Origin of the sequence: Lacrimispora sp. (assembly GCF_047605665.1) — a bacterium.
GTDB lineage: Bacteria > Bacillota > Clostridia > Lachnospirales > Lachnospiraceae > Lacrimispora.
The window spans coordinates 1-57,671 of the sequence record NZ_JASGFH010000014.1 but is presented as its reverse complement, the minus strand read 5'-3'; the positions used below and the strand labels follow the sequence as shown (position 1 = coordinate 57,671).

The following is a 57,671-nucleotide window of genomic DNA, read 5'->3' as shown; positions in this document are numbered from 1 at the left end:
TGTGGAGCAGGCAGTAGCAAATGCTAAGAGCGTTGGCGCTCAGGCAGGTGATAAGCTGGGATACGGCATCGTTACAGGCATTGCAAAGTCTGCAGATGCAACTGCTGAAAAAGCAGGTGTTGCACAGGCATATTCTACCTATACCGTTGCCAGCTTTGGCGCAGACGGCAAGATCACAAGCTGTGTGCTTGACGCTTCCCAGAGCAATGTAAACTTTGATACAACAGGTAAGATCACCAGCGATTTAAAATCCACTGATTTCAAGACCAAGAATCAGTTAGGTGAAGCTTATGGCATGAAGAAAGCTTCCGCTATCGGCAAGGAATGGAATGAGCAGGCAGCCAGCTTTGCAGCTTATGCAGTTGGCAAGACAGCCAGTGAAATCACAGGGCTGGCAATTGACGAGGCTGAAGGTGCACCTACTGACGCTGATTTAAAGGCCAGCGTAACCGTTGGAATCGGTGATTTCCAGAGTGGTATCGCTAAAGCAGAAGCAAATGCAAAATAAAAAAGCAATAAGATTTATCATACTTGCCGGGATTCTGGCAGCGCTTATTATGGCGGCGGTTAACACCGCCGCCATAGAAGCGAAAAAGGAACAAAGATTCCACGCCGAATTTTTGAGTCTCTTTGATACGGTCACTCAAATCGTGGGATATGCCGGGGATAAAGAAGAATTTACCCGGATTGCTTCAGACATTCACGATGAGCTGGAGATATATCACAAGCTGTATAATATTTATGATGATTTTGAAGGAATAGCCAATATCAAAACCATCAATGACAATGCAGGAAAAGCCCCTGTAAAGGTGGACCGGAAAATTATTGATATGCTGAAATTTTCCAGGGAAGCCTATGAAAGAACAGACGGTAAGGTAAATGTGGCCATGGGAAGCGTTTTGTCCATCTGGCACGATTACCGCACAAGGGGGATCGAAGACCCGGAAACTGCTGAAATCCCTCCCATGGATGAGCTGAAAGCCGCTGCCCTTCATACGGATATTTCAAAGGTGATCATCGATGAAGAAGCCTCCACCGTATATTTAGAGGACCCCTACATGAGTCTGGACGTGGGTGCCATTGCAAAAGGCTATGCCACGGAAGCGGCAGGCAGGTTCTTAGAAGCAAAGGGGATTGACCACATCCTTCTCAGCGTGGGAGGCAACATCCGCGCGGTGGGAAAGCGGGCCGACGGAAAACTGTGGAAGCTGGATATCCAGAACCCGGACACCGACAGCGATGAAAAGGCCATTGACACCCTGGATCTGGACGGATTTTCTCTTGTCAGCAGCGGCGACTATGAACGGTACTATGTAGTTGATGGCGTGAGATACCACCATATTATCGACCCTGTCACACTGATGCCTGCGGCATACTTCCGGGCAGTTTCTATTGTATGCAGGGACTCCGGATGGGGGGATGCTTTGTCCACCGCCGTATTTAATCTTCCCTATGAAAAGGGACTGGCCCTGATTGAGGACATAGAGGGTGTAGAAGCCATGTGGGTCATGCCTGATGAGAGCATCCGGACCAGCAGCGGCTATGATGCATACCGTAATCATGATAAATGAGCTCATGGACTTAGGACACTGATTCCTTAAGTCCATGAGCTGTAAAATGAGAGGAGACCGTATGTCATACAGAGGACTGGCGGGTTTTATTCATTTATTGGAAGAGAGAGGGGAACTGATTCGTATTAAGACGAAGGTATCCCCTCTCCTTGAAATAACGGAGATCACGGACAAGGTCTGCAAGAGGAAAGATTCCGGCAATAAGGCCCTTTTGTTTGAACAGGTGGAAGGTTCTCCCTACCCTGTGCTGATGAACGCCTTTGGCACTGACAAAAGAATGGCCCTTTCCCTTGGAGCGGACAACTTAGATGATATTGCCGCAGATATTGGAGCCTATCTGGATTTTGGGAATTATTCGTCGTTTTCAAGACTGATTTCCTTTGGACCCAAGCTGCTGCGCCTGCTGTGCTGTTTTCCCCTCCGGAGTAGATTTCATCTGAAACGGCCAAGCTGTCAGCAGGTGATCGAAAGGGAGCCGGACTTGGGGCAGCTTCCGGTTCTTCAGTGCTGGCCTCTTGACGGAGGCCGTTTTTTTACCCTTCCTCTTGTCTTTACAAAATATCCTGATACAAAGCTCCAGAACATAGGCATGTACCGGATGCAGGTGCTGGATTCCAAAACCACTGCTATGCACTGGCAAAAGCATAAGGATGGAGCCGGTATCTATGAAGCATACCGTAAAAAAGGGGGGCTCATGCCTGTGTCTGTTGCCCTTGGCTGCGATCCGGCGGTCACCTATGCTTCCACGGCACCCCTTCCTCCGAAGTTAGATGAGATGATGCTGGCCGGGTTCTTAAGAAAATGGCCTGTCAAAATGGTGAAGTGCGTCACCAATGATCTCTACGTGCCTGCGGATGCAGAATTCGTGCTGGAAGGCTATGTAGACCCTGATGAGGAACTGGTCTGGGAAGGGCCTTTCGGTGATCATACCGGGTATTATTCCCTGGCGGACTGGTATCCGAAGTTTCACATCACAGCCATCACTCACAAAAAGAATCCGGTTTATCCCGCTACAGTGGTTGGAAAGCCTCCCATGGAGGACTGTTACATGGCAAAGGCCACTGAGCGCATATTCCTCCCCCTGTTAAAGATGATGATGCCCGAACTGCGTGAGATTCACCTGCCCTTTGAAGGCGTTTTCCATAACTGCGCGGTGGTGTCGGTGAAGCAGTCCTATCCGGGAGCAGCCAGAACTGTCATGAATGCCATTTGGGGCATGGGCCAGATGAGGACCGCCAAGCTGATTGTGGCTGTTGATGAAACCGTGGACCCTTCTGATGCGGCTGCGGTCTGGCGTGAGGTCTTAAGCTATGGGGACCCCCAAAAGGATTTTGTGGTCAGCGAGGGGCCTTTGGATTCCCTGGACCATTCGTCTGATCTTCCCCTGTACGGCGGACGGCTTGGCATCGATGCCACAAGGAGAGGAAAGGAACCGTTTGAAGGAGGAGCTCTTGAGATCGTGCCCATATCCAAGGAACAGCCCTGGGATGGCAGGCGCAAGGCCCTCGCCATGCTGGAGGAAAAGAGATCGTCTTTTATCCTGGTTGTGGATGAGGATGTGGACCCGTCAGATCACTCCACAGTCATGTGGAGAGTGTTTAACAACATTGATGTCACAAGAGACTTATTTACAGACGGCAGAAGGGCAGCCTTTGACGCCACGAGAAAGCGGACCGAAGAAGGCCTTTCCCGTCCCTGGCCAGAGGATATTGTGATGACAGAAGAAATCAGGAAAAGGGTATCAGAGAAATGGAGCGCTTATGGGATCGATAATCCGAAAGACAGTAAATAAATTAAATGAATACGGAAAGCTGGTCATGTTCAGTCACACGATCTTTTCCCTGGCCTTTGCCGCCGTGTCTCTGCTGGCTGTTTCCGATGGACGGCCAAAGCCAGAGGTTGTATTCTGGGCTGCCCTCGCATTTTTGAGCGCCAGGACGGGAGCCAATGCCTTAAACCGGGTGGTGGATGCCAGGATTGACGCGAAAAATCCCAGGACATCCGGGCGTCAGATTCCCCAGGGACAGATCGGGAAAAAGGAAACCCTGCTCTTAGTGGCCGTCTGCTTTCTGGTGATGGTGGTCAGCGCCTCCCGTTTAAACGTGTTATGCCTCATCCTGTCACCTGTGGCCCTGTTTTTGATGACCGTTTATTCCTATACGAAACGCTTCACCTGGACATGCCATCTGATTCTGGGTATCACCTGCGCCTGTGCGCCGGTAGGGGCCTGGCTGGCGGTAACGGGGAAGTTTTCCCTGGTCCCGCTTCTCTTCGGTGCGGCAAACTGCCTTTGGACCGCGGGCTTTGACATTATTTACGGTTCCCAGGACTACGAATTTGACAGGGCAAACGGTCTTCATTCCATTCCGGTCAGATTTGGGGTAAAGGGCGGGCTGCTGATCAGCACTCTCTTCCACGGGACTGCCCTGTTCTGCCTGTGTGCCGCAGGAGTGCTGCTTTATCCCCAGTTTGGCCTCTTTTATGGAATCGGAATTGGGATCATCGCAGTCCTCATGGTAATCCAGCACCGGATGGTATCACCGGACCGTTTGGAAAATGTCAATATCGCATCCTACAGCATCAGCCAGATCACCAGCGTCGTGCTTCTGGTCTTTGGCGTTTTGGATGTATATTTATAGTAAAAAGGAGAGATGCGGGCCATGAAAGAATATGTCGTTGGAATTACAGGCGCAAGCGGAAGCATCTACGGCCTTCGGACCATAGAAGCCCTGCTTGAAGCCGGGGCCGGAGTGCGGCTCATCCTCACGGAAACAGGGGAGAAGGTCGTAGCCTGGGAAACAGGGCGGGAGGCGGGAGACTGGATTTCCGATTATAAGAAACGCTTCACAGGCCAGTTGGTTCAGGAGGATAACAGGGATTTATTTTCTGCTTCTGCCAGCGGCTCCCATCTGACTGATGGAATGGTCATCGCTCCCTGTTCCATGTCAAAGCTGGCCCACATTGCGACTGGAATCACCCCGGATTTGATCACACGGGCCGCTGACGTGTCATTAAAGCAGCGCCGTCCTCTGGTGGTAATGCCCAGGGAAACGCCTCTGTCTCAGATTCATTTAAAAAACATGCTGACTCTGGCGGAGTGCGGTGCATTCATCGTTCCTGCCATGCCGGCATTTTACCAGAAACCCCAAAGCCTGGAAGACATGGCGGATTTCATGGTCAGCCGGGTGCTGGACTGTCTGGGTGTGGAAAACCACCGGTATGCCAGATGGAAAGAAGAAGTATAGAAAAAATAAAATTCAAAAAAGGACTATGGGAAAGCATATGAAAAAGTCAGAAAAAAACATGATGAAACATCCCGCTATGGGAAAGAAAAAAATCGTTTCTCTGCTGTTGTGCGGTGCGGCGGCAGCTCTTCTTGGCGGATGCGCCGGTACTGCAAAGGCTCCGGTTGACACCACCGTTCATTTGGGAGTGATGTATTCTTCCGACATCGTGCCTCTCACCATCATTGCAGAACAGGGCCTGGACAAAGAGAACGGATTTCAGCTCGATATGCAGGTCTTTTCCTCTGCAAAGGACAGGGATGCGGCTCTCCAGGCAGGAGAATTGGACGGGGTATTTACCGACTTCATCGGCCTGTGCATGTATCAAAATGCAGGGCTGGACGTAAAAGCCACCGGATGCACGGATGGGGATTATGCGCTGCTGGCCGGAAAGGATACCGGAATCGCTTCCCTGGAGGATGCGGCTGGAAAAAGCATTGCGATCTCAGAGAACACGCTGATTGAGTATTCCCTGGATTATATTTTAAACAGTGCCGGGCTGGAGGATACATACGTCACCAAGCAGGTGGTGCCGAGAATTCCTGACCGCCTTGAGATGCTGCGAAGCGGCAATGTGGACCTGGTCCTTTTACCGGAACCGTTTTCCACTCTTGCCATCAAGGATGGGGCCGTTGTGCTGGGGAGCGCCAACACTGCCGGACTGTATCCGGCTGTATCCGCATTTACAAAGAAAGCCATTGACGAAAAGTCCAGCACCATCAAGGCCATGTATCAGGCATACGACGAAGCGGTGGAGTACCTTAACAACACGCCTCTTAGCGAGTATGAGGCCACTATTATTAAGGGAGCCGGCTATCCGCAAGAGCTTGCCGGAACCATCAAGCTGCCCGTATACCGGAAAAATGAACTGCCAAAAGCGGCTGATTTACAGGCTGCTGTGGAATGGGCATCAAAGAAAGGGCTGTGCAAGCCTGATTTAAAGCCTGAACAGTTGATTGGGGAATTGAAATAAGAGGATAGGAGAGAGGAGGGACCCGGATGCTGGAAGTGAATGATATCTCTGTCACCTACAAAAAAGGCGGGATACACAAAGTAATTGACCGGATGTCCTGGAGTCTGGATACCGGAACAGTCCTGGCCGTTGCCGGTCCCTCCGGCTGCGGAAAATCCACCATGGTTCACGCCCTGGCTGGAATTCTTCCCTTTGAGGGCTCCATCACTTTGGACGGGGCAGGGCTTTTTCCTGAAACGTGTTCCATTGGGCTGATCCCTCAAAATTACGGCCTTCTTCCCTGGAAAACGGTAAAGGAAAACTGCCTTTTTACGGCTCAAATCAGAGGGCATATGGATGGCATGGAAACACGGCTTTCCAGCCTGTGCAGAGAGCTGGGGATCGGCGGACTGCTGGACCGTTACCCAGGCACCTTAAGCGGAGGCCAGGCCCAGCGTGTGGCCCTTGCGAGGGCTTTTCTTATGGACCCGGAGCTGCTTCTAATGGATGAACCCTTTGGGGCTCTGGATATTGGAGCCGCGTTAACGGCCAGGGAGCTGTTTTTATCCGTCTGGAAGGAAAAGAAGCCTACGGCAGTGATCGTCACACACAGGGTGGAAGATGCTCTTTACCTTGCCCATAAGATTGCAGTTATGGAGCGTGGAGGCAGCTTCACCTTTTTTGAGACGAACCCATGGCAGGGCATCAGGCGCCCTCAGGAAGCAGCCTATGGGGAGCTGGAACAGAAGATCACGGAAGAAATTATAAAGGCGGATGAGATATGAGAAAAAAGATGTGGGTCTTTATAAAAGGTTTTTTGCTTGTAAATCTGCTCTGGTTTTTTCTTGCTGCCGTTTTATCCACCCCGGTGCTGCCCGGCCCCCTCACTGTTTACGCTAAATTCGGCCAGGTGATGACCGGGAAGATATGGCTTCATGTCGGTGCCAGCTTGGGCCGCGTGGCGGCAGGCTTGTCCATCGCTCTTCTCACAGGAGTACCCATAGGTCTTCTCATGGCTTCTTCTGCCATAGCCAACCGCATCCTCTATCCCCTGGTATACTTTTCCTATCCGATTCCCAAGACAGCCCTGCTTCCGGTCTGTATGCTGCTTTTAGGGCTGGGAAACGGTTCGAAAATTCTCATTATGGTCCTGACCACGGCTTTCCAGGTCATTGTAGCTGTCCGCGATGCGGCGGAGCATATTGACCAGGGGATTTATTACGTGGCAAAAAGCGCGGGGGCTTCTAAGAGGAGTATCTTAAAAGACATCACCCTGCCCGCAGTGCTGCCTGAGCTGTTCACCAGCATACGTATCGGAATGGGAACCTCTCTGGCCATTCTTTTGATTGTGGAGGCCTACGGAACCCGCTGGGGAATGGGATATTACATTCTGGACTCCTGGTCCAGGATCAACTATATTCAGATGTACGGCGGAATTGTGGTCATGTCTGTGGTAGGAGCGTCACTGTTTTGGATATTGGACGGAATTCAGTGGGTATTGTGCAAGGGCACAACATAACTGCCCGGCTCTGCTGAGATTAACGCATCATTCCCCTGTTTTTAAATGAAATTGGCAAAAATAGAAGCGAATACAACCGTACAAAGCCCGGAGGTCGCAATGGCAAGTCCGCTCATGGCGCCTTCGATTTCTCCTATTTCCATGGCTTTAGCCGTACCCATGGCATGTGCGGAGGAGCCTATGGCAATCCCTTTGGCAACCGGCTCGGTGATTTTAAATATCCTGCATACAGTCTCTGCGATGATGCTTCCCTGGATTCCCGTGACAATGATGCTTGCGACTGTAATGGTCACAAATCCCTTCATTTCCTCCGAAATTCCCATGGCGATGGCTGTGGTGATGGATTTAGGCAGGAAGGTAACGTACTCCTGATGATTGAGGCCAAAGATGAGGGACAGCAAAAGCACTGTGACCATGGTGGTGAGGACGCCTGTCAAGGTACCTGCCGCAATGGCTCCGGAGTGCTTTTTAAGCAGCTCAAACTGGCGGTAAAGGGGAATGGCCAGAGAGACAGTGGCAGGAGTGAGGAGATAGCTGATGTATTTGGCACTTGCATTGTAAGACGTATAATCAATGCGAAATACGGATAAAAATACCATTACAACGGCAATGGATATTAAAAGGGGATTGAATACAGGGAGTTTAAAACGCTTTTTGATGCGAAGCCCCAGTTCATATCCCAAAAGACTGATCACTGCTCCAAAGAACAGGAAATCACCTGCCGTACTGTTCATGACTGTTCCTCCTTTTTCTGTTTTCTCATAAAAAACTGAGTCACTTTTCCGGTCAGGACCATGACTGCCACTGTGGAAAACAGGTTGATGACCAGAAACGGAATCAGAATCGGGCGGAGAAAATCCCAGGAATCTAAAAGCCCTACGGCAGCCGGAATGAACATGACAGGCATAATTTCTATGAGAAATGTTCCGGTCTCTTCCACAGCTTCCAAAGGAATGAGCTTTGTGCTTAAGGCGATCAGCATGAGCACCAGCCCGTATATGCTTGCGGGGATCGGAAGAGGAATGAACAGACGCATGATTTCACCTATCAGGGAAATGAAAAGAATGATGCTGAATTGACGTATGTATTTCATCGCAAACCCTCCTGCTGTTTTATCTGTGTTTTACTGAAAACCATCCTAAACTTAATTTTTCGACTTGTCAATTCTTTTATAATGCCGTTTTTCATATTGGAATTTTCCGGATAAGGAAGTATAATGGCAGTATCACATAAAAAGGAGCTGAAATATATGATACCTGGAATCGAATTTAAGTTCCTGTATTTTTTGCAGTCCTTACACACCCCGTGGCTTGATGCGGTCATGAAGACAGTGACCAGTCTGGGAGATCACGGGCTTATCTGGATTGTAATCGGAATCGGACTGCTATGCATAAAAAAGACAAGAGTGATCGGTCTGTGCGTACTCCTTTCCCTGGCAGCCGGCTACGTGATTGGAAATATATTTTTAAAAAACTTCATTGCCAGAGACAGGCCCATCTGGCTGGATGACAGCATTACCCTTCTGATTCAAAACCCTGAGGACTATTCCTTTCCCTCCGGCCACACCCTTGCAAGCTTTGAAGGGGCGGTCAGCATCTGGTTTTATAACCGGAAGTGGGGGGCTTTGGCCCTGGTTCTGGCGGCCTTGATCGCCTTTTCCAGAATGTACTTATTTGTTCATTTTCCCACGGATATTTTAGGAGGCCTGGTTTTGGGCACCGTGATCGCCTTTCTCGTCCATCAGGCAGCGGAGAGTAAAAGGGCTGTCTGAAAAAATGTTTGCTTTCTTGTGAAACTGTGTTATACTGAGGGCGTTACAAAATAAAATATATTAAGCAGAGTAGACTTGTGTGCGTTAAGTGCCGGCTGAACAGGGAGTTGTCAGTTGGACGAAAAGATTTTCTTGCGGTACACGAGTCGCATCCCGCTGCATCAGAAGATAGGCATTTTATCTCCGTTGTAGTATGAGGTCTGCAAAGGAGGTTTTTTTTATGAAAAAATTCGTTACTTTGTTCACCGATTCTTACGAAGAACTGAAGTCTGTAAGAACCATCACCGCCGCCGCCATGTTTGCCGCAATCGGGATCATCCTCCGTGTGTTTTCCATTGACCTGGGAAATTACATCAGGATTGGCTTTTCCAGCCTCCCCAATGAAATGATGGCCTATTTGTTCGGCCCGGCAGTAGGAGGGCTGTTTTCCGGAGGCCTGGATATTTTGAAATATTTGATAAAGCCCACCGGAGCCTTTTTCCCAGGCTTTACCCTGGTGACGATTTTATCCGGAATCATGTATGGAACCATGTATTACAAAAGGCCCATTACCCTTAAAAGGGTGTTCATCACCAAATTTCTGGTCATAGTGATCTGCAACATGGTGCTCAATACCTGGTGCCTGTCCATACTGTACGGAAAGGGGTTCATGGTTCTTCTCCCGGCAAGGGCGCTGAAGAATCTGATCATGTGGCCCATTGACTCCATGATTTTTTACACGCTGACAAAGACTTTGGAAACCATGGGAGTCTTTAAGATTCTTGGCAAAAGTCCAGCGGCAGGGATAAAATGAAAGCCTGAAAATTTTGAGATTTTATAGGAGGAATGAAGATGAGTGATGTAAACTGTACCCATAACTGCAATACCTGCGGAGAAACCTGCGGCAGCAGACAGGAGGAACCGGTCAGCTTTTTAGAGCCTTTAAACCCTGTCAGCACAGTGAAAAAGGTCATCGGCGTGGTGAGCGGAAAGGGCGGTGTGGGAAAATCCCTGGTCACTACCATGATGGCGGTGCGCATGCAGGCCAAGGGATATAAGACGGCCATTCTGGATGGGGATATTACAGGCCCTTCCATTCCAAAGGCACTGGGAGTTACGGATGCAGGCATCGGCGTGACGCCAAACGGCCTTATGATTCCAGCCACAACGGCTACGGGAATTGAAGTCATATCTTCCAACCTGATTCTCGATAACGAAACAGACCCTGTCATCTGGAGAGGCCCTGTCGTCGCAGGCGTTGTAAAGCAGTTCTGGCAGGAGGTTCTTTGGGAAAATATCGATTACATGTTTGTGGATATGCCTCCGGGAACCGGCGACGTGCCCTTAACCGTATTCCAGTCCCTGCCCCTTGACGGAATCATCATCGTCACATCTCCTCAGGAGCTGGTGTCCATGATCGTTGCCAAGGCGGTCAATATGGCGAAAAAGATGAATATTCCTATCCTTGGATTGATTGAAAACATGAGCTATTTATCATGTCCAGACTGCGGGAAAAAGATTTCCGTATTTGGAGAGAGCCATATTGACCAGGTGGCTAAGGAGCATGGGCTGGAAGTATTGGCGAGAATTCCCATCGATCCCAAGATTGCCGAATCCGTGGATGGAGGAATGGCCGAATATCTGGAATCTCCCTGGCTTGATGAGGCTGTTTCGGCTGCTGAAAAGGCATAAAAATGCTCTGCCTCTGCCCGTAAATTACGAGGGCAGAGGCAGAGTGACGGTAAAGACCGTCCCCGTCTCCGGGCTGCTGGATACGCTGATCTTTCCTTTGTGGTATTCTGCAATTGTCTTGGCAATGGAAAGTCCCAGGCCGTAGCCTCCGCTTTTGCGGGCTCTGGACTTGTCCGTCCGGTAAAAGCGCTCGAAAATCCGCTTTTGTTCTTCAGCCGAAATGAGCTCTCCCGTATTTTGCACCTTTAAGACGGCATGGTGAGAGGCTTTTTTTAATTCCACGGATACAGAGCCGTTTTTCCCGGCATACTTGCACCCATTGTCCAAAAGGATGGTGACCAACTGCCTTAGCTGGTCCTCACACCCTTCCAAAGGGATATCCGGTTCCAGATCGTGTTTTAAATTCACCTTATTTTCAAATGCAATCGATTCAAAGAGAAGAACTCCATTCAGCACCGTGTCGCTGAAATCCAGGGGTTCTTTTTTCGTATGGTCTGCCTGGACGGTCTTTGCGTCCGAGCGGGCCAGAAAGAGAAGCTCTTCCACCAGCTGCTTCATCCGCCGGACCTCCTCTCTTGTATTGTCCAGCCATTTTTCCTGATCCCTGATGGTCTGGTCCTTGTGGGAGGAGAGTATCTGCAAATTAGCCAGGATTACGGTGAGAGGCGTCTTTAACTCATGGGAGGCGTCTGCGATAAACTGGTTTTGCTGCTTCCAGGCAACTTCCACCGGCTTTAAAGCCAGGCGGGAAAGAAACAGGCTTAAAATCAGGAACAGGATGAACGCGACAGAGAAAACCAGCAGACAGTTGACCAGCAGGGCTTTTAAACTGTTTAATTCATAGCTCTGGTCTGCAAATGCGATTTTCATGCCTTCCGGGGTCTTGACTTTAAGATAACGGAGGGAGTAGTCCTCTAAAACGCCATGGAAAAGTCCCTTCTCCTCTGTCAGCTCGATGAGGGTCTGGGCCAGCTCTTTGGTGACAGTGATGTTGTTTTCGCGGATATTTGCAATGGAATGATCCTGATTTAAAGTCACCACAAAGACAGGCGTGAAGGGAGTGGAGTCACCCCTTGGCCTTGGTCCGAATATGACCCTGTTGTGGGATAGGTCCATCCTGTCCCGTTCAATGGCCTGGAGAAGAACTATTTCAGACAGACGCTCCATGCGCCTTGCGCTGGAAAAATAAAAGATGGCAAGGACTGCGAGAAGAATGCTGACCACACAAGCCATATTGATTAAGATAAACTTCCCTTTCAGCCGTTTGATCATGCCATTTCCTCCAGACGGTATCCCACCTTGCGGATGGTGCCGATTTCCACTGACGAGCCCACAAAGAACAGCTTTTTGCGCAGAAAGGAGATATACGCCTCCACATTATTGTCCTCTGCATCGGAATCATTTCCCCATACCCTTGATATGAGAGTATCCTTGGAAATGATTTTCCCGGAGCTTCCCATGAGAATTTTTAACACCTCTGACTCCTTGTAGCCTAAATGAATGGACTTGGAGCCGCAGCATAAGTCGTTGGCAGACAGGTTTAAGATCAAATCCCCGAATCTCATTTCCTCAGAAACCCCTTCTCCCTGGCGGCGGGAAAGGGCACGGATGCGGGCCAAAAGCTCCTCCGGAACAAATGGTTTTGTCATATAATCATCGGCCCCCTGGTCAAGTCCCTTCACCTTGTCACAGATTTCGTCCCTGGCAGTCAGCATGAGAACCGGAGTCTGGATATGGGCATCCCGCAGCTTTCCAACCACCTGAAAGCCATCCATTCCCGGAAGCATCACATCGAGAATGATCACATCATAGCTGCCGGAGAGGCCCCAGCTTAAGCCCTTGTTTCCGTCGTATGCCAGATCAGTCTCGTATTGCTGTTCCTTCATGATCTGTTCCAATGCTTCGGCCAGCCTGATTTCATCTTCCACAATCAATATTTTCAATTTTTTCATCTCCTCACCCTTATGATGAACGCATCTGATAGTTATTATAAATTGAACCGGCTTTTTAGGCAACCGGAAAGCATTTCAGACTAATTTCAGCTAACTGTCACAAAACGGACATAGGAACCTGATAAAATAAGCGGCAGATAGGAATGATGAGAGGAGAAATCTGATGAATGGACGAAAAATAGCGGCTTCCCTGGCAGTTGTGCTGGCTGCAGAGGCAATCGCGCCTATGATGGCCCAGGCTGCGGTTAATTTTGATTTGCAGAAAAAGGTGATCGGACTGTCGGGAATTATGAATACATCGAGTGACGGGGCCTGGGTCACACGGGGAGAATTTGCCTCCATGCTGGTCAATGCCTCTTCTTACCGGAGCACGGTAAGCGGAACCAGTAACACCTCTGTTTTTGCCGATGTGCCAAGAAACCACGAATACGCCTCACAGATCCGCATTGCGGCAGAACAGGGCTGGATGAACGGGTATCTGGGAGGGAACTTTAAACCGGAGGAATATATCACCCTTCAGGATGGGGTAAAGGGCGTTCTGGCTCTTTTGGGATATGTGAATTCTGATTTTACCGGCGACCAGTCAGGCTCCAGGCTTTCCAAATACTATTTTCTGGAGCTCAACGAGGGCGTGAATAAAGAGGCCATGGATATCTTACAGAAGAAGGACTGCATCAGTCTCTTTTACAACCTGTTAAAGACCGATACCAAATCAGGAACCATGTTTGGAAAAAGCCTGGACTGTGAGCTGACAGAGGATGGGGAAATCAATCCCTTTACCATGGTGGATAACAGCTTAAAGGGCCCGAAGATCGTGAGAAGCGAAAGCGGTCTGGAATCCTACCTTCCCTTTAAATTCAAGCTGGCCAATGTTTATATGGACGGAGACCCGGTTTCCGATTCCAGTGACAGGGTTTTTGCTGCACTGGAAAGCGGGGATGGGGTGCTGGTTTATTACCACAGCCTGTCGAAAACCGTATGGCTTTACACCATTGGGGCCGAAAATGAAAACGGACGTTCCGCCGTATCAGGAGAAATTCAAAACGTGGTTTATAATTCTGCTGATTTAATGACTCCAAGCGCCATTATTTTAGATGACGGCATCACCTATGAGCTTGCGGGTACGGAAATGCAATTCGCATTTTCCTCCTACGGAGATTTGCGGGTGGGTGATTCGGTGACGCTGGTCTACACTGCGGCAATGGATCAGGACGGAAATGAAACGCGGACAGTCATTGACTATATTGAGGATTAGCAGGGGAGAAGGAAATGAAAAAGATGATCCGGAAATTATTTTCGAAGAAAAAAAGGGTTCTCCTTCTGCTGATTGCCGTTGTTGGAGTGATCGCGGCTGCCATAACAGGGCTGAATATGAAAAAATCCAGGGAAGCCTCTGCTAAAGCCCAAAGTGTGAGGACGGCCCATGTGACGAAACAGGATATCAGGTCAGAGCTCTCCTCCACGGGAACCATTTCCCCAAAGGATACGTATGAAATCACTTCCCTGGCAGAAGGGGAAGTCATAGCTGCGGATTTTGAAGAAGGCGATGAGGTGGAAAAGGGGCAGGTCTTATACCAGATCGATACATCCTCCATGGAATCGGAAATGACCTCAGTGAGCAATTCTCTGGAAAGGGCCCAGGAAAGCTATGAAATCGCATTGGATAATTACAATACAGCTTTAAAGGATTACAGCGGAAATACCTATAAATCCACGGAAAACGGCTACATAAAGTCCCTTTCCATAAAGGAAGGCGATAAGGTCAGCAGCAATACGGAAATAGCAGCCATCTATGACGATCAGACCATGAGGATTAAAGTTCCCTTCCTGTCAGGAGAGGCGGCTTCCATGGCAGCGGGAAATGGGGCTGTCCTGACCCTTACGGACACAGGAGAACAGATTCCCGGCGTGATTTCCTCTGTCAGCAGCATGGATGTGACTTTGACCGGAGGCAGGATCGTCCGCTATGTCACCATAGAAGCGGCCAATCCGGGAGGCCTTACCACAGAAACCGCTGCCACGGCATCGGTGGGAGACTTTGTCTGCACCATGGAGGCCGCCTTTGAACCGAAGCTGGAAACCACCATGAAAGCGGATTTATCCTCCGGCGTGGAGGTGGGAACCCTTCTGGTTCACGAAGGCGATTACGTGTCAAAGGGAACCCCTGTTTTCCGCATGGAAGAAAAGTCGGCAGAAAAGCTGCTGCGCACCTACAAGGAAGCCCTGGATAAGGCCCAGGAGGCTTTGGAATCGGCAAAGAGCAGACTGGAAAGCACCCAGGATACATACGGAAACTACACCATTACAGCCCCTATTTCCGGAAGGGTCATCACAAAGGCTGTAAAGACAGGGGATAAGATTGCCAAAAGCTCCGGAGGAGCCACCACTCTGGCGGTCATTTACGATATGTCCCATTATACCTTTGAGATGTCCGTGGATGAGCTGGACGTAAAATCCGTTGAAGTGGGCCAGAACGTGGCCGTGACAGCCGATGCAGTGGAAGGAAAGACTTTTTCCGGTACGGTTACCAATGTGAGCCTGCAAAGCTCCACCTCCAACGGAGTGACCAATTATCCGGTGACAGTGGCCCTAAATGACGGAATGGAAGATTTGCTTCCCGGCATGAACGTGGACGGAGTGATCATTCTGGCTGAGGCCAAGGATGTGCTGGCTGTTCCCGCCGACGCCCTGATACGGGGAAATCAGGTCTATGTAAAGGATGAAACCGTAAAAGAGGCCCAGGGAAATATTCCCGCAGGATTCCGGGCCGTTGAAGTGACCGCAGGATTGATCAGCGGGGATTATGTGGAGATTACGTCAGGGCTGGAAGAAGGCCAGGAGGTCTATGTGGCTCAGTCCACCGTAAGCTCGTCCCAGAATGTGATGATGCCTGGCGGCATGGGCCCCGGCGGTGATGTCCGAATCCGGACAGGAGGCAGCGGGGGAACCGGCGGAGGAAACAGCGGCGGAGGAAGCGGAAACCGTGGAAGCGGCGCAGCCGGCGGCGGTTTTTCCCGTCCCTGATGGAAGCAGGAGGTAAGAATGTGGCAGAGCCTTTGATTGAATTGAGAGATATCTATAAAATATACCGGATGGGAGAAGAAGAGGTGCGGGCAAACGACGGAATTTCCTTAACCATCGGCCGGGGAGAATTTGTGGCCATTGTGGGAAAGTCAGGAAGCGGAAAGTCCACCCTGATGAACATCATAGGAGCCCTGGATGTTCCCACCTCAGGGGAATATCTGCTGGGAGGCGAGGAAGTTGAAGCGATGTCCGATAACCAGTTGGCCCGGATACGCAATAAGATGATCGGTTTTATATTTCAGCAGTATAACCTGCTCCCCAGGCTGACCCTCCTGGAAAATGTGGAGCTGCCCCTTTTATATTCAGGGGCAGGGTCGGCTGAACGAAGAGACCGGGCCATGGACTCTTTGAAACGGGTGGGCCTGGAAGACAAATGGAAAAGCCTGCCCAGCCAGCTTTCCGGCGGCCAGCAGCAAAGAGGCTCCATAGCCAGAGCCCTGGCAGGAAGTCCTTCCCTGATTCTGGCCGACGAGCCGACAGGAGCCTTGGACTCAAAGACCAGCCGGGAAGTTCTGGATTTCTTAAAAAAGCTGAATGACGAAGGAAATACCATTGTTATGATTACCCACGACAGCACCGTTGCCATGGAAGCCAGACGGGTGGTCCGGGTACACGACGGCAAGATTAATTTCGATGGAGACGTAAATGAATATTCTGCAATCCTTTAAAATGGCGTTAAAGAGCATCTGGAGCAACAAGATGCGTTCCTTTCTCACCATGCTTGGAATCATCATAGGAGTGGCTTCCGTCATTATTTTAGTGAGTCTCGTAAACGGGCAGATGTCCTATATGACGGAAAGCTTTGCCAGCATGGGAACCAACCAGATCAATGTAAATGTGTCCAATCTCTCCTCCAGGTCTGTGACCGAGGAGGAAATGTATCAGTTTTACGAAGAGAATCGGGAGCTTTTTGCCCGGATGACCCCCAATGTATCCCTGTCTGCCTCCATAAAGAAGGGGACAGAGTCTCTGACTGACACCGCTGTAACCGGAGTGAGTGAGGAGTATCTGGACATGAAGGACCAGACCCTGGAGGCAGGCCGCTTTCTCCAGTATTCCGATATCCTCTCCAGGCAGAAGGTCTGCGTAGTGGGCTATTACGTGGCCTGGGACTTATACGGAAGCGCCCAAAAGGCCATTGACCAGACCGTAAAAATAAACGGCAATACTTTCCGGATCATCGGTGTGGTTTCCAGACAGAACGAGGATGAACTGGAGGCGGGCGGCTCCGATGATGTGCTCTATCTTCCTTACAGCTCTGCGGCAAAAATGAGCAATAATGCCAATATCAGCAGCTACATCTTTGCCACGGCTGACATGGAACGGACCGCAGAGGCCAAGGAAACCATCAACACCTTTCTCTTTGGAATCTTTAAAGACGATTCCCTGTACCGGATCACAGCCATGAGTGAGCTGCTGGATTCCTTAAACTCCATGATTGCCATGATGTCCATGATGCTGGGCGGAATTGCCGGAATCTCCCTTCTGGTGGCAGGAGTGGGAGTTATGAACATCATGCTGGTATCAGTGACAGAGCGCACCAGGGAAATCGGAATCAGGAAGGCCCTTGGAGCGAAAAAGAGCAGCATTATGCAGCAGTTTGTCATTGAAGCGGCTGTTACCAGCTCCCTTGGCGGGATTGCAGGAATTGCAGTGGGCTCTGTGGCATCTACGGTCATCGGAAGCTTCATGGGCATGACGGTGACGCCCACTCCGGGGGCGGTTATGGTCTCCTTCAGCGTGTCTGTGGGAATCGGTCTGCTCTTTGGCTATATGCCTGCCGGAAGGGCCGCCAATTTACACCCCATCGACGCCCTGCGCAGCGATTGAGAATGGAATATTTTCTTGCAAATGTATCATATTGGTGATACTATTTGCATAGTTACAGAAGGAGTAACTCATTGGAGGTTACTCCTTTTGTGCTGGTAAAATTTGACGGATCATGGAAAGGACAGAAAATCATGAAGGTTGTGGATATGCATTGTGACACCATCTCGGAGCTTTTTTACAGAAAAGAAGAAGGAAAAGAACATTCCATATTGAGAAATGACTGCCACATTGATTTAGAGCGCATGAAAAAAGGCGATTACTGCCTGCAGAACTTTGCCCTGTATACCAATTTAAGCAGGTGTGAACGGCCTTTTGAATACTGCATGAAGCTTGTGGATTTATTTTATACAGAGCTGGAACAATATAAAGATATGATAGGAATTGTGACTTCCTATGAAGATATTGAACGAAACAGAAGAGCGGGGAAAATGTCCGCCATGCTCACCATAGAAGAAGGCGGTGTCTGCCAGGGGGAGATAAGCTTTTTGAGGAATTTTTACCGTCTGGGAGTCCGGATGATGACTCTTACCTGGAATTACAAAAATGAACTGGCCTACCCCAACCGGATATGGGAAGAGAACGGAGAATCCTTCTTTGAGCCCGATGAGGAAAACGGCCTTACAGAAAAAGGGATTGAATTCGTAAAAGAGATGGAAAACCTGGGCATGATCATTGATGTGGCCCATTTGTCCGATGCCGGAATCATGGAGGTGTTCAAACACACAAAAAAGCCTTTTGTCGCAAGCCACTCCAATGCCAGAACCATCGCCTCCTGCCCCCGGAATTTAACCGATGAGATGCTGCGGATGATGGCAGAGCGGGGATGCGTGGCAGGAATCAACTACTGTTCCTGGTTTCTTCGCGACTGGAAGAAGGGGGAAGAGACCGTAAGCCGCATCGAAGACATGGTATCCCATATGAAGCATATGAAGCAGGTGGGCGGAATCGGATGTATCGGGCTTGGGTCTGATTTTGACGGAATTGAAGGGACTCTGGAGATGAAATCCGCGGGAGAGCTTCCTGCTCTGGAGGCCGCCATGAAGAAGGCCGGTTTTAAAGAACAGGAAATAGAAGCTGTTTTTTACGGAAATGTACTCCGCCTGTATAAAGAAATTTTACATTGAGATAAAATTTTACACGGATTTTACATTGATATGCACGAAACTTTACAAAAACTTGATATATTACTTACATAACGTGTCATATTATGAAAAACTTTGGAGGATACTATGTCAACAGAGGGAATACAGATGCTGTTTAAGTTCATCGGCGGTCTTGGAATGTTCCTGTATGGAATGGATACCATGGCTGACGGACTGCAGAAATCAGCAGGGAACAAGATGCAGCAGCTTTTGGGAGCCTTGACCAGTAACCGGTTGATGGGAGTGCTTTTGGGAACCGGAATTACGGCCATCATCCAGAGCAGTTCCGCCACGACTGTCATGGTGGTGGGCTTTGTAAATGCAGGGATGATCAATCTCCAGCAGGCTGTTGGCATCATAATGGGAGCCAACATAGGAACTACGGTCACAAGCTGGATTGTCTCCATGAACGAATGGGGAGAAATGCTGAAGCCGGAATTCTTTGCTCCTGCCCTTGTTGGCGTGGGGGCGGTCTTAAACCTCTTTGCCAGAAGTGAGAGAAAAAAGCAGGCGGGCATCATATTGGTGGGATTCGGTATTCTCTTTATCGGTCTGGGCTTTATGTCGGACTCCATCACTCCTTACCGGGATGCCCCCGTATTCAGCCGGGCTTTTGCCGTTCTGGGAAGAAATCCCCTCCTTGGAATCCTGGCAGGTCTTGTGGTGACCGGCATCATTCAAAGCTCCTCCGCTTCTGTGGGAATTTTGCAGACTCTGGCTCTTAACGGAATTGTAAACTGGCAGTCAGCCATTTTTATCACTCTGGGACAGAACATCGGAACGTGCGTAACCGCCTTGCTTTCCAGTGTGGGGGCCAATAAGACTGCAAAACGCGCGGCTGTCATTCACCTTCTTTTTAATACGGCAGGTGCCGTTATCTTCGGCGTGATCATGTTCCTATGGTTCCGGTTTAACCGGGCTCTTGCAGTATCCCCCATCAGCAGTGTGGAAATATCCATATTCCATACGGTGTTTAATGTGACCAATACCATCATTTTATTCCCATTTTCAGGGCTTTTAGTAAAGGCTTCCGGACTTTTTGTGAGAAAGGGCAGGCAGCCTGAAGAGGAAGCTTCTGATTTTATTGAAGAAGCAAAACGCCGTCTGGATGACAGAATTTTAGAAACCCCATCTTTTGCCATTGAAAACGTAAATCATGAAGTGGTAAACATGGGATATGCCGCCTTGAAAAATTTTGACGCTGCTGAGAAGGCTCTCCTTGCAAATGACCGGGAGGCGGCAGCACAGGTCCTTAAGATGGAAAAGAGGATCAATGAATACGAAAAAATCATCACAGACTATCTGGTGAAAATAGACAACCTGTCTTTGAATGAGGAACAGCATCTGCAGGTCAGAAATCTTTTCTATACGGTCAGTGATTTTGAACGGGTCAGTGATCACTGTGAAAACTTATCTGAACTGGCAGTGATAAAAGCGGACAGAAATATTGTGTTCTCCCACAAAGCAGAGGATGAAATGAAGGAAATGTTTCGTGCCGTCCGGGCGTCTCTGGAGCACTCCATAAAGGCCAAGGCAGATTCCAGCATGGCCGAAGCCCGTGCAGTGGCTCAGAGCGAAGAACGGGTGGACAGCCTGGAAGAGGAAATGAGGGAAAACCACATCGAGCGCCTTTTCACCCAGGACTGCAAGCCGGAAAGCGGAGTGATTTTCTTAGATGCCTTAAGCAATCTGGAACGGATTTCAGATCACGCTTATAATATTGCCGGATATGTAAAAGATGAAATATAAGGTTGTACAGAACGGTTTTTTGAGATGAAAGGGAGCTATTATGGAACGGATTTATATTATTGAAGACGACGATAACATCAGAGATCTGATCAAAATTGCCCTGGAAGGGTTTGGCTATGAAGTTTCTGCCTTTGAAAAAGCGGAAGATGCCTTAAAAGGCATTGAATCAGATAAGCCTGCCCTGGCAGTGTTTGATTTAATGCTTCCCGGAATGGATGGGCTGTCTGCCATCCGCAGAATCCGGAGCATGGCCTCCTTTAAATATATGCCCATTATGGTCCTGACCGCAAAGGACCGGGAATTTGATAAGGTGGCAGGTTTAGACGGAGGGGCTGACGATTATATGACAAAGCCCTTTGGCGTCATGGAGCTGGCAGCCAGAATCAGAAGCCTTCTGCGCCGCAGCGTGAGAGAACAGGTTCAAGGAGATGAGTTGGAGCAGTCCTTCTTAAGCTTAAATAAGAAGACCAGAGAGGTTTTCTGTCAGGGAACAAAAGTGGAGCTGACTTTAAAGGAGTTTGAGCTGCTCCAGTATTTAATGGAAAATCACAGCAAGGTTGTGACGAGAGACGAGCTTCTAAACCATATCTGGGGATATGATTACGACGGTGAAACAAGGACCCTGGACATGCACATCCGCACCCTCAGACAGAAGCTGGGAGAAGATGGGGGTGCCTGTATCAAGACCGTCCGGGGTGTTGGCTACCGTTTTGTGGGAGCGGAAAAATAGGGAGGTGGAGATCCCATGCGCAAAGCGATTTTTGTCAAGTTCATCCAGATCATTCTGGTGGTGCTGGCGCTCAGCAGCTTTATTTTTTATATTGCCTCCAGCAGCGCTCTGCTTAAGACCTCCAGAAATGATATGCTTTATACCTTAAGAGTCATGGACCGTGTGCTGGATTACTCCGGTTCCCCGGAAGCTATGATAAATGAACTGAGACAGACCTTTAATGACAACCAAAGCCGTTTTACCCTGATCCGGACGGACGGAAGTGTGGTCGCTGACACAGAGGATATCGATGCCTCTGTTTTAGTCAACCATCTGGACCGGGAGGAAGTGAAGGAAGCCCTGGAAAGAGGGGAAGGAGCTTCCAGACGGTATTCCCAGACTCTGAAAGAAAACATGCTTTACGTGGCAGTCCGTTCCCAGAGCTCTGATTATATCCTTCGGATGGCAACTCCCTACACCGGAATGAAGGAATATCTAACCCTTCTTCTCCCGGCAGTCTGGCTCAGTTTTTTTGTGGCAATCATGTATTCCGCTTTTTCCGCAGATAACTTTGCGGGGTCCATCACAAAGCCCCTGAATGAAATTTCCCAGGAAATGCTGAAAGTGAACGGGGACTATGCGGACCTGGTTTTTGAGACCTACCAGTACCCGGAACTCAATATCATTGCAGAAACCATCACGAAGATGTCCGGAAATGTGAAAGAATACCTAAGCCGTCTTGAACTGGAAAAAAAGATACGCCAGGAATTTTTCAGCAATGCTTCCCACGAACTGAAAACTCCCATCACCTCTGTCCAGGGATACGCAGAGCTTTTGGAAAGCGGCATCATCGCGGATGAGGAGCAGAAAAAGGATTTTGTAAGGCGCATCAAAAAAGAAGCCGGAAACATGAACAATCTGATCAACGACATCCTGATGATATCCCGCTTAGAGGCAAAGGAGGCAGAGGTGGTAAAGAGCGATGTGCGCCTGTCCATTCTCCTTGACGATATCATCGCTTCTTTAAAGCCTCTGGCGGATTCCTATGAAGTTGCGATTCATTTAGACTGCAAGCCCCTTGGCATTTATGCCAATGACCAGCAGATGAAAGAACTCTTTGGAAACTTAATCAGCAATGCCATCAAATACAACAAGCCGGGAGGCCAGGTGTGGGTGACAGTGACGCAGGAGAACCGGAATGTGGCCATCCGTGTCAGAGATAACGGCATGGGAATTCCCCAGGAATCCTTAGGCCGTATATTTGAACGGTTTTACCGGGTTGACAAGGGAAGAAGCAAGAAACAGGGCGGAACAGGACTGGGGCTTTCGATTGTCAAGCACATCGTAAACTTTTACCAGGGTTCCATTTCCGTCCGTTCCAAATTAGATGAAGGAACAGAATTTACTGTAATGATTCCAATTCAGAAGAAAATATGATAGAATGGAGTCAATTTACAACAGGAGGTATCCAGATATGGATTCATTTATTTTGTCCTGCTGTTCCACAGCAGATATGACAGAGGAATATTTTAAGGAGCGCCGCATTCCTTATGTGTGCTTTCACTATACAATGGACGGTGTTACCTACCCCGATGATCTGGGAAAGAGCATCCCATTTGATGAATTTTATGACCGGATTGCAAAGGGGGCAACTCCTGTGACTTCTCAGGTTAACGTGGAAGAATACTGCAATTTTTTTGAGCCCTATTTAAAAGAGGGAAAGGACATTCTGCACGTCACCCTTTCTTCCGGCATTTCCGGAACCCATAATTCCGCCTGTGTTGCCAGGGAGGAAATGCTTTCCAAATATCCGGAGAGAAAGATTGCCATTGTCGATTCCCTTACCGCTTCCGTGGGCTACGGGCTTTTAATGGATGCCCTGGCGGATTTACGGGATAAGGGAGCTTCCTTTGAAGAGACCAGAGATTGGGCAGAGGAAAACAAGCTGTTTTTAAATGGCTGGTTCTTTTCCACTGATTTAACCAGCTTTAAGCGGGGCGGAAGGATTTCAGCCACATCAGCCCTCCTTGGAACCGTACTTAATATCTGCCCCCTCATGAATATTGATTTTCAGGGCTGTCTGATTCCGCGTCAGAAGATACGCACAAAGAAAAAAGCCATCCAGGAAACCGTCAGGACCATGGAGGCTCATGCGAGGGATGGAAATGATTACGACGGAAAATGCTTTATGGTTCATTCCGCCTGCGAAGAAGACGCCAGAGAACTGGCCTCCCTTGTGGAGGAGCGCTTCCCCAGGCTTTCCGAAAAAGTGCTCGTAAACAGCATCGGAACCGTCATCGGTTCCCATACGGGCCCCGGTACAGTGGGTGTGTTCTTCTGGGGTGATAAAAGGGTGGATTAAACCTCATTCTCCGGTAATGCAGAAATAAGTCAATATGTTAAGCTCCGGAAAACGGTTTTGTTGAAAATAAAACCGTTTTCCGGATTTTTCTTTTACACAGGGATGAAAGTGTGATAAGATAAAAACCGAAAGAAAAACGAAGGAGACCTTTATGAAAAAGAAATACTCAGCCCATATGGCTGCATTGTATGGAATGATGATTGCCCTGGCATTTGTTCTCAGCTTTGTAGAGACCCTGATTCCCATTTCCCTGGGGATACCGGGAGTGAAGCTGGGCCTCGCCAATCTGGTGACTTTAGCGGGACTTTTCACCGTTGGAATAAGGGGTACAGTTGTGATTTCCCTTCTCAGGATCGTTTTGGCTGGCATGACCTTTGGAAACATGTTCAGCATGCTCTACAGCCTTGGGGGCTGGGCACTCAGCCTTTTTTTGATGGTCATTGCCAGGAAGAGAAACTGGTTTGGAATCTCCGGAATCAGCATTCTGGGCGGAGTGGGACATAACATCGGCCAGATCTGTGTGGCGGCCCTTGTGGTTCAGCAGGCAGGGGTCTTTTTTTATCTTCCTCTGCTGCTTTTAGCGGGCACAGGAGCAGGGCTTGTAATCGGCATTCTGGGCAGCATGATCATCGTGCGGATTAAGGGTTTCATAGAAAAATTATAATAAAGCGAAAGATATTATATTGTTTTGAGCCTTTGTGAAATGTATAATAGGATGGATAAAAGTTGAAAAAGAAACCGGGAGGGATAGCACAATGATTTATGAGGCGATTAACAAGCTGGTGCAGTATGGACTTGACACAGGACTGATTAAAGAACAGGACCGTTTTTATGCTCTAAACCAGATTCTCGATGTGATGAACATGGATGAATACACAGAACCGGAAGGGGATACGGGAGAAATCATCCTGGAAGCCGTGCTGGAAGAACTGCTGGATTATGCCTTTGAAACCGGAGTGATAAAGGAGAATACCGTTACATACAGGGACTTATTTGACACAAAGCTGATGAACTGCTTAATGCCCAGGCCCAGTGAAGTGGAAGGCCGTTTCTGGGAGCTTTACAGTCAGTCCCCTCAGGCAGCAACCGAATACTATTATAAGCTGAGCCAGGATTCCGATTACATCCGCAGATACCGGATTAAAAAGGACATGCACTGGCTGGCTCCCACCAAATACGGCGATTTGGATATTACGGTGAACCTTTCCAAGCCGGAAAAGGACCCCAGAGACATTGCCGCAGCCAAGCTTGCAAAACAGAGCAGCTATCCCAAGTGCCTGCTTTGCATGGAGAATGAGGGTTACGCAGGAAGGACAAACCATCCGGCCAGAAATAACCACAGAGTCATCCGTTTGACCATGAATAACAGCCAGTGGGGCTTCCAGTATTCCCCCTATGTATATTACAATGAGCACTGCATTGTTTTTAACGGGCAGCACATTCCCATGAAAATAGAAAGAGAAACCTTTGTGAAATTATTTGATTTTGTGAAGCTGTTCCCTCACTATTTCCTGGGTTCCAATGCCGATCTTCCCATTGTGGGAGGCTCCATCCTCTCCCACGACCATTTCCAGGGAGGCAATTACACCTTTGCCATGGCAAAGGCCCCCATGGAAGCCTGTTTCCGGGCAGAGGGCTTTGAATCCGTGGAAGCCGGAATCGTTAAATGGCCCATGTCCGTTTTAAGAACCAGAAGCAAGAATCCTGAGGATTTGATCGATCTTGGAACAAAGGTTTTAGAAGCCTGGAGAGCCTATACCGATGAAGAAGCCTTTGTTTTTGCAGAGACAGACGGGGAACCCCACAACACCATCACCCCCATTGCCAGAATGAGGGATGGGCTGTATGAACTGGACCTGGTTTTGAGAAACAACATCACCACAGAAGAATTTCCTATGGGAGTTTACCATCCCCATCAGGAACGCCACCACATCAAGAAGGAAAACATCGGCCTCATTGAGGTTATGGGCCTTGCGGTTCTTCCCTCCAGACTGAAGGAGGAGTTTAAGCTTCTGGCTGATTATATTGCAGAAGGCAAAGATGTGAGGGCCAATGAAACCATAGAAAAGCATGGGGACTGGGTAGAAGGCTTTCTCCCCAAATACGGGACCGTCACAAAGGAGAATGCGGATGACATTATCCAAAAGGAAGCCGGTCTTGTATTTGAACAGGTTTTAGAAGATGCGGGAGTTTATAAATGCGACGAAGCCGGGCGGGAGGGCTTTAAGCGCTTTTTGAGCAGCATCGGATTTAATCAGATATGAATATAAAATCTTTGTAAAAATAGTCCATATTATGCAGGTCAAAATTGTCTAATTTGACAAAAATACACTTTAATGCTTTAAAATCATATAAAATTAAAGTAATAAAATTGACGGGCAGGGATTTTTGTAGTATGATACGAAATATGTTGGTCGCACCGACTATTTTATCAAAGAAAGAGGAGAGAAAGTTATGAAAAAATCAGCAAAAGTATTATCTCTGGTACTTGCCGGAGCCATGGCATTATCTTTATCCGCATGCGGCAGCAAGCCGGCGGAGCCCGCACCTACAGAGGCAACCACGACTGCTGCGGCAGAGGCCACAACAAAGGCAGCAGAGAGCGAAACAGCCAAGTCCACCGACGGAAAGCAGTTTAAAATCGGCGTTCTCCAGTTAGTACAGCATGCAGCTTTGGATGCCACTAACAAAGGCTTTATCCAGGCTCTTGACGACGCAGGCCTCAACTATGTGGCTGATCAGCAGAACGCTTCCGGTGACCAGTCCACCTGTCAGACCATTGCCAGCAAGCTGGTAAACGATGAAAGTGACTTGATCCTGGCCATTGCAACTCCAGCAGCTCAGGCTGTAGCAAATGCCACAAGCGATATCCCTGTTTTACTGACAGCAGTTACCGATCCCGCAGGCTCTGACTTAGTTGACAGCAATGAAAAACCGGGCGGAAACGTGAGCGGAACCTCTGATTTAACTCCTGTAAAAGAGCAGATCTCCCTGTTAAAGCAGATTCTTCCTGATGCAAAGACAGTTGGAATCCTCTACTGTTCTGCAGAGTCCAACTCTGAGATCCAGGCAGCTATGGCAAGAGAAGCCATTGAAAAAGAAGGCATGACAGCCGTTGAGTATACCGTTTCCAACTCCAATGAAATCCAGACCGTTGTTACCTCCATGATCGGAAAGGTAGATGCAATCTATACTCCTACCGATAACGTAATCGCAGCAGGTATGGCAACTGTAGGTATGGTAGCCAATGAAAACGGACTTCCTGTAATCTGCGGAGAAGAAGGTATGGTAAATGCCGGCGGTCTTGCTACATATGGCATCGACTACTATGAGCTGGGCTACTTAACCGGACAGCAGGCAGTTAAAATCCTGATGGAAGGCGCAGACATTTCCACAATGCCGATCGAATACCTTCCTCTTGACAAGTGCAAGCTGAGCGTAAACGAAGAGACAGCCAAGCTTCTGGGAATTGATGTATCCGGCTTAAAGTAATAGGAAACAATAAATAAATGAGAAGCAGGCGGAGGTCTGGGACCTGCCGCCTGCTATCCATAGATGCTTTACATAAAGAATGGTGAAGTCATTTTTTATGTAAGGCATTTATGCCTGCGAAAAGAGAAATAATTTGGAGGAACAATTGATGAGCGGTTTGATGATATCCCTTCAGGACGCAGTAGCCCAGGGCGTTTTGTGGGGAATTATGGTGTTGGGTGTTTATATCACTTATAAGCTTTTGGATATTGCGGATTTGACTGTAGATGGAAGCTTTGCAATGGGCGGCTGCGTATGCGCCGTGATGATACTGGTTTTTAAGGCAGATCCCTGGGTTGCCCTGGCAGCGGCGGCACTGGCCGGAATGGCAGCCGGAACCGTGACCGGACTGCTTCATACGGTCTTTGAAATTCCCGCTATCCTGGCCGGAATTTTGACCCAGATCGGCTTATGGTCCATTAACCTGCGTATCATGGGCGGAAAGAGCAATGTGCCTCTTTTAAAAACAGAAACTATCTTTATAAATTTTATTGATATGACAGGAATGAACAGACAGGCGGCATCTTTGGTCATCGGAATCGGCATTGCCATTGCTGTGAGCGTGCTTCTTTACTGGTTTTTCGGAACCGAAATCGGAAGCGCCATGCGCGCCACCGGCAACAACGAAGCCATGATCCGTGCCCAGGGTGTGAATACCAACATGACCAAGCTTTTAGCCCTTGCCCTCAGCAACGGTCTGGTGGGACTGTCAGGCGGACTGGTATGCCAGAGCCAGAAATATGCGGATATCGGTATGGGAACCGGAGCCATCGTCATCGGTCTGGCTGCCATTGTCATCGGTGACGTGCTTATGGGGCGTATGCGCTCCTTTGGAAGCAAGCTGGCTTCCGCCATTGTGGGCTCTGTCATCTACTTTGTTATACGTGCCCTCGTTTTAAGGATGGGTATGGATGCCAACGATATGAAGCTGTTATCGGCTGTCATCGTGACCGTGGCCCTTTGCGTTCCGGTTATGATGAGAAAATGGCGTCTTAAGAAATCTTATACAGAAGGAGTATAATCATGCTGGATATAAAAAACGTCAGAAAGACTTTCAATAAGAATACGATTAATGAAAAGAAAGCGTTAAACGGCATTGACCTCCATTTGAATGAAGGGGATTTTGTCACGGTGATCGGCGGAAACGGAGCCGGAAAATCCACCATTTTAAATATGATCGCCGGTGTTTATCCCATCGATTCCGGAAGGATTGAAATTGACGGAATCAACATTTCAAGGGAACCGGAGTATAAGCGTGCCAAATACATCGGAAGAGTGTTCCAGGACCCCATGCTGGGAACGGCTGCGGGGATGGAAATCCAGGAAAATATGGCTCTCGCTTACCGCAGGGGACAGACAAGAGGCCTTAGCTGGGGAATTAAAAACAGTGAAAAAGGATTTTATCACGAATCCTTAAAAAAGCTGGGCTTAGGGCTTCAGGACCGGATGACCAATAAGGTAGGACTCCTTTCCGGAGGTCAGAGACAGGCCCTCACCCTTTTGATGGCAACCCTTCAAAAGCCGAAGCTTCTTCTCCTCGATGAGCACACGGCAGCTCTCGATCCCAAGACAGCCAAGAAGGTTCTGGAAATCACAGAGGAAATTGTGGGCGAGCAGAAGCTCACCACCCTCATGATCACCCACAACATGAAAGATGCCATCCACATCGGAAACCGCCTGGTCATGATGCATGAAGGCCGGATCATCTATGATGTTTCGGGAGAGGAAAAGGCCAGGCTGGAGGTGGAAGACCTCCTTAGAAAATTCGAGGAAGCCAGCGGCGGAGAGTTCGCCAATGACAGGATGATGCTGGCAAAATAGTTTTTTTTCATCTCTTTTTCACAGTTCTGTAACATAAAATTAATAATTTTCTACGTTGCAAATATCGCAAACATTGACAAATTATGATATAATGTGCAGACAGGCTCGGTCTGAACCGGACTTCTTTTAAAGATTGAAGATGGAGAAAAACGCAGAATGGAAAACAAAGACGAACAAAAAGATTACGTAATCCGTTTGGATAGAGCACGTAAGAGAAATAAACAGGACGACCGTAAGAAGCTTTTATTATACGGAGGCGGAGCGGCTCTTTTCCTGCTTCTGGCCTTTGCTGCAAGCTCTGCCATGAAAAAAGGCGCATCAGCAGGCCCGGCTCCTTTGGCTACCGGCTCAGAGGCCCTGGCCGTGGAACCGGAGGCTCTGGCTCAGTCAGAAGAAGCCGCTGCCCTGGAAAAAGAAGCAGAAGAAAAGGCGAAAGTGATCAGTTCCTATACAAATCTGGGAATTGTACAGGTATCCGGCTACTTGAATGTGAGAAAGGAACCGGGAACAGAGGCAGACGTGGTTGGAAAGCTGCAGGGAGACAGTGCCTGCGAGATTTTAGAGACCCTGGATTCCGGCTGGTACCGCATATCCTCTGGCGGAATTGAAGGCTATATCCACTCCGAATACGTTCTGACCGGAGAAGAAGCCATGAAAAAGGCAAAAGAGCTGGTTAAGCTGAGAGCCATTGTTCAGGTTGATAACTTAAACATCAGAAAAGAACCCTCCATATCTTCGGATGCAGTGGGACAGGGTTTGATGAATGAACGGTATGAGGTCATAGACCAGACGGAAGGCTGGGTTAAAATTCCTTCCGGATATATGTCAGCGGACTATGTGAAGCTGGAATACTCCCTCAATGAGGCGAGAAAACTGGATTTAAAGGCCATGATCTTTAATATGTATAAGAACATCGGCATTTCCAATGTGGACAATTATTTAAATGTCAGGGAAGAGCCCAGCGAAAGCGGAAAAGTCATTGCAAAGATGCCCAGCAAGGCTGCCGGAGACATTTTAGAGACTGTGGAAGGCGGCTGGTACAAGATTCAGTCTGGCCCCATCACCGGCTATGTGAAGTCGGATTATATCCTGACCGGGCAGGCGGCAAAGGATGAGGCCATGAATGTGGCTGAACTGATGGCGATTGTCAATACGGATATGCTCAATGCCAGGGCAGAACCGTCCACAGAGTCCAAGATATGGACCCAGATATCCAATAATGAACGTTACCCTGTGTTACAGCAGATCGACGGCTGGATTCAGATTGAGTTGGAAGAGGACAGCAGCGCTTATGTGTCCACAGATTTTGTGGATGTGCGGTATGCCCTTCCTCTTGCCATCAAATTCTCTCCGTTGGAGGAAAAGGCCAATGCCGAGAACTCTCTGCGGACCCAGATGGTCAACTATGCTCTTCAGTATTTGGGAAATCCCTATGTATGGGGAGGAACCAGCCTGACAAAGGGTGCTGACTGTTCCGGTTTCACCCTGTCCGTTTACTCCCGCTTTGGAATCGGTCTTCCCCATTATTCCGGGGCTCAGGCAGGTATGGGCAAGGCGGTAAAATCTGCCGACATGAAGCCTGGAGACTTGCTTTTCTATGCCAACAGCAGCGGAACCATCAACCACGTTTCCATGTACATCGGAAACGGCCAGGTGGTCCATGCAGCCAGCAGAAGAAGCGGCATTAAAATTTCTACATGGAATTACCGTTCTCCAGTGAGAATCAGAAATATAATCGGCGATTAATGAAAAATAAAACTTCCGGATAAGAACCTGGCTAAGCTTAAGTTCCTGTCCGGGAGTTTTTTGCCTTCTCTCCCGGTTTTGCATATTTTCGAGGCTTTCTCCGCATGATAAGGAAACCACCAAATTTACAGCAAACAGGAGGTTTTTACATTGAAAGATTGCGAACACAGCAAAAAGGACCGGGACAAAGACCGGAAAAATGCAGATCAAAAAGATATAGATCAAAAAGATACGGATCAAAAAAATCAGGATGGCCTGTCTGAAGAAAAGACAAAAAAGGATATTGAACAGAAAGAGGATGAAAAACTGGAGGAATACGGCCAGATTACTTTAGACGACAATGCCCGCAGACGGAAGATTCATCTGATCACCATTATCGGAGAGATAGAAGGGCATGAAAATTTATCCAGCAGCAGCAAGACCACAAAGTATGACCATATTCTGCCAAAGCTTGCGGAGATCGAGGACGACGATTCCGTGGAAGGGCTTTTGGTCCTGTTAAACACCTCAGGCGGGGATGTGGATGCAGGGCTGGCCATCGCAGAAATGATCGCCTCTTTGAGCATCCCAACGGTATCCCTGGTGCTGGGCGGAAGCCATTCCATCGGAGTGCCTTTGGCTGTGTGCACGGATTATTCCTTTATTGTGCCGACAGGAACTATGATGATCCATCCGGTGCGGATGACGGGAATGGTCATCGGCGCTTCCCAGACGTATGAATATTTTGAAATGATTCAGGACAGGATTTTAAGCTTTGTATCCAGCCATGCAAAAATCGCTTATGACCAGTTAAAGAGGCTGATGCTGAACACGGAAATGCTCACCAGAGACTTGGGGACCGTGCTGGTAGGAGAGGAGACTGTAAAGGAGGGCTTAATCGACGAGGTAGGCGGAATTAAGGATGCCTTGAGAAAAATATACGAGCTTATGGAAACTGCTTCTTCTTAAACGTTGCAATTCTCCCGTTTTTTTTGTATACTGGATATCTAAGGAAATACCCTGCGGGTATACCAATATGCCCGGAAGGTGTGCGGGTATACCATTATGCCCGGAAGGCGTGGGCGATAGTAAGGAAACATGGCGAAGGGAGAAGTATTGTGCCTGAGACGACGAAGAAAAAGACAACAGCAAAAAACGGGACAAGAGGAACGTCCCAAAAGCGCGGGCAGGAAGGCGGAAAGAACGGGAGAGCAAAGAATACCGGGAGCGGAAAGAATGTGATTCTTCCGGAACCGGAATTTATACATTCAGAAGTAATCATCATTATGTCATTTGCAGCTGCGGCCATTTTATTTTTGAGCAATTTTCATCTATGCGGCGTGGTGGGAGATTTCCTGCGGGGGATTCAGCTCGGTTTATTCGGCGGCGTGGGCTATATTGCCCCTCTGCTGCTGTTTGGAGCAACCGCTTTTTATCTCTCCAACCGGGGAAATCCCAGAGCAGCATTTAAGATGGCCTCTTCCATACTGGCTCTCGTTTCTCTGTGCGGATTTTTACAGCTTCTTATGGGAGCTAAGACCGGACAGGGTACAAGCCTTATGGAAATATATTCAGAAGCCGCTGCAAGCGGAAGAGGAGGCGGCTTAATCGGCGGCCTTTTAGCCGAAGGGCTGACAGCCATCATCGGTGTGGTGGGAGCTTATCTGGTCATTGGAGGGCTTGTAATTGTTTCCGCAGTCTGTATTACGGAAAAATCCTTTGTGGGGGCCGTAAAAAAGGGAGGCAAAAAGGCATACAGCCATGCCAGGGAAAATGTGGATATGCACATGGAAATTCATGCGGAGCGGCAGGAGGAGCGCAGAAGGCTTCGGGAGGAAAAAAGGCTTCGGGGAGTCGATTTAGAGTCCACAAAGCTGGAAGAGATGCCGGAGGAGGAGCCTTCTTTGGTGATTGCACAAGAAGAACCCTCACCAGTCCTTCGGGAACCGGAGCTCATAGCTGATCTTGCAGATGATATTGACAGCCAGATGGAGCGTCTGGCTCATGCTTCCAATCCTGCTGATGTATTTTGCGGCAGCATTTCACCAGTGCATGAGGAGGAAGAGGTTCCCTTTGAACCCGATGAGGTGCTGCCTTCTTCTTATATGAAGAAAGAGACCAGGACCTTAAAGGAAATGGAAGTGGTGGAGGATGACTTCTATCCGGCAGGTGATTTTGCAGGAGAAGAGAAGGTTCATACCTCTGGCGATATGTTTTTCACCCCGGAGGAGCCCAAACGGGTCGTTACTGCCTCCGGAAAGATCATTGAAACGGATACGGAGGCTCTCCAGAAGAAGCTGGAAAAGAGACGTGAGGAAGCGGCAGAAGACGGAGAGTTAAGTCTTGCCCGTGAAATCATCCAGAAGCAGGAGGAAGTGAAAAAGGAATACCAGTTTCCGCCTCTCACCCTGCTGAAAAAAGGAAAAGCATCCGTCTTTTCTGACCGGGAATACAAGGAAACTGCCATCAAGCTGCAGAAGACCCTTCAAAACTTCGGTGTAGGAGTTACGGTTACCAATATAAGCTGCGGCCCTTCTGTAACCAGATATGAGCTCCATCCGGAGCAGGGAGTCAAGGTCAGCAAGATCGTGAGTCTGGCAGACGATATTAAGCTGAGCCTTGCGGCTGCTGATATCCGCATTGAAGCCCCTATTCCGGGAAAATCTGCTGTGGGAATCGAGGTTCCCAACAAGGATAACAACCTGGTTTATTTCCGGGATATTCTGGAGGCGGAAAGCTTTCAAAACCACCCTTCCAACATTGCATTTGCAGTCGGAAAGGATATCGGAGGCCAGGTGGTCGTGACGGACATTGCAAAAATGCCCCACCTTCTCATAGCCGGTGCAACAGGCTCCGGTAAGTCGGTGTGTATCAATACCCTGATTATGAGCATTATTTTTAAAGCCAATCCCGAAGATGTAAAGCTGATCATGGTAGACCCCAAGGTGGTGGAACTGAGTGTTTACAACGGAATTCCCCATCTGCTTCTGCCGGTGGTCACTGACCCGAAAAAAGCTTCGGGGGCCTTAAACTGGGCTGTGGCGGAAATGACGGACCGTTATAATAAGTTCGCCCAGTACAATGTGAGGGAAATCAAGGGCTATAATGCAAAGGTGGAAAGCATAAAAGATATTGAAGATGAAAATAAGCCGAAAAAGATGCCTCAGATCGTCATTATCATCGACGAGCTTGCGGACCTGATGATGGTGGCTCCCGGTGAAGTGGAGGACTCCATCTGCCGTCTGGCCCAGCTTGCAAGAGCTGCCGGCATTCATCTTGTCATCGCCACCCAGCGGCCTTCTGTCAACGTCATAACAGGACTGATTAAGGCCAATGTTCCTTCCAGAGTTGCCTTTGCCGTTTCTTCGGGCGTGGATTCCAGAACCATCATTGATATGAACGGTGCGGAAAAGCTTTTAGGAAAAGGTGATATGCTGTTTTACCCGGCTGGCTATCCAAAGCCCATGAGGGTCCAGGGAGCCTTTATCTCCGATTCCGAGGTTTCCAAAGTGGTGGAATTTTTGACGGAACAGGGTATGACACCGGAATACAACCCGGAGGTGGAGACCATGATTTCCCAGGCTCCTGCGGCTGCTGAGGCCAAGGGGGGCGGAAATGACCGGGACGAATATTTTGTCCAGGCCGGAGCCTTTATCATTGAAAAGGACAAGGCTTCCATCGGAATGCTGCAAAGGATGTTTAAGATCGGCTTTAACCGGGCCGCCCGAATCATGGACCAGCTTGCAGAAGCAGGCGTAGTGGGAGAGGAAGAGGGAACCAAGCCCAGGAAAGTGCTGATCAGTATGGAGGAGTTTGAAGAAATGCTGGAGCAGGGCTTATAGCCCTCAGAAGTATTTACATAAAAGGAGGTCCATAAAATGAAAACAGATATTGAAATCGCCCAGGAGGCGGTAATGGTACCAATCAGGGAAGTAGCTGCTTCCTACGGGATTGAAGAGGATGAGCTGGAACTTTACGGAAAGTACAAGGCAAAGCTTTCTGATGAGCTTTGGGAGCGGGTCAAGGACCGCCCTGACGGAAAGCTGGTTTTGGTGACTGCCATTAATCCCACTCCTGCGGGAGAAGGAAAGACAACAACAACGGTTGGTCTTGGGGAAGCCTTTGGAGCGCTTGGCAAAAATGCGATCATTGCCTTAAGAGAGCCCTCCCTTGGCCCCTGCTTTGGCATCAAAGGCGGAGCTGCCGGGGGCGGATATGCCCAGGTGGTGCCGATGGAGGACTTAAACCTTCATTTTACAGGGGATTTTCATGCCATCACCTCTGCCAATAACTTACTGGCTGCACTGTTAGACAATCACATCCATCAGGGCAATGCCTTAAGGATTGACACACGCCAGATTCTCTGGAAGCGCTGTCTCGATATGAATGACAGGGCTCTCAGAAACCTTGTGGTTGGACTTGGGTCCAAAGCAGAGGGCTTTGTGAGAGAGGATCACTTTGTCATCACCGTTGCATCGGAAGTCATGGCAATCCTCTGCCTTTCCAATGATATGAATGATTTAAAAGAACGGCTGGGAAAGATTATTGTGGCATATAATTACGATGGAGAGCCTGTGACCGCTGCCCAGTTAAATGCAGTGGGCGCTATGGCTGCCTTATTAAAGGATGCCTTAAAACCAAATCTGATCCAGACCTTAGAGCACACCGCAGCCCTGGTACACGGAGGACCTTTTGCAAACATAGCCCATGGCTGCAATAGTGTACGTGCTACAAAGACAGCCTTGAAGCTGGCTGATATTGTGGTGACGGAAGCCGGATTCGGCGCTGATTTAGGTGCGGAAAAGTTCCTTGACATCAAGTGCAGAAAAGCAGGATTAAAGCCTGCAGCCGTTGTGCTGGTTGCAACCATCCGCGCTTTAAAATACAACGGCGGAGTGCCAAAGGACCAGTTAAAGGAAGAGAATTTAGAGGCCCTTTCCAAAGGTATTGTCAATCTGGAAAAGCATATAGAGAATATGCAAAAGTACGGCGTTCCCGTTGTCGTCACCTTAAATTCCTTTGTAACCGATACGGAAGCAGAATACGAATTTGTGAAAAAATTCTGTGAGGACAGAGGATGTGAATTCGCCTTATCCGAAGTTTGGGGAAAGGGCGGAAAAGGCGGAGCAGAGCTGGCTGAAAAGATTCTGAATACTCTTGAAAATAAAGAAAGCAATTATGCCCCTCTCTACCCTGATGAAATGGGCTTAGAGGATAAAATCGCAACAATAGCAAAAGAGATTTATGGAGCCGATGGAGTTTCCTATGTCCCGGCTGCATTAAAGGCCATCAGAAAATTTGAAGAAATGGGCTTTGGACACCTGCCTGTATGTATGGCAAAGACACAATATTCCTTATCCGATGACCAGAACAAGCTTGGAAGGCCCGAAGGCTTTACCATTGGAGTGCGGGATGCTTATGTATCCGCAGGCGCAGGCTTTGTGGTTGTCCTGACAGGAGCCATTATGACTATGCCCGGACTTCCGAAGAAACCGGCAGCAGACAGCATTGACGTAAATGAAAAGGGAGTAATCACCGGATTATTCTGACATGGAGGTTTCTATGAAATTAAAAGAATGGCTTAAAGACTTAAATTATGAACTGCTTCAGGGAAGCCTTGATACGGAAGTGGAAGAGGTGGTCTACGACTCCAGAAAAGCACGGGAAGGCGCTGTCTTTGTCTGCATGAAAGGAACGAAAATCGATTCCCATGATTTTATACCGGAGGCAGCTAAGGCCGGAGTTACGGTTTTTGTAGTCGAACAGAAAACAGACCTTCCCCAAGGGGTTACGGCTGTTTTCGTACATAATGCCAGAGAAGCGCTGGCTCTTTTATCCGCTGCCAGGTTCGGCTATCCTGCCAGCAAAATGGTGACCATAGGAGTGACAGGAACAAAGGGAAAGACTACTACAGCCCATATGATTAAAACGATTCTGGAGGCCTGCGGAAAGAAAGTGGGCATGATCGGAACAACCGGAATCGTCATCGGCCAGGAAGTGACTCCTACTGTCAATACGACGCCTGAATCGTATCAGCTTCATGAAGCTTTCAGCCGCATGGTTGATGCGGGATGCGAATATATGGTTATGGAGGCCTCCTCCCAGGCTTTTAAGATGCACCGGGTGGATGGGATATGTTTTGATTACGGTTTATTCACCAATATTTCACCGGATCATATCGGCCCGGATGAACATGATAGCTTTGAAGAATATCTTTATTATAAGTCCCGGATTTTTGCATGCTGCAAGGTGGGCATTGTAAATAAGGATGACAAACACTGGGAAGAAGTCACAAAGGATGCCTCCTGCGAGCTCCACTCCTTTTCCGTGGATCAGGAGGGAACGGACTTTAAAGCAGAGAATATCCGCTACGTGGCCCAGCCGGATTTTGTGGGACTGGAATTTGACGTAAAAGGGATTTATGAACTCTCTGTCCGGGTCAATATACCGGGACGGTTTAACGTTGCCAATGCCCTTGGAGCGGTCAGCGTCTTAAGCTTTTTGGGACTTTCCAAAGACTGCATCTGTCATGGTCTGGAGCATTTGAGCGTAAACGGACGTATGGAAATCGTATATTCCTCTGAAAAATGCACCGTGATCGTGGATTATGCCCACAATGCGGTCAGCATGGAAAGCCTTCTCACCACCCTTCGGGATTACCAGCCAAAGCGTCTCGTCTGTGTCTTTGGATGCGGGGGGAACCGTTCCAAGGACAGACGGTATTCCATGGGAGACAGCGCAGGAAGGCTGGCGGATTTTACCGTTATCACTGCGGACAATTCCAGATTTGAAAAGATTGAGGATATTATGGCAGATATACGGGGAAGCCTGGAAAAGACAGGCGGAACCTTTATCGAGATTCCTGACAGGAGAGAGGCCATCCGCTACAGCATTTCCCATGCTGAGCCGGGAGATATGATTGCCATTATCGGAAAGGGCCATGAAGATTACCAGGAAGTTAATGGTGTGCGCCACCACTTTTCCGACAGGGAGGAAGTACTTTTGGCAGTTCATGATTTAAAGGAAGAAGACTGAGGTTAAAATAAAATGCCGGAGGCCGTTCAGTGACGGGCTTTCGGCATTTGCACGGCAGGCGGGTATATATTGTATGCCCGGAAAGTACGGGCAGGATGGAAATGCGCCTTGGGGCATATGGTTATGGGCGGAAACGGAGGAAACGATGGAACGTATGACAGTGAAAGAAATCCTTTTGGCTGCGGAAGGAAAACTTCTTTGTGGAAGTGAAGATACAGTTCTGGAACACATCAGCATTGATTCCAGAAACATGAAGGGAAATGATTTGTTTGTTCCCATAATCGGGGAAAAGGTGGATGCCCACCGTTTTATTGATCAGGCATTTGAAAACGGAGCAGTGGCTGTTCTCACCAGCCAGCATGATGATATGGATTCAGAAAAGCCGTGGATTCGTGTGGAAGATACGAAAAAGGCCCTTCAGGATGTGGGAAGCTATTACAGGAACCGGCTCAGCATTCCTTTAGTGGGAATTACAGGCAGCGTTGGAAAGACCACCACCAGGGAAATGGTATCATGCGCCCTTTCTGCCCGTTTTGCAGTTTTTAAAACACCGGGGAACCACAACAGTCAGGTGGGAGTTCCCATCACCTTGTCAGAAATAACACAAAAGGATGAAATCGGAGTCATCGAGCTGGGCATGAGCGAGCCGGGAGAGCTGACGGTCATTGCAAAAATCGCTAAAATCCAGATGGCGGTCATTACCAACATCGGAGTGGCTCACATTGAACAGCTTGGCTCTAAAGAAAATATCTGCCGGGAAAAGCTGACCATTCAGGATGGGCTTTCAGAAGGCGGAATCCTCATCCTAAACGGCGATGATGAGCTCTTAAAGGATGTCAGGGCAAAGGAAGGCTGCAGAACCATTTATTACGGCACAGGTGAAAACTGTAATTACAGGGCAGAAGATGTCCATCTGGAAGAAGGGTTTCCGGCTTTTACGGCAGTTTATGGAACGGAGCGTGTTCCCATGCGGCTAAAGGTCATGGGCAGCCACAACGTTTTAAATGCAATGGCTTCCCTGGCAGTGGCAAAAGAGTCCGGCATCCCCATGGAGGAAGCGGCAAAAACTCTGGAACAGTTTACAGGGTTTAAAAACCGCCAGCAGATTTATGAGGCAAACGGCATGACCGTCATTGACGATACATACAATGCCAGCCCTGTTTCCATGAAGGCAGGCCTGGAGGTGCTGGGATCGGTTGCAAAGGCGGACAGAAGAATCGCCGTGCTGGCTGATATGAAGGAGCTTGGAGAAAAATCTCCTGAATTCCATTATGAGATCGGAGAGTATATTGCAGAGCATCCGGTTGATCTGGTGGTGGTTCTTGGAGAACTGGCAAAAGAAATCGTCAGGGCCGTACAGGAAAAGGCACCTGGCATTGCGACCAGAGAATTTATGGACCTTGAATCCCTTACAGCTTACTTAAAGACTGAATTAAGGAGCGGGGACTGTGTCCTGTTTAAAGGTTCTAACAGCATGAATCTGGGTCCGGTGGCTGCGGCATTTCACTGAAACCTGGTGCGGATTCATGACATACAGGCTGATGGAGGAGAAAGATGGCAGAACGATTTGCCCGGATCATCATTGATATTTCCCATGAAAAGGTGGACCGCACCTTTGATTACCGGATACCCGAAAGGCTGGCCCATGAGGTGACGGTAGGAACGCTGGTCCTCATCCCTTTTGGAAAGGGGAATTCCATGAGGAAAGGATATGTAGTAGGCATTGCCGATCATGCGGAATACGACAGGGATAAAATTAAGGAAATTGCAGAGGTTCCGGCTGATGGCATTTCAGCGGAGTCTTTGCTGATTTCCCTGGCCTGGTGGCTGAAGGAACGGTATGGTTCCACCATGAATCAGGCTTTAAAAACTGTGCTTCCGGTAAAGCAGAAGGTAAAGCCGAGGGAAAAAAGGGTGATTCGCTGTCTTCTCGATAAGGAAGGGCTTTTAAAGGCTCTGGAGGAAGCGGAGAAAAAGAATTATAAAGCCAGAGTCCGTTTATTTCAGGCATTTCTGGAAAATCCGGTCATTCCCTATGAGATTGCGTCAAATCAACTGAACTTATCCCCTGCTGCCTTAAAGCCTGTGATTGAAAAAGGATATGCGGACCTGGAATCAGAGGAAGTTTACAGAAACCCCATTAAGTCCGGTAAAATAACGTGTAAAGGCGTGGATTTAAATGCAGAACAGCAGGCCATTGCAGACAGTTTCTGCAAGGATTACGGAGAAAATATAAGAGGTACTTATCTGATCCATGGCATTACGGGAAGCGGCAAGACAGAGGTCTACATGGAACTGATCCAAAGGGTCATTGAGGAAGGAAAGCAGGTGATCGTCCTCATACCGGAAATTGCCCTGACGTATCAGACCGTCATGCGTTTTTACGGAAGATTCGGCAGCCGGGTCTCCATCATCAATTCCCGTTTGTCAGCAGGAGAGCGGTACGACCAGTTTGAACGGGCCAGAAACGGAGAGGTGGACATTATGATCGGCCCCCGTTCTGCTTTGTTCACTCCTTTTTCTCATCTTGGGCTGATTCTCATAGATGAAGAGCATGAAGGAGCTTATAAAAGCGAAACAGTGCCCAGATACCATGCCAGAGAAGTGGCAGAGAAGCGGGCCTCCATGGAGCATGCGTCCCTGGTGCTGGGTTCGGCAACGCCTTCCCTGGAGGCTTATACAAAGGCCCTTCGGGGAGAATACCGGCTTTTTACCCTTCATTCCAGAGCAAAGAAAGACAGCTCCCTCGCAAATGTTTCAGTGGTGGATTTAAGGCAGGAATTAAAGGAAGGGAACAAGTCCATTTTCAGCAGAAAATTAAAGGCAATGATGGAAGACCGCCTTGAAAAAAAAGAACAGATCATGCTGTTCATGAACCGGAGAGGCTATGCCAATTTCGTGTCCTGCCGCTCCTGTGGGGAGGCCATCCGCTGTCCTCACTGCGATGTGACTTTGACACTTCACAAAAACAACCGCCTCGTATGCCATTATTGCGGCCATTCTGTTCCGATGCCGGACAAATGCCCCTTCTGCAGCTCCCCTTATATCGCCAATTTCGGAACAGGGACTCAGAAGGTGGAGCAGATGACGAAAAAGCTGTTTCCGGAAGCCGGAATTCTTCGCATGGACCTTGACACCACCTCTAAAAAGGGCGGGCATGAAGAAATCCTGTCTGCATTTTCAGAGGGAGAAGCGGATATTCTCATCGGAACCCAGATGATCGTAAAGGGACATGATTTCCCCAACGTGACCCTGGTAGGAGTCTTAGCGGCTGACTTATCCCTGTATACTCCTGATTACCGCTGCGGGGAGAGGACCTTTCAGCTTCTGACCCAGGCGGCAGGGCGGGCAGGGCGGGATTTTCGGCCGGGAGATGTGGTCATCCAGACTTATAATCCGGACCATTACAGCATTGCAGCGGCAGCCAGCCAGGATTATGAGGGATTTTACCGACATGAGATGGCGTATAGGAAGCTCATGAAATATCCGCCTGCCAGCGGACTTTTAACCATTCAGCTTTCTTCCCGTAACGAGAGACTTTTAACTGAGGCGGCCCTGGAGACTGCCCGGTTTGCGGGCCCTCTGGCGGAAAAGGACATGGTCCAGATCATCGGTCCTGCAGAGGCTTCGGTTTACAAAATTAATGATATCTATAGAAAAATTTTATACTTGAAACAGGAAAACTATGATATACTAATAAAAATCAGGGACAGCATTGACCGGTTTTCAGAGGAACGCAGGGATTTATTTGATCAGGTGCTGATTCAATACGATTTTTCATAAACGAGAGGATAATGAACATGGCTATTAGAAAGATTAGAACCATTGGAGATGAAATTTTAACAAAAAAATGCAAGCCGGTAAAGGAAGTCACCCCCAGAATCAGAGAACTGATTGAGGATATGTTTGATACCATGTACGATTCCAACGGGGTAGGCCTTGCAGCTTCCCAGGTAGGGATTTTAAAAAATATTGTAGTCATTGATGCGGATGACGAAAACCAGTACGTTTTCATCAATCCGGAAATACTGGAGACCGACGGAAGCCAGACCGGTTCGGAAGGCTGCCTTAGCGTACCTGGAAAGTCCGGGATTGTGACAAGGCCTAATTACGTGAAGGTGAGAGCGTTTGACGAGAATATGCAGCCCTTTGAGCTGGAAGGCGAAGGCCTTTTGGCAAGAGCCATCTGCCATGAATGCGACCATTTAAACGGGGAGTTATACGTGGATAAGGTAGAAGGCGAATTAGAGGATATAACTTTGGAAGAGGAAGAATTGGAGGCAGAAGAATAAGTATGCGGATTGTATTTATGGGAACCCCTGATTTTTCCGTTCCCGCCCTGACTTCTCTGGTGGAGGCAGGCCATGAGGTTTTGGCCGTCATCACCCAGCCGGATAAGCCAAAGGGAAGGGGAAAGGAAATTCAGATGACTCCGGTCAAGGAAAAGGCTCTGGAATACGGGATACCCGTTTACCAGCCGGTCAAGGCCAGAGAACCGGAATTTGTCAGCCTTCTTGCAGATATGAAGCCTGATGTGATCGTGGTGGTAGCCTTTGGGCAGATCCTTCCAAAAAGCATACTGGATATTCCTGAGTTTGGCTGTGTGAATATTCATGCCTCCCTGCTTCCTAAGTACCGGGGGGCATCTCCTATCCAGTACGCGGTCATCAATGGGGAAAAGGAAAGCGGAATTACCACCATGATGATGGCAGAAGGTATTGATACAGGCGATATGCTGGATCAGGAAGTCATTGATTTGGATAAAAATGAAACCGGCGGCAGCCTTCATGAGAAGCTGAGTGAAGTCGGCGGAAAACTTATTGTAAAGACTTTAGAAAAACTGAAGGAGGGGACCGCAGTGAGAACCCCTCAGGACGATTCCAAGGCTACCCATGTAGGAATGATTAAAAAGTCCATGGGAGATATTGACTGGTCTATGGATGCTGTTTCCATTGAACGCCTCATCCGGGGATTAAACCCGTGGCCCAGCGCTTACACAAGCTGGGATGGAAAGGTGATGAAGCTTTGGGAAGCAACTGTGCTGGAAAAAGAATATGAAGGAGTCTGCGGTCAGGTTGTTGAGGTTGGATGGGACTGTTTGATTATAAAGACAGGAAAGGGCAGCTTATCTCTTAAGGAGCTGCAGCTTCAGGGGAAAAAGCGGCTGGATGCCGGTGCGTTTCTCAGAGGTTATCCGGTTTCGGTTGGCACTGTTTTGAAACAGCTTTCAGACGAACAATAAAGAAGTGCTCTGCGGGTATGTTACTATGCCCGGAAAGCATGGGCTAAAAGAAGGAAAGGAGTGTTTATTATGCCTTACGGTATGATGGGAATGGGATACTATATGGACCCTACCTGGATATTGGTCATCATTGGAGCTGTTTTGTCCATGATCGCCTCTGCCAGGGTCAGCAGTACATTTAATAAATATTCAAAAGTACGCAGCATGTCCGGGATGACAGGAGCGGAGGCGGCAAGGCGTCTGCTCAATTCCCAGGGCATTTACGATGTACAGGTGAGGTCAGTGGGAGGCCGTCTGACGGATCATTACGATCCCAGAACCAAAACGGTCAATTTATCAGACTCAGTATATGGCTCCACCTCCGTGGCGGCAGTGGGTGTGGCAGCCCATGAGTGCGGCCATGTGATGCAGGACCAGAACGGTTATATTCCGTTAAAACTTCGGGCGGCCATTGTTCCCGCAGCCAACATCGGCTCTCAGATGGCATTTCCCATTATTATTCTGGGAGTTATTATAGGCGGACTTGGCTCACCGCTGGTAAATGTGGGACTGATTCTCTTTTCTCTGGCTGTTCTTTTTCAGCTTGTGACCCTTCCGGTAGAATTCAATGCTTCCAGGCGGGCAGTTGCTCTGCTGGGCCAGACCGGGATATTAGGCGATCAGGAACTGGGGTATACGAGAAAGGTGCTGGGGGCAGCGGCTCTCACCTATGTGGCTGCTTTGGCGGCAACGGTGCTCCAGCTTTTAAGGCTTATGATCCTGTTTGGAGGTAGGCGAAACGATGAGTAAGGATACAGACAGCAGGGAGATCGCACTGGATATCCTGATGGAGATTCTGGAGCGGGGCAATTACAGCCATCTGGTCCTTCGCCAGGCCCTTAATAAATATCAATACCTGGATAAGACGGAACGGTCATTTATTTCCCGTATCTCAGACGGAACGGTGGAATATCTGCTCCAGATCGATTATGTGATCAATTCCTTTTCCAGCGTGAAAGTAAATAAGATGAAACCGCTCATCCGCACGATTCTGCGGATGTCGGTTTATCAGCTTTTATATATGGACCGGGTTCCTGACTCCGCCGTGTGCAATGAGGCGGTAAAGCTGGCTGTAAAACGGAAGTTTTCCGGCCTAAAAGGCTTTGTCAACGGAGTTTTGCGCAATATTTCCAGAAACAAAGAAAGTATAAGCTGGCCTGATGATTCCATCCGCTACTCCATGCCCTCCTGGATCGTATCCATGTGGCAGGAGGTCTACGGGAAGGAAACAGCAGGCATCATGATGGAATCCTTTTTAAAGAGCAGCGTGACCACTGTCCGCTGTAATAAGGTGAATTTGCCCGAAGGGCAAAGAGAGGACCCCCTGGGGGGGGTTGCCAGGGCAGGCAAGGAAGAAATTATTCAAAGCCTGGAAAATCAGGGTGTAAAGGTGTCCCAATCCGGAATTTCGGACGGGATTTTGTATCTGGAGCAGTATGATTACCTGGAGAGTCTGGAAGCATTCCAGAAGGGATATATCCAGGTGCAGGATTTAAGCTCCAGCTTTGTTGGGGAAATCGCAGACCCCCAAAAAGGAGATTTCTGCATTGACGTCTGCGGTGCGCCGGGAGGAAAGAGCCTTCATATAGCTGATAAGCTTCAGGGCACCGGCATGGTGGAGGTCCGGGATTTAAGCGACTGGAAGATCGCCATGGTACAGGAAAATATGGAACGGTCCGGATTTCAAAATATACGGGCAAAGGTGCAGGATGCCCTTGTACTGGATCACGATTCTGTGGAAAAAGCGGATATTGTAATCGCAGACCTGCCCTGTTCCGGGCTCGGAATTATCGGGCGCAAGCCGGATATCAAATACCGGATGACGATGGATCAACTGAAATCCCTGGCTGCTCTTCAGCGGGAAATTCTCTCAGTCGTCCAGTCCTATGTAAAGCCGGGAGGAAAGCTGATTTTCAGCACCTGTACCATAGACAAAATGGAAAATGAAGACAATGTGAAATGGTTTTTGGAGCAGTTTCCCTTTGACGGCATAAGCCTGGAAGGAAAGCTGGGAAAGGAACTGGATTCCCCCACCATGAAACATGGATATATACAGCTTTTGCCGGGAATTCATCCCTGTGACGGATTCTTTATTGCGGCATTTCAAAAAAAGGCAGGCTTTTATTAAATGGAAAAAACAGATATAAAATCTCTGGACTTGGAAAACCTGACGTCCTACATGGTGTCCATAGGCGAAAAGCCCTTTCGGGCAAAGCAGCTTTATGAATGGATGCACCAGAAACTGGCGGCTGATTTTGAGGAAATGACCAATCTTTCCAGAGCTTTGAAAGAAAAGCTGCAGCAATCGGCAGCGTATACATCCTTAACCGTTGTGGAGGAAAAGATTTCCGCCATTGACGGGACGAGAAAATACTTATTCGGCCTTTCCGATGGAAATGTGATTGAAAGCGTGCTGATGAGATATAAGCACGGAAATTCAGTCTGCATTTCCTCCCAGGTAGGCTGCCGCATGGGGTGCCGGTTCTGCGCCTCTACTTTGGATGGACTTGAGAGAAACTTACTGCCATCCGAGATGCTGGATCAGATTTACCGGATTCAGAAGATGACGGGAGAGCGTGTCTCCAATGTGGTGGTCATGGGATCGGGAGAACCTCTTGATAATTACGACAACTTAGTCCGGTTCATCCGCCTTCTTACGGATGAAAACGGACTTAACATCAGCCAGCGTAACATCACCGTATCCACTTGCGGCATTGTTCCGGGAATTTTAAAGCTGGCAGAAGAAAATCTCCAGATCACTCTTGCATTATCTCTCCATGCGCCAAACGATCAGGTGAGAAAATCCCTGATGCCTGTGGCAAACCGCTACCCCTTAGAAGAGGTGCTGTCTGCCTGCAGGACTTATTTTGAAAAGACGGGGCGCCGCCTCACATTTGAATACAGTCTCGTGAGGGGAGTCAATGACAATCTGGAGGAAGCTTCTGCCTTATCAGCCCTTTTAAAGCATCACCACGGACACGTAAATCTGATCCCTGTAAACCCCATTAAGGAGCGGGATTACGTCCAGTCAGAGGGCCAGGCAATAAAAGCTTTTAAAAATCTTCTTGAAAAAAACGGAATTAATGTTACTATAAGAAGAGAAATGGGCCGGGATATTAATGGGGCCTGTGGACAGCTCAGAAAAAGTTTTTTGAATGCTGAATAAAAAAAGAAAGTGAAGATGAAACGATGAAGGCTTGCGCTATGACGGATACCGGAAGAGTCCGGACGGCCAATCAGGACTATGTCTATGCCACAACTAAGTCTGTGGGCGCCCTGCCCAATCTTTTTTTAGTCGCAGACGGCATGGGCGGCCATCAGGCCGGTGATTACGCTTCCAGATATATTGTTGAAAATCTGGTGGAACACATAAAGAAGACCACAAAACCGGGAACGATTTCCCTTCTGAAAGAGGGCATACAAAAGATCAATACCATGCTGTATCAGGAGTCTTTAAAAAAGGCGGAACTGACCGGAATGGGCACGACCCTGGTAGCGGCCGTGGTGGAAGGAACCACCATGTATGTGGCTAATGTGGGAGACAGCCGCCTGTATGTGGTTGGAAAACGGTTAAAACAGGTCACAAAAGACCACTCTCTCGTAGAGGAAATGGTGTCCCTGGGCCAGTTGGAGCGGGGAAGCAGAAACTATCTGGAAAAAAAGAACATTATAACAAGAGCGGTTGGTACGGAAGATAAGCTGGAGATTGATTTTTTTGAAGTCAGCCTGGAGCCTGGGGATTATGTACTCATGTGTTCCGACGGACTCAGCAATATGCTTGAGGCTGCTGAAATGGAAGAAATTATCTGCTCAGAACTGGAGCTGCCGGAAAAGGCAGAAAAACTGATTACAGTGGCCAATGACAATGGGGGGAAAGACAACATCGCAGTTGTTCTGGTTGATCCTCAAATTGGCAGGGAGGTAAGCTTATGATCTTGAGACCAGGAGCATTTTTACAGGATAGATATGAAATACTGGAGCAGATCGGTTCCGGCGGCATGTCAGATGTATATAAGGCCCTGTGCCATAAATTAGACCGTCCTGTTGCCATAAAGGTGTTAAAAGAGGAATTCAGCTCTGACAGCGGATTTGTCAGCAAATTTAAAATGGAGGCCCAGGCGGCTGCCCGTCTTTCCCATCCCAATATTGTAAACGTCTATGACGTTGTGGATGATGGGGACCTTCACTATATTGTCATGGAGCTGATCGAAGGGATTACCTTAAAAAATTATATTTCCAAGAAGGGCTGTCTGGACAGCAAGGAAGCCATCGGCATCGGCATATCCGTTGCACAGGGGCTTGCGGCAGCTCATGAGCAGGGAATTATTCACCGGGATATCAAGCCCCAGAATATCATCATTGCCAGGGATGGAAAGGTGAAGGTGGCGGATTTTGGAATCGCCAGAGCTGTTTCGTCCCAGACCATGAATGCGACGGCTGTCGGTTCTGTTCATTACATATCACCTGAACAGGCAAGAGGCGGCTACAGCGATGTCAGAAGTGATATTTATTCCCTGGGCATCACCATGTATGAAATGGTGGCAGGCAGGGTTCCTTTCCAGGGAGACAACACGGTGACGGTTGCCCTGGCTCATTTGGAAGACCCTATTACGCCGCCCAGCTTTTATAATGAGAGCATTCCCGTGGCTCTTGAGAACATCATTTTAAAGAGCACGGAAAAAAAGCCGGAATACCGTTACAAAAGCATGCAGGAGATGATCACGGATTTGCGGAAGGCTCTGGTAAACCCGGACGGGGACTTTGTTCAGGCTCCTCCCCAGGTGAGCGACTCCCAGACTGTCATCATCGGAAAGCCTGAGTTGGAACAGATCCGGTCAGGCAGAAGGACCCAGCCGGAACAGCCTTTGAATGTGAATCCAATACGCAGGCAGGAGCAGTCCGCAGAAAGGGCAAACCGCCCTCAGCCTGGAGGAAAAAAGGTCAGAAGACAGGAGCAGGAAGATGAGGATATCAGCCCCAGAATTGAAAAGCTCTTAACCGCCGCAGGGGTTGTGGTGGCTGTCATCATTGTGGCAGTGCTGATTTTTGTGTTTTCCAGAGTGGGAGGATTATTCCGTTCAGGCTCTTCGCCGGAGACAGAAACCTCAAGTGAAGTTTCTTCAGAAGAAACCTTGAGCGACAAACAGGTGAGAATGCCTGACGTTCTGGGCCTGGCCGTTGAAATTGCAGAGCAGAAGTTAAAGGACAATGGCGGTCTTTATATGAAGATCGGCGATTACGCCTTTTCTGAAACAGTGGATGAAGGGGATGTCATTTCCCAGAAGCCGGAAAAAGATGAAATAGTCGATAAGTATTCGGCTGTTTATGTGGTGATCAGCAAGGGACCTGAGCAGGTTGCCCTTGATCTGACCCAGCTTGGCCTGGAAAATATGGAAGGGGAAGCTGCAAAGAAGTTCCTGGAAGAAAAGGGGCTGACAGTGACCTTAGAGCAGAAGGAAAGCGACACAGTGGCAGTGGGATATGTGGTCAGCTACAGCCCAACCCAGGCAAAGGAAGGGGAAGCGGTGACTCTGGTCACAAGCACCGGCCCGGCCCTGGTCAATCCGGTTACTGTTCCTAAAATTATCGGGCATACGGAGGAAGTGGCGGCTGAGATGCTGGCTGACGTAGGCCTTTTGACAGGAGCTGTGACGGAAGAAACCTCTGAAACGGTAGAGCGGGGCAATGTAATCAGGCAGTCCGTGGAGGAAGGAAAGCAGGTGGAAGCAGGCACCGCAGTCAGCTATGTCGTGAGCAGCGGTACGGCCCAGCAGGCAAAGTACAAATATCTGGCTTCCATTGACAAATCCTATTCCTTACAGAGCATCATAGGCCCCGGTTCCGGCAGCACACAACTGACTTTAAAAGTGCAGCTGAGACAGAACGTAAACGGAAGAGATGAGGTCAGAGAGCTGATGGGACCTGTTACCATGACAGGGGACCAGATGCTGCCCGTATCCTTTAAAAACATAGAAGGCGCTTACGGAGTTACAAGCGGTACAGTGGAAATCGTAAATGTGGAAACCAATGAAGTGATCAATTCTTATCCAGTCACCTTCATTCCGGTTCCCCAAAGCTGATAAAACTCGGATATGATACTAATTATCACAGGGAATAATATATGACAGGAAAAATTTTGAAAGGAATCGCAGGATTTTATTACGTCCACGGCACGGACGGAAATCTTTATGAGTGCAGGGCAAAGGGCATTTTCCGCAATAAAAAGGTGAAGCCTTTAGTGGGAGATGACGTGGAATTTTCCATTCTCGATGAGGTGGAAAAAAAGGGAAATGTGGACCAGATACTCCCCCGGAAAAATGCCCTGGTCCGCCCGGCCGTGGCAAATGTGGATCAGGCTCTCGTCCTGTTTTCCATTACCCAGCCGGAGCCTAATTTAAATCTTTTGGACCGTTTTCTGGTCATGATGGAGGTTCAGGAGGTTCCTGTAAAAATCTGTTTCAACAAAATTGATTTAATTGGAAACGAGGAAAAGGAGGCCCTTCGTGATATTTACGAAAGGGCCGGATATCCTCTGTATTTTATCAGCGCCTGCGAAAACCGGGGAATTGAGGACATAAAGAGCCTGGTACAGGGAAAGACTACCGTTTTAGCCGGTCCTTCCGGTGTGGGAAAGTCTTCCCTTACAAACCTGCTCTGCCCTCAGGCTGAGATGGAAACCGGAAGCATCAGTGAGAAAATCCAGAGGGGAAAGCATACCACAAGGCATTCCGAGCTGTTTGACATGGGAAACGCCACCTATATGATGGACACGCCGGGTTTCAGCTCCATGTATATGGAGGATTTGGACTGTCTCAGCCTTAAGGACTGTTTTCCGGAATTTGAACCTTATGAAGAGGGGTGTAAATTTCTGGGCTGCGTCCATATCGGGGAAACCTCCTGCGGCGTGAAGACCGCAGTGGAAGAAGGAGAGATCAGCCCCAGCCGTTACGAGAATTACAGGCTTTTATACCAGGAATTAAAAGAGAAAAGGAGATATTGATTATGCTTAAACTTGCCCCTTCCATATTGGCGGCGGATTTTAAAAATCTGGGAAAACAGGTGATGGAGACAGCAGAGGCGGGAGCCCACTATGTTCATCTGGATGTGATGGATGGGATGTTTGTTCCCAGCATTTCCTTTGGAATGCCTGTCATCAGCAGCCTGCGAAGCTGCACGGACCTGGTGTTTGATGTTCATATGATGGTGGAGAAGCCGGAACGGTATATCGGAGATTTCAGGAAAGCAGGGGCAGATTTGATCTGTGTTCATGCGGAAGCCTGTCCTCATTTGGACCGCACAATCAACCAGATTAAGGAAACAGGGGCAAAGGCCGGAGTGGCTTTAAACCCGGCAACTCCCATATCTGTTTTGGAGCATATTCTCAGCGAGGTGGACATGGTCTTAATCATGTCTGTTAATCCAGGCTTTGGAGGACAGAAGTACATCCCTTATGCAACTGAAAAGGTGAGGGCTTTGAGAAAAATGTGCACGGAACGGGGCCTTGAGACGGACATTCAGATGGATGGAGGCGTGACCTGCAACAATGTGAGAGAGCTGATTGAGGCAGGCGCCAATATATTTGTAGCCGGTTCTGCTATTTTCAATGGAGATGTAACTGCCAATACAAAGGCATTTTTGGAGATATTTAAGGAGTATGAATGACAGGCTTGATCGTAACCGGAGGCACCATAGATTATGAGTTTGCCCGTGGTTTTTTAGAGACAAGAACATTTGATAAGGTGATCGCTGTGGATGGAGGGCTTGGAGCCCTCCATAAACTTCATCTAAAGCCGGATGTCATTGCCGGGGATTTTGACACCATTGATCCAAAGATTTTAGAGGAATATAAGAACAGTCCGGACGAGGTCATCTGGGAAGTCCATAAGCCGGAAAAGGATGCCACGGATACGGAGCTTGCCATCAGCGCTGCCATGAGTTTAGGCTGCACTAAACTGGTGCTTTTAGGGGCAACAGGAGGAAGGCTGGATCATTTTCTGGGCAATCTTCACCTGCTTTATGACTGTTTGAAAAAAGGTGTTCAGGCGGCCATTGCAGATGAAAAAAACTGGATTACCATACTGGACAAGGGCCGTACCTTTGCCCGCAGTGAGGCCATGGGAAAGTATATCTCCTTTCTGCCTTTAAGCGGGGAAGTAAAAGGGATTACCCTGACCGGTTTTAAGTATCCGCTTTATAAAAAGGACATTGACTTAGGGACCAGCCTCTGCATCAGCAATGAACTGACAGGGGAAGAGGGCGCCATAGACTTTGATTCCGGAATCCTGATCTGCGTGGAATCCCATGATTAAACTGGTATGGATTGATATATCAAAACTGGATATTTATATCAATCCACCTGCGTGCTAAGATAGGAAACACAAAAGCACAAGGGAGGAATTACCAATGAACCACAGCAATCAGAAAATTTACAGGCTGGCACTGACGGGATTGTTTGCAGCCATGTCCTATGTCGTGTTCACCTTTTTGCAGTTTAAAATTTCTCTTCCGGGAGGAGACGCTACCTCTATCCATTTGGGAAATGCAGTCTGCGTTTTAGGCGCTCTGCTCTTAGGCGGACTTTACGGAGGCCTGGGAGGAGCTATCGGCATGACCATAGGTGACCTTTTTGATCCTGTCTACGTGCTCTATGCTCCCAAAACCTTTATTTTAAAGCTGGGTATCGGTCTCATAACAGGGTTCCTGGCACATAAAATAGGACGGATTAGCGAATCCCGTGACCAGAAGCACATCATGAAATGGGCCGTTATCGGAGCGGTGGGAGGATTGCTGTTTAATGTGATTTTCGATCCTCTGGTCGGCTATTACTATAAGCTTCTGATTCTGGGAAAACCGGCTGCAGAGCTGGCACTTGCATGGAACGTGGCTTCCACCTCCATCAATGCGGTGACTTCCGCCATTGTTTCCGTTGTGATATACATGCCCCTTCGAAGAGCTATGACCAGGGCGGGATTATTTTTAACCAACCTTTGACACTTGACAGAATATGCCTCCAGCCGCGGCCTTCATAAGCTGCGGGAATTGAAAAAGAAAAATTATGACATCAGAAAAACATCAGAAAAAAATTGCAGTTATCAATGATTTGTCCGGATACGGCCGCTGTTCTTTGACCGTGGCTATCCCCATTATATCAGCCTTAAAGGTCCAGTGCTGTCCTGTCCCCACTTCCATCTTATCCAGCCACACCGGATTTCCCACTTATTTTTTCGATGATTATACTGAAAAAATGCCTCTTTACATCGAACAGTGGAAAAAACTGAATATAGAGTTTGACGGGATATACAGCGGATTTTTGGGCTCAGAGGAACAGATTACCATTGTTATCGATATGATAAAAGAATTTAAGGGGCCGTCCACAAAGGTGATCATCGATCCCATTATGGGAGATCACGGAAAGCCTTACCAGACCTACACTCCCAGAATGTGCAGCCGTATGAAGGAACTGGTATGCTTTGGAGACATTGTGACACCAAATCTGACAGAGGCCTGCATTCTGACCGGGAGAGAGTACCAGCCTGCTTTTAAGAGGTCTGAGCTTTTAGAAATGGCAGAAGAGATAAGAGCCATGGGCCCTAAAGAAGTGGTGATCACAGGCGTGAGAGAAGGAAACTATGTGGTCAATGTGACGGCAGAGGAAGATGGAACCGTCCGTTTTCTTAGGACTCTTCGTGTGGGATGTGAACGCCCCGGCACAGGAGACGTGTTTTCTTCCATCATAGCAGCCCAGACCGTAAAGGGAATTCCTTTAAAGGAGGCGGCAAAGAAAGCGGCAGGCTTTGTCAAAAGCTGTATTGTAAAATCAGACGAATTAAATGTTCCTGTCAAAAACGGAGTGTGTTTTGAGGAACTTCTTTCCCTGCTCATTGGCCGGTAATACCGGACAATGAGGGGGAATTTTCGCAAAAGGGCTTTTCTTTGCCCTTTTTTTGTAGTATAATCAACGGCAGATTATGCTGCGGCCTATTTACGCAGAGAATATTGAGGAGAAACCAGGAGGAATACCATGCTAGATTTAAAGTTTGTAAGAGAAAATCCTGAAATCGTAAAGGACAATATGAAGAAAAAGTTTCAGGACGGGAAGCTGCCGCTGGTGGATGAAGTCATCAAGCTGGATGAAGAAAACCGGGGTGTAAAGCAGGAGGGTGATAACCTGCGGGCTGAACGCAACAAACTTTCCAAACAGATAGGCGCTTTGATGGGACAGGGAAAGAAAGAAGAAGCAGAGGATATGAAGAAAAAGGTAACCGACGCTTCTGATCATCTGGCTGCACTGGAGGAAAAAGAACGGGACTTAGAGGAGAGAATCAAAAAGATCATGATGACCATTCCCAATATCATTGATCCCAGCGTGCCCGTCGGAAAAGATGACAGTGAAAACGTAGAGGTACAGCGCTACGGAGAACCGGTGATTCCTGACTTTGAAATCCCTTACCACACGGAAATCATGGAAAGCTTTGACGGAATTGACCTTGACAGCGCAAGAAAAGTGGCTGGAAACGGTTTTTACTATCTCATGGGAGACATTGCAAGACTTCATTCTTCTGTCCTTTCTTATGCAAGGGACTTCATGATTGACCGGGGATTCACTTACTGCATTCCTCCGTTCATGATCCGCAGCGAAGTTGTTACCGGAGTTATGAGCTTTGCTGAAATGGAAGCCATGATGTATAAGATAGAAGGAGAGGATTTATATTTAATCGGAACCAGTGAGCACTCCATGATCGGAAAGTTCATTGATACCATCCTTCCTGAAACCGCCCTTCCAAAGACATTGACCAGCTATTCTCCCTGCTTCCGTAAGGAAAAAGGCGCTCATGGACTGGAAGAGAGAGGCGTATACCGCATTCACCAGTTTGAAAAGCAGGAGATGGTGGTTGTCTGCAAGCCGGAAGAGAGCATGGACTGGTATGAAAAATTATGGCAGAATACCGTGGACTTATTCTGCTCCCTGGACATCCCTGTCAGAACCCTGGAATGCTGTTCCGGAGACTTAGCTGACTTAAAAGTGAAGTCTGTGGACGTGGAAGCGTGGTCACCGAGACAGAAAAAGTATTTTGAAGTGGGAAGCTGCTCCAACTTGGGAGATGCCCAGGCCAGAAGACTGAAAATCCGTGTAAACAGCGAGGATGGCAGAAAGTACTTTGCCCACACCTTAAATAATACAGTGGCAGCACCGCCAAGAATGCTGATCGCATTCCTGGAAAATAATTTACAGGCAGACGGAACCGTGAAGATTCCGGAAGCATTGCAGCCATATATGGGCGGAAAAAAGGCTCTTATACCGACGAAATAATTCCTTAAACTGCAGGTCCGGTTTTTTTATAAAACCGGACCTGCTCCAATTATGGGGCAATGGCGGAAAACTGTTGACAAACAGCCTGATGCCTATGTTATGATGGAGGTATAACATTCTGTTCTGCTAAATGAAAAGGAGGATATCATCATGATTAAATTCAATCATTTTAATTTTAACGTACTCGATCTGGAAAAAAGCCTGAAATTTTATAAGGATGCTTTGAATCTCACGCCTGTAAGGGAAAAGGCTGCATCAGACGGTTCTTTTAAGCTGGTCTTTTTAGGCGACGGAATAACTGAATTCACCCTGGAACTGACCTATTTGACAGACCGGAAAGAGCCTTATAATCTGGGCGAATGTGAATTTCATCTGGCATTTCATACCGATGAATACGATGCATGGCATGAGAAACATAAAGAAATGGGTGTAATCTGCTTTGAAAATCCGGGAATGGGCATTTATTTCATCAGCGATCCTGACGGCTACTGGATTGAAATCATTCCGGAAAGATAAGGGGAAACCAGGTGTATATTGAAGTAAATGGCATCCGCATGTTTTACAGAGTCTCCGGAAATGGTCCTGCCATTGTCCTGGTTCACGGAAATGGGGAGGACCACCGGATTTTTCATGAAACAGCAGAGCTGCTGGAGCGGGATTACACAGTCTATGCCCTGGACTCCAGAGGCCATGGAAAAAGTTCCGGAGGAGATGCTTTTGGATATGAAGCCATGGCAGAGGATGTGGCGGCATTTATCAGAGCCTGTAAGCTAAAGAGCCCCCTTTACTGCGGATTCAGTGACGGAGGAATCATCGGGATGCTGGCTGCAATCAAATATCCCGATATCTTTTCAAAAATGGTGATCTGCGGCGCCAACACGGAACCCAGAGGATTAAAGGGTTTCTGGCTCATGTTCTTCACTCTGATGGAAAAGCTCCGTCCCGATCCCAGGACCCGTATGATGCTCGTTGAGCCCCATATCACCGGGGCCCAGCTTGGGCGCATCTCCATCCCGGTTCTGGTGGTTGCAGGGGAAAAGGATTTGATTCGGGAAGATCAGACCAGATATCTGGCATCAAAGATAAAAAACAGCTATCTTAAGATTCTTCCGGGAGAAGGACACGGAACGTATATTGTCCACAGCAGGAAGCTTTATCACGTCATGAAAAAGTTTCTCAAAAAATAATTTTGGTGTAAAGAAAAAATACTTGACACCATAGGAAAAGTATTGTATGATATCTCAGGTGATGATATGGAAAAGATTGCAAGACAAGGGTTGTTGTATGATTTTTACGGAGCTTTGCTGACAGAACATCAGAGGAATGTTTATGAAGACGTGGTTCTTTATGATCTTTCTTTGAGCGAAATCGCAGCGGAGCGGGGAATCAGCCGCCAGGGAGTCCACGACTTGATTAAGCGGTGCAACAAAATCCTGGAGGACTATGAAGAAAAGCTTCATCTGGTGGAAAAATTTGAACAGACCAGGAAGCTGGCCAGAGAGATCCGGAGTTTGACAAAGGAATTTGCTCTTACGGAAAACAGGGATCTGATCCGTCGCATCGAAGAGATATCGGGCGAAATCATCGAGCTGGAGGCTCATTAGGAGGGCGTTAAATGGCTTTTGAGAGCTTATCTGATAAATTACAGAATGTATTTAAGAACTTAAGAGGTAAGGGACGCTTGTCCGAAGCTGATGTAAAAGCAGCTCTTAAAGAAGTTAAGATGGCTTTATTGGAAGCCGACGTAAGCTTTAAGGTTGTAAAGCAGTTTATCAGTGCCGTACAGGAACGGGCTATCGGACAGGATGTGCAAAACAGCCTGACTCCGGGACAGATGGTAATTAAGATTGTAAACGAAGAGCTGGTCAAGCTGATGGGGTCTGAGACCACGGAAATTCAGTTAAAGCCTGCCGGAGAGATGACGGTCATTTTAATGGCTGGTCTCCAGGGTGCGGGTAAGACCACAACGACTGCCAAGATAGCCGGAAAATTAAAGGCAAAGGGCAGAAATCCTCTCCTCGTTGCATGTGATATTTACCGTCCGGCAGCCATCAAACAGCTTCAGATCAACGGCGAAAAGCAGGGTGTTCCCGTATTCACCATGGGAGATAACCACAAGCCTGCGGATATCGCAAAGGCCGCCATCGCAAGCGCCCGTAAGAATGACCAGAATGTGGTGATTCTGGATACAGCGGGCCGTCTTCATATAGATGAGGACATGATGAACGAGCTGATTGAGATCAAAGAGGCTGTAGAAGTTCACCAGACTGTTTTGGTGGTAGACGCGATGACAGGACAGGATGCCGTAAACGTGGCTGGAACGTTCAATGATAAAATCGGAATTGACGGCGTTATCATTACGAAGCTGGATGGCGACACCAGAGGCGGAGCAGCGCTTTCCATCCGTGCAGTGACCGGAAAACCGGTTCTCTACGTGGGTATGGGAGAAAAGCTTTCTGATCTGGAACAGTTCTATCCGGACCGCATGGCTTCCAGAATCCTGGGGATGGGAGATATTCTTTCCCTCATTGAGAAGGCGGAAATCCAGGTAGACGAGCAGAAGGCAAAAGAGCTGTCACAAAAGCTGCGGAAAGCAGAGTTTGATTACAACGATTTCCTGGAGCAGATGAACCAGGTGAAAAAAATGGGCGGTATGGCGAGTATTATGGGTATGCTGCCGGGTATGGGACAGATGAAGGACATGGATTTTGATGAAAAAGCCATGGACCGGGTGGAGGCTATCATTCTTTCCATGACAAAGAAAGAGCGGATGAATCCAGACCTGATGAAAAATGTTTCCAGAAAACAGCGGGTTGCAAAGGGCGCTGGAGTCGATATCAGCGAAGTAAACCGCATTGTCAAGCAGTTTGACCAGATGAAGAAGATGATGAAGCAGCTCCCAGGCATGATGGGCGGCGGAAAACGCGGCGGAGGCGGACTCTTCGGCAAACTGAAACTGCCCTTTTAATTTATGATGTTAGCAAAGCAGGTTCCTGCGTTCGCTATAGATTTGTTTTTAAAATCCAGTATTTAAGGAGGTGAATTTCACAATGGCAGTAAAGATGAGATTAAAAAGAATGGGTCAGAAGAAGGCTCCTTTCTATAGAATTGTAGTTGCAGATTCCAGATCTCCAAGAGACGGCAGATTCATCGAAGAAGTTGGTTACTATGATCCAACCACAGAACCAAGCACAATCAAGTTTGATGAAGAAAATGCTAAGAAATGGTTAGCAACAGGTGCACAGCCAACAGAAGTTGTAAGCAAGCTTTTAAAGATCGCCGGTATCCAGTAGTGAGAGGTGAAGCGTATGAAAGAATTAGTAGAAGTGATTGCAAGAGCACTGGTTGATAATCCGGATCAGGTTGTTGTG

54 protein-coding genes and 1 riboswitch (1 of these 55 running past the window's edge) are annotated in these 57,671 nt (G+C 48.3%); of the genes, 50 read left to right on the top strand and 4 right to left on the bottom strand.

Annotation, left to right across the window (positions count from 1 at the left end; translation table 11 throughout):
• The 8 genes from QM657_RS12565 to QM657_RS12530 all read left to right on the top strand — a co-directional run.
• A protein-coding gene (locus QM657_RS12565) for a hypothetical protein (protein ID WP_415067015.1) crosses the window boundary here: on the top strand, positions 1–508 show its end. The gene continues 602 nt to the left of window position 1, outside the view; 508 of the gene's 1,110 nt are visible here — the last part of the coding sequence; its start codon lies beyond the left edge, outside the window; it ends in the stop codon at positions 506–508.
• Complete coding sequence (locus QM657_RS12560; RefSeq protein ID WP_415067014.1) at positions 498–1,571, top strand: FAD:protein FMN transferase; 1,074 nt, start codon at positions 498–500, stop codon at positions 1,569–1,571. Before QM657_RS12565 ends, QM657_RS12560 begins: the two co-directional genes overlap by 11 nt.
• Positions 1,572–1,632: 61 nt before the next feature.
• Positions 1,633–3,363: a menaquinone biosynthesis decarboxylase gene (locus tag QM657_RS12555; protein ID WP_415067013.1), complete on the top strand. Its 1,731-nt coding sequence runs from the start codon at positions 1,633–1,635 to the stop codon at positions 3,361–3,363.
• Positions 3,332–4,210, top strand: coding sequence for a 4-hydroxybenzoate octaprenyltransferase (locus QM657_RS12550; protein WP_415067012.1), 879 nt, complete (start codon positions 3,332–3,334; stop codon positions 4,208–4,210). Before QM657_RS12555 ends, QM657_RS12550 begins: the two co-directional genes overlap by 32 nt.
• A 21-nt stretch (positions 4,211–4,231) precedes the next feature.
• A complete protein-coding gene (locus tag QM657_RS12545) occupies positions 4,232–4,816 on the top strand; it encodes a UbiX family flavin prenyltransferase (protein WP_415067011.1) in 585 nt (194 codons plus the stop codon).
• A 76-nt stretch (positions 4,817–4,892) separates the two neighbouring features.
• Entirely contained in the window at positions 4,893–5,828 is a 936-nt protein-coding gene (locus tag QM657_RS12540) for an ABC transporter substrate-binding protein (protein WP_415067010.1), read from the top strand.
• Positions 5,829–5,854: 26 nt separating this feature from the next.
• Positions 5,855–6,592 carry an ABC transporter ATP-binding protein gene (locus tag QM657_RS12535; RefSeq protein ID WP_415067009.1) on the top strand — a complete coding sequence of 246 codons (738 nt, stop codon included), beginning with the start codon at positions 5,855–5,857 and terminating at the stop codon, positions 6,590–6,592.
• Positions 6,589–7,326 (top strand): ABC transporter permease, encoded by a 738-nt coding sequence (locus QM657_RS12530; protein WP_415067008.1) that lies wholly within the window; start codon positions 6,589–6,591, stop codon positions 7,324–7,326. The genes QM657_RS12535 and QM657_RS12530 overlap by 4 nt, the downstream gene beginning before the upstream one ends.
• A gap of 41 nt (positions 7,327–7,367) precedes the next feature.
• Here QM657_RS12530 and QM657_RS12525 read toward each other — a convergent pair whose 3' ends face one another.
• Complete coding sequence (locus QM657_RS12525; RefSeq protein WP_415067007.1) at positions 7,368–8,060, bottom strand: LrgB family protein; 693 nt, start codon at positions 8,058–8,060, stop codon at positions 7,368–7,370.
• Entirely contained in the window at positions 8,057–8,419 is a 363-nt protein-coding gene (locus QM657_RS12520) for a CidA/LrgA family protein (protein ID WP_415067006.1), read from the bottom strand. Before QM657_RS12520 ends, QM657_RS12525 begins: the two co-directional genes overlap by 4 nt.
• 159 nt (positions 8,420–8,578) lie before the next feature.
• On the opposite strand from QM657_RS12520, the gene QM657_RS12515 reads away from it, so the two are divergent.
• The 3 genes from QM657_RS12515 (at position 8,579) to QM657_RS12505 (ending at position 10,768) form a co-directional block, all read left to right on the top strand.
• Positions 8,579–9,097 (top strand): phosphatase PAP2 family protein, encoded by a 519-nt coding sequence (locus tag QM657_RS12515; protein ID WP_415067089.1) that lies wholly within the window; start codon positions 8,579–8,581, stop codon positions 9,095–9,097.
• A gap of 63 nt (positions 9,098–9,160) precedes the next feature.
• Positions 9,161–9,258, top strand: a riboswitch (THF riboswitch).
• Between the two features lie 59 nt (positions 9,259–9,317).
• A complete protein-coding gene (locus QM657_RS12510) occupies positions 9,318–9,890 on the top strand; it encodes a folate family ECF transporter S component (RefSeq protein WP_415067004.1) in 573 nt (190 codons plus the stop codon).
• 38 nt (positions 9,891–9,928) lie between these two features.
• A complete protein-coding gene (locus tag QM657_RS12505; protein WP_415067003.1) occupies positions 9,929–10,768 on the top strand; it encodes a P-loop NTPase in 840 nt (279 codons plus the stop codon).
• Positions 10,769–10,792: 24 nt separating this feature from the next.
• On the opposite strand, the gene QM657_RS12500 is transcribed toward QM657_RS12505, so the two are convergent.
• Both QM657_RS12500 and QM657_RS12495 read right to left on the bottom strand, forming a co-directional pair.
• Positions 10,793–12,040, bottom strand: a complete 1,248-nt coding sequence (locus QM657_RS12500; RefSeq protein ID WP_415067002.1) for a sensor histidine kinase — start codon at positions 12,038–12,040, stop codon at positions 10,793–10,795.
• Complete coding sequence (locus tag QM657_RS12495) at positions 12,037–12,711, bottom strand: response regulator transcription factor (RefSeq protein ID WP_415067001.1); 675 nt, start codon at positions 12,709–12,711, stop codon at positions 12,037–12,039. Before QM657_RS12495 ends, QM657_RS12500 begins: the two co-directional genes overlap by 4 nt.
• 172 nt (positions 12,712–12,883) lie before the next feature.
• Between QM657_RS12495 and QM657_RS12490 the strand changes: the two genes are divergently transcribed.
• From QM657_RS12490 to rpsP, 39 genes are all read left to right on the top strand, one after another.
• The gene (locus tag QM657_RS12490) at positions 12,884–13,975 is read left to right on the top strand and encodes an S-layer homology domain-containing protein (protein WP_415067000.1); all 1,092 of its coding nucleotides are present in this window, start codon (positions 12,884–12,886) and stop codon (positions 13,973–13,975) included.
• Positions 13,976–13,989: 14 nt separating this feature from the next.
• Positions 13,990–15,744: an efflux RND transporter periplasmic adaptor subunit gene (locus tag QM657_RS12485; RefSeq protein WP_415066999.1), complete on the top strand. Its 1,755-nt coding sequence runs from the start codon at positions 13,990–13,992 to the stop codon at positions 15,742–15,744.
• The gene (locus tag QM657_RS12480; protein WP_415066998.1) at positions 15,744–16,472 is read left to right on the top strand and encodes an ABC transporter ATP-binding protein; all 729 of its coding nucleotides are present in this window, start codon (positions 15,744–15,746) and stop codon (positions 16,470–16,472) included. The genes QM657_RS12485 and QM657_RS12480 overlap by 1 nt, the downstream gene beginning before the upstream one ends.
• Positions 16,456–17,634, top strand: coding sequence for an ABC transporter permease (locus QM657_RS12475; RefSeq protein ID WP_415067088.1), 1,179 nt, complete (start codon positions 16,456–16,458; stop codon positions 17,632–17,634). Before QM657_RS12480 ends, QM657_RS12475 begins: the two co-directional genes overlap by 17 nt.
• A gap of 131 nt (positions 17,635–17,765) precedes the next feature.
• A complete protein-coding gene (locus tag QM657_RS12470) occupies positions 17,766–18,758 on the top strand; it encodes a dipeptidase (RefSeq protein WP_415067087.1) in 993 nt (330 codons plus the stop codon).
• A gap of 105 nt (positions 18,759–18,863) precedes the next feature.
• The gene (locus tag QM657_RS12465; protein WP_415066997.1) at positions 18,864–20,525 is read left to right on the top strand and encodes a Na/Pi cotransporter family protein; all 1,662 of its coding nucleotides are present in this window, start codon (positions 18,864–18,866) and stop codon (positions 20,523–20,525) included.
• 40 nt (positions 20,526–20,565) lie between these two features.
• A complete protein-coding gene (locus tag QM657_RS12460) occupies positions 20,566–21,255 on the top strand; it encodes a response regulator transcription factor (RefSeq protein WP_415066996.1) in 690 nt (229 codons plus the stop codon).
• A 15-nt stretch (positions 21,256–21,270) separates the two neighbouring features.
• The gene (locus tag QM657_RS12455; protein WP_415066995.1) at positions 21,271–22,671 is read left to right on the top strand and encodes an ATP-binding protein; all 1,401 of its coding nucleotides are present in this window, start codon (positions 21,271–21,273) and stop codon (positions 22,669–22,671) included.
• A gap of 37 nt (positions 22,672–22,708) precedes the next feature.
• Positions 22,709–23,596, top strand: coding sequence for a DegV family protein (locus tag QM657_RS12450; RefSeq protein ID WP_415066994.1), 888 nt, complete (start codon positions 22,709–22,711; stop codon positions 23,594–23,596).
• Positions 23,597–23,747: 151 nt separating this feature from the next.
• On the top strand, positions 23,748–24,260 hold the full coding sequence (locus QM657_RS12445) for a Gx transporter family protein (RefSeq protein WP_415066993.1): 513 nt from the start codon (positions 23,748–23,750) through the stop codon (positions 24,258–24,260).
• Positions 24,261–24,351: 91 nt separating this feature from the next.
• Positions 24,352–25,860, top strand: a complete 1,509-nt coding sequence (galT, locus tag QM657_RS12440) for a UDP-glucose--hexose-1-phosphate uridylyltransferase (RefSeq protein WP_415066992.1) — start codon at positions 24,352–24,354, stop codon at positions 25,858–25,860.
• A gap of 190 nt (positions 25,861–26,050) precedes the next feature.
• The gene (locus QM657_RS12435; protein ID WP_415066991.1) at positions 26,051–27,088 is read left to right on the top strand and encodes an ABC transporter substrate binding protein; all 1,038 of its coding nucleotides are present in this window, start codon (positions 26,051–26,053) and stop codon (positions 27,086–27,088) included.
• Between the two features lie 148 nt (positions 27,089–27,236).
• Positions 27,237–28,148 (top strand): ABC transporter permease, encoded by a 912-nt coding sequence (locus QM657_RS12430; protein WP_415066990.1) that lies wholly within the window; start codon positions 27,237–27,239, stop codon positions 28,146–28,148.
• A gap of 2 nt (positions 28,149–28,150) precedes the next feature.
• A complete protein-coding gene (locus QM657_RS12425; protein WP_415066989.1) occupies positions 28,151–28,948 on the top strand; it encodes an ABC transporter ATP-binding protein in 798 nt (265 codons plus the stop codon).
• A 156-nt stretch (positions 28,949–29,104) separates the two neighbouring features.
• Complete coding sequence (locus tag QM657_RS12420) at positions 29,105–30,694, top strand: SH3 domain-containing protein (RefSeq protein ID WP_415066988.1); 1,590 nt, start codon at positions 29,105–29,107, stop codon at positions 30,692–30,694.
• Positions 30,695–30,949: 255 nt separating this feature from the next.
• Positions 30,950–31,642: a ClpP family protease gene (locus QM657_RS12415; RefSeq protein ID WP_415067086.1), complete on the top strand. Its 693-nt coding sequence runs from the start codon at positions 30,950–30,952 to the stop codon at positions 31,640–31,642.
• Between the two features lie 149 nt (positions 31,643–31,791).
• Positions 31,792–34,515, top strand: coding sequence for a DNA translocase FtsK 4TM domain-containing protein (locus tag QM657_RS12410; RefSeq protein WP_415066987.1), 2,724 nt, complete (start codon positions 31,792–31,794; stop codon positions 34,513–34,515).
• Between the two features lie 36 nt (positions 34,516–34,551).
• Positions 34,552–36,222: a formate--tetrahydrofolate ligase gene (locus QM657_RS12405; RefSeq protein WP_415066986.1), complete on the top strand. Its 1,671-nt coding sequence runs from the start codon at positions 34,552–34,554 to the stop codon at positions 36,220–36,222.
• A 13-nt stretch (positions 36,223–36,235) separates the two neighbouring features.
• On the top strand, positions 36,236–37,708 hold the full coding sequence (locus QM657_RS12400; protein WP_415066985.1) for a UDP-N-acetylmuramoyl-L-alanyl-D-glutamate--2,6-diaminopimelate ligase: 1,473 nt from the start codon (positions 36,236–36,238) through the stop codon (positions 37,706–37,708).
• Positions 37,709–37,853: 145 nt separating this feature from the next.
• Positions 37,854–39,218 carry a UDP-N-acetylmuramoyl-tripeptide--D-alanyl-D-alanine ligase gene (locus QM657_RS12395; RefSeq protein ID WP_415067085.1) on the top strand — a complete coding sequence of 455 codons (1,365 nt, stop codon included), beginning with the start codon at positions 37,854–37,856 and terminating at the stop codon, positions 39,216–39,218.
• Between the two features lie 44 nt (positions 39,219–39,262).
• Entirely contained in the window at positions 39,263–41,491 is a 2,229-nt protein-coding gene (priA, locus tag QM657_RS12390; RefSeq protein ID WP_415066984.1) for a primosomal protein N', read from the top strand.
• A 17-nt stretch (positions 41,492–41,508) separates the two neighbouring features.
• Positions 41,509–42,000: a peptide deformylase gene (gene def, locus QM657_RS12385; protein WP_415066983.1), complete on the top strand. Its 492-nt coding sequence runs from the start codon at positions 41,509–41,511 to the stop codon at positions 41,998–42,000.
• 2 nt (positions 42,001–42,002) lie between these two features.
• Positions 42,003–42,950 carry a methionyl-tRNA formyltransferase gene (gene fmt / locus QM657_RS12380; protein WP_415066982.1) on the top strand — a complete coding sequence of 316 codons (948 nt, stop codon included), beginning with the start codon at positions 42,003–42,005 and terminating at the stop codon, positions 42,948–42,950.
• Between the two features lie 69 nt (positions 42,951–43,019).
• Positions 43,020–43,739: a zinc metallopeptidase gene (locus QM657_RS12375; RefSeq protein WP_415066981.1), complete on the top strand. Its 720-nt coding sequence runs from the start codon at positions 43,020–43,022 to the stop codon at positions 43,737–43,739.
• A complete protein-coding gene (gene rsmB / locus QM657_RS12370) occupies positions 43,732–45,117 on the top strand; it encodes a 16S rRNA (cytosine(967)-C(5))-methyltransferase RsmB (RefSeq protein ID WP_415066980.1) in 1,386 nt (461 codons plus the stop codon). Before QM657_RS12375 ends, rsmB begins: the two co-directional genes overlap by 8 nt.
• Positions 45,118–46,155, top strand: coding sequence for a 23S rRNA (adenine(2503)-C(2))-methyltransferase RlmN (rlmN, locus tag QM657_RS12365; RefSeq protein ID WP_415066979.1), 1,038 nt, complete (start codon positions 45,118–45,120; stop codon positions 46,153–46,155).
• Between the two features lie 23 nt (positions 46,156–46,178).
• Complete coding sequence (locus QM657_RS12360; protein WP_415066977.1) at positions 46,179–46,922, top strand: Stp1/IreP family PP2C-type Ser/Thr phosphatase; 744 nt, start codon at positions 46,179–46,181, stop codon at positions 46,920–46,922.
• Positions 46,919–49,069: a Stk1 family PASTA domain-containing Ser/Thr kinase gene (gene pknB / locus QM657_RS12355; RefSeq protein WP_415066976.1), complete on the top strand. Its 2,151-nt coding sequence runs from the start codon at positions 46,919–46,921 to the stop codon at positions 49,067–49,069. The genes QM657_RS12360 and pknB overlap by 4 nt, the downstream gene beginning before the upstream one ends.
• 41 nt (positions 49,070–49,110) lie before the next feature.
• The gene (gene rsgA / locus QM657_RS12350) at positions 49,111–49,989 is read left to right on the top strand and encodes a ribosome small subunit-dependent GTPase A (protein ID WP_415066975.1); all 879 of its coding nucleotides are present in this window, start codon (positions 49,111–49,113) and stop codon (positions 49,987–49,989) included.
• Positions 49,989–50,651 carry a ribulose-phosphate 3-epimerase gene (rpe, locus tag QM657_RS12345; protein ID WP_415067084.1) on the top strand — a complete coding sequence of 221 codons (663 nt, stop codon included), beginning with the start codon at positions 49,989–49,991 and terminating at the stop codon, positions 50,649–50,651. The genes rsgA and rpe overlap by 1 nt, the downstream gene beginning before the upstream one ends.
• A complete protein-coding gene (locus QM657_RS12340) occupies positions 50,648–51,298 on the top strand; it encodes a thiamine diphosphokinase (protein WP_415066974.1) in 651 nt (216 codons plus the stop codon). Before rpe ends, QM657_RS12340 begins: the two co-directional genes overlap by 4 nt.
• Positions 51,299–51,392: 94 nt before the next feature.
• Entirely contained in the window at positions 51,393–51,980 is a 588-nt protein-coding gene (locus tag QM657_RS12335; RefSeq protein ID WP_415066973.1) for an ECF transporter S component, read from the top strand.
• A 64-nt stretch (positions 51,981–52,044) separates the two neighbouring features.
• Positions 52,045–52,881, top strand: a complete 837-nt coding sequence (locus QM657_RS12330) for a pyridoxamine kinase (RefSeq protein WP_415066972.1) — start codon at positions 52,045–52,047, stop codon at positions 52,879–52,881.
• 129 nt (positions 52,882–53,010) lie between these two features.
• Positions 53,011–54,300 (top strand): serine--tRNA ligase, encoded by a 1,290-nt coding sequence (gene serS, locus QM657_RS12325; RefSeq protein ID WP_415066971.1) that lies wholly within the window; start codon positions 53,011–53,013, stop codon positions 54,298–54,300.
• Positions 54,301–54,450: 150 nt separating this feature from the next.
• On the top strand, positions 54,451–54,816 hold the full coding sequence (locus QM657_RS12320) for a VOC family protein (RefSeq protein WP_415066970.1): 366 nt from the start codon (positions 54,451–54,453) through the stop codon (positions 54,814–54,816).
• Positions 54,817–54,827: 11 nt separating this feature from the next.
• Positions 54,828–55,487 carry an alpha/beta fold hydrolase gene (locus QM657_RS12315; RefSeq protein ID WP_415066969.1) on the top strand — a complete coding sequence of 220 codons (660 nt, stop codon included), beginning with the start codon at positions 54,828–54,830 and terminating at the stop codon, positions 55,485–55,487.
• 66 nt (positions 55,488–55,553) lie between these two features.
• Positions 55,554–55,904 carry a YlxM family DNA-binding protein gene (gene ylxM, locus QM657_RS12310; protein ID WP_415066968.1) on the top strand — a complete coding sequence of 117 codons (351 nt, stop codon included), beginning with the start codon at positions 55,554–55,556 and terminating at the stop codon, positions 55,902–55,904.
• 11 nt (positions 55,905–55,915) lie between these two features.
• Positions 55,916–57,268 (top strand): signal recognition particle protein, encoded by a 1,353-nt coding sequence (ffh, locus tag QM657_RS12305; protein ID WP_415066966.1) that lies wholly within the window; start codon positions 55,916–55,918, stop codon positions 57,266–57,268.
• An 82-nt stretch (positions 57,269–57,350) separates the two neighbouring features.
• Positions 57,351–57,593 (top strand): 30S ribosomal protein S16, encoded by a 243-nt coding sequence (gene rpsP / locus QM657_RS12300; protein ID WP_333652995.1) that lies wholly within the window; start codon positions 57,351–57,353, stop codon positions 57,591–57,593.
• The last annotated feature ends 78 nt before the right edge of the window (positions 57,594–57,671 follow it).

Excerpts from the sequence above, each read along its gene's own strand:
- QM657_RS12560 (WP_415067014.1), top strand. The coding sequence starts at position 498 with ATGCAAAATAAAAAAGCAATAAGATTTATCATACTTGCCGGGATTCTG.
- QM657_RS12555 (WP_415067013.1), top strand. The coding sequence starts at position 1,633 with ATGTCATACAGAGGACTGGCGGGTTTTATTCATTTATTGGAAGAGAGA.
- QM657_RS12550 (WP_415067012.1), top strand. The coding sequence starts at position 3,332 with ATGGGATCGATAATCCGAAAGACAGTAAATAAATTAAATGAATACGGA.
- QM657_RS12545 (WP_415067011.1), top strand. The coding sequence starts at position 4,232 with ATGAAAGAATATGTCGTTGGAATTACAGGCGCAAGCGGAAGCATCTAC.
- QM657_RS12540 (WP_415067010.1), top strand. The coding sequence starts at position 4,893 with ATGGGAAAGAAAAAAATCGTTTCTCTGCTGTTGTGCGGTGCGGCGGCA.
- QM657_RS12535 (WP_415067009.1), top strand. The coding sequence starts at position 5,855 with ATGCTGGAAGTGAATGATATCTCTGTCACCTACAAAAAAGGCGGGATA.
- QM657_RS12530 (WP_415067008.1), top strand. The coding sequence starts at position 6,589 with ATGAGAAAAAAGATGTGGGTCTTTATAAAAGGTTTTTTGCTTGTAAAT.
- QM657_RS12525 (WP_415067007.1), bottom strand. The coding sequence starts at position 8,060 with ATGAACAGTACGGCAGGTGATTTCCTGTTCTTTGGAGCAGTGATCAGT.
- QM657_RS12520 (WP_415067006.1), bottom strand. The coding sequence starts at position 8,419 with ATGAAATACATACGTCAATTCAGCATCATTCTTTTCATTTCCCTGATA.
- QM657_RS12510 (WP_415067004.1), top strand. The coding sequence starts at position 9,318 with ATGAAAAAATTCGTTACTTTGTTCACCGATTCTTACGAAGAACTGAAG.
- QM657_RS12505 (WP_415067003.1), top strand. The coding sequence starts at position 9,929 with ATGAGTGATGTAAACTGTACCCATAACTGCAATACCTGCGGAGAAACC.
- QM657_RS12500 (WP_415067002.1), bottom strand. The coding sequence starts at position 12,040 with ATGATCAAACGGCTGAAAGGGAAGTTTATCTTAATCAATATGGCTTGT.
- QM657_RS12490 (WP_415067000.1), top strand. The coding sequence starts at position 12,884 with ATGAATGGACGAAAAATAGCGGCTTCCCTGGCAGTTGTGCTGGCTGCA.
- QM657_RS12485 (WP_415066999.1), top strand. The coding sequence starts at position 13,990 with ATGAAAAAGATGATCCGGAAATTATTTTCGAAGAAAAAAAGGGTTCTC.
- QM657_RS12480 (WP_415066998.1), top strand. The coding sequence starts at position 15,744 with ATGGAAGCAGGAGGTAAGAATGTGGCAGAGCCTTTGATTGAATTGAGA.
- QM657_RS12470 (WP_415067087.1), top strand. The coding sequence starts at position 17,766 with ATGAAGGTTGTGGATATGCATTGTGACACCATCTCGGAGCTTTTTTAC.
- QM657_RS12465 (WP_415066997.1), top strand. The coding sequence starts at position 18,864 with ATGTCAACAGAGGGAATACAGATGCTGTTTAAGTTCATCGGCGGTCTT.
- QM657_RS12460 (WP_415066996.1), top strand. The coding sequence starts at position 20,566 with ATGGAACGGATTTATATTATTGAAGACGACGATAACATCAGAGATCTG.
- QM657_RS12455 (WP_415066995.1), top strand. The coding sequence starts at position 21,271 with ATGCGCAAAGCGATTTTTGTCAAGTTCATCCAGATCATTCTGGTGGTG.
- QM657_RS12450 (WP_415066994.1), top strand. The coding sequence starts at position 22,709 with ATGGATTCATTTATTTTGTCCTGCTGTTCCACAGCAGATATGACAGAG.
- QM657_RS12445 (WP_415066993.1), top strand. The coding sequence starts at position 23,748 with ATGAAAAAGAAATACTCAGCCCATATGGCTGCATTGTATGGAATGATG.
- galT (WP_415066992.1), top strand. The coding sequence starts at position 24,352 with ATGATTTATGAGGCGATTAACAAGCTGGTGCAGTATGGACTTGACACA.
- QM657_RS12435 (WP_415066991.1), top strand. The coding sequence starts at position 26,051 with ATGAAAAAATCAGCAAAAGTATTATCTCTGGTACTTGCCGGAGCCATG.
- QM657_RS12430 (WP_415066990.1), top strand. The coding sequence starts at position 27,237 with ATGAGCGGTTTGATGATATCCCTTCAGGACGCAGTAGCCCAGGGCGTT.
- QM657_RS12425 (WP_415066989.1), top strand. The coding sequence starts at position 28,151 with ATGCTGGATATAAAAAACGTCAGAAAGACTTTCAATAAGAATACGATT.
- QM657_RS12420 (WP_415066988.1), top strand. The coding sequence starts at position 29,105 with ATGGAAAACAAAGACGAACAAAAAGATTACGTAATCCGTTTGGATAGA.
- QM657_RS12405 (WP_415066986.1), top strand. The coding sequence starts at position 34,552 with ATGAAAACAGATATTGAAATCGCCCAGGAGGCGGTAATGGTACCAATC.
- QM657_RS12400 (WP_415066985.1), top strand. The coding sequence starts at position 36,236 with ATGAAATTAAAAGAATGGCTTAAAGACTTAAATTATGAACTGCTTCAG.
- QM657_RS12395 (WP_415067085.1), top strand. The coding sequence starts at position 37,854 with ATGGAACGTATGACAGTGAAAGAAATCCTTTTGGCTGCGGAAGGAAAA.
- priA (WP_415066984.1), top strand. The coding sequence starts at position 39,263 with ATGGCAGAACGATTTGCCCGGATCATCATTGATATTTCCCATGAAAAG.
- def (WP_415066983.1), top strand. The coding sequence starts at position 41,509 with ATGGCTATTAGAAAGATTAGAACCATTGGAGATGAAATTTTAACAAAA.
- fmt (WP_415066982.1), top strand. The coding sequence starts at position 42,003 with ATGCGGATTGTATTTATGGGAACCCCTGATTTTTCCGTTCCCGCCCTG.
- QM657_RS12375 (WP_415066981.1), top strand. The coding sequence starts at position 43,020 with ATGCCTTACGGTATGATGGGAATGGGATACTATATGGACCCTACCTGG.
- rsmB (WP_415066980.1), top strand. The coding sequence starts at position 43,732 with ATGAGTAAGGATACAGACAGCAGGGAGATCGCACTGGATATCCTGATG.
- rlmN (WP_415066979.1), top strand. The coding sequence starts at position 45,118 with ATGGAAAAAACAGATATAAAATCTCTGGACTTGGAAAACCTGACGTCC.
- QM657_RS12360 (WP_415066977.1), top strand. The coding sequence starts at position 46,179 with ATGAAGGCTTGCGCTATGACGGATACCGGAAGAGTCCGGACGGCCAAT.
- pknB (WP_415066976.1), top strand. The coding sequence starts at position 46,919 with ATGATCTTGAGACCAGGAGCATTTTTACAGGATAGATATGAAATACTG.
- rsgA (WP_415066975.1), top strand. The coding sequence starts at position 49,111 with ATGACAGGAAAAATTTTGAAAGGAATCGCAGGATTTTATTACGTCCAC.
- QM657_RS12340 (WP_415066974.1), top strand. The coding sequence starts at position 50,648 with ATGACAGGCTTGATCGTAACCGGAGGCACCATAGATTATGAGTTTGCC.
- QM657_RS12335 (WP_415066973.1), top strand. The coding sequence starts at position 51,393 with ATGAACCACAGCAATCAGAAAATTTACAGGCTGGCACTGACGGGATTG.
- QM657_RS12330 (WP_415066972.1), top strand. The coding sequence starts at position 52,045 with ATGACATCAGAAAAACATCAGAAAAAAATTGCAGTTATCAATGATTTG.
- serS (WP_415066971.1), top strand. The coding sequence starts at position 53,011 with ATGCTAGATTTAAAGTTTGTAAGAGAAAATCCTGAAATCGTAAAGGAC.
- QM657_RS12320 (WP_415066970.1), top strand. The coding sequence starts at position 54,451 with ATGATTAAATTCAATCATTTTAATTTTAACGTACTCGATCTGGAAAAA.
- ylxM (WP_415066968.1), top strand. The coding sequence starts at position 55,554 with ATGGAAAAGATTGCAAGACAAGGGTTGTTGTATGATTTTTACGGAGCT.
- ffh (WP_415066966.1), top strand. The coding sequence starts at position 55,916 with ATGGCTTTTGAGAGCTTATCTGATAAATTACAGAATGTATTTAAGAAC.
- rpsP (WP_333652995.1), top strand. The coding sequence starts at position 57,351 with ATGGCAGTAAAGATGAGATTAAAAAGAATGGGTCAGAAGAAGGCTCCT.